We start from the raw sequence: 56,813 nt of genomic DNA on the forward strand, positions 1-56,813 counted from the left end.
AACCCGCTCGACTTGCATGTATTAGGCACGCCGCCAGCGTTCGTCCTGAGCCAGGATCAAACTCTCCATAAAAGTGGTCCGAAGACCGTTATGTTAGAGCTGATTGCTCAATTGTTCAAACGTTTGGCTTCATTGTTTTGCTGCTCGTTGTTCAGTTTTCAAGGAGCTCGTTTGTTTCTTCGTCGTTCTCTTCTTCAAGAGGCGACTTTTTTAATATACCACATTGTCATGCATCTTTGCAAGCATTATTTTTTAATTTCTTGCTTGCCTTGCTTTTCCATCCTTCCGCTGCACGGCTTGTCTCAGCGGCGGAATTTGATAATAACATAGAATTCAACAGGAATGCAACCCTTAATTTTAAAAAATATGAAAATGCCTTCTCTATCCTATGCTATAGTGAAATTAATCCGTACAAAGCCATAAATAGAACAAGGGGTCTACGAGATGAAGCATTCTCTCCATTTCCTGCGCAAGGCCATCCATTCGCCGGATCACCACGTGGATTGGCATAACCACCCGATTCATGAAATTGTATATTACCAAACCGGCACCGGCACAACCGAATTTGGCCGCCAGTTATACCGCTACGAACCCCGCACATTTGCCGTACTGCCCGCCGACATCATTCATAATGAGCACTCGGAGACCCAAACATCGGTGTTGTTTTTCTGCTTCGATTATGATTCCGGGTTTCCCTCTTTAGCTCCGGGATTGTACCGGGATCAATCAGGCGGAGTGTTGTATTGGATCGACCAGATCCACCGGGAGCTTACCTGCCGAAGCAGCTACTCGGATGAAGCTGTCAGCTGTTATTTGAGCCTGCTCCTGATAGAAGTGCTCCGTTTGACCGGAGACAAGGCATTTGCCCCCGCCAACCGGCAGACCCTTTATGCAGCGAAATACATCGAGCAATATTACAATCAAAAAATCCAGCTCAGCCAGCTGGCGGATATGTGCGGTTACAGCCCGGATCATTTCCGGCGTGTGTTCAAAGAAGAGAACGGCATGACTCCCACCCAATACATCCGCAAAATCCGCATCGATAAATCGAAACAGATGATACTTGAGCAAGGAGATAAGAATCTTACCTCTATAGCATTGGATTGCGGATTTGCTTCCCTGTCCCAATTTGGGAGTGTATTCAAGCAATTAACCGGACATAGCGCCAGTGACTTCGCCAAAGGGCTGTCAGGGGCCGCAATGAACGCGGTCCGTAACTTTAAATAGAGGAATTCCTCTTTCCGCTATATTGAGGGAATCCGACATCTGGTGCTGATAATGGAAGCTCAACATCCTCTATTGCTCCGGTGTTATAACTTCAAGAAGGAAAAAGACGCAATAGCGGACAATTGCCTACCGCTAAAGCGCCTTAAGCTGAAGGAAACGGCGAATAGCGGAACAAAGCCTTCCCCTATTCACTCCACAATCGATTCTTCCATCAAAAGTGAATCCGACCTTTTATCCCCTATTCTCCAGCCACCGGTTCACCTCGTCCGCGGACGGAATCGAGGACTGTGCGCCAGGACGGGTAACGGCAATCGCTGCGGCCGCATTGGCCCACCGCAAGGCCTCCTGTACGGATGCTCCCCGGTCCCGGGCGGCCGCATAAGCGCCGATGAAGGTATCCCCTGCCGCTGTCGTATCCACGGCCTCCACACGGAAGGCGGGCGCACTTATCCGCTCTCCCTCCTTGGAGGCGTAAACCACGCCGGCTGCCCCCAGCGTCACAATAACCTCCCCGACACCACGGCCAAGCAGCCATTCCGCTGCCGCCTCTGCATGCTCTCGGCTGGCCACCTCCAAACCGCTGATGGCTGCTGCCTCAGTTTCATTCACTACCAGCACATCCACAAGCGCCAGCACCTCATCCTCCACCTTGCGGGCCGGTGCCGGATTCAAATAAACGGCAGCGCCATAAGTACGTGCACGGCGGACGGCAGCGGCCGTCGTTTCCCACGGAATCTCATTCTGCAGCAGCACTCCCCCAAGCCCGGCTCCGCCGCTCCCGCCCGCAGCACCGATCAGCCCGGCTTCCATATCCTCCGCACTTAGCCTTCCGTTGGCGCCGGGTGAAAGAATGATGTTATTCTCCCCGTGGGCATCCACCGTAATAAAAGCCATTCCCGAGGTGCCTTCCTTCTCCAGCACCCCCGCAGTGTTAACTCCGGCCTTTCCCAAGGCTTCAACCAATGGACCGCCGAAGGGGTCTTGGCCAACAGCGCCGATCATCAGGACCTGTGCTCCAGCACGGGCAGCCGCAACCGCCTGGTTGGCCCCTTTGCCGCCGGGGATATAGGCGGTTTCCAGCCCGCTAACTGTCTCCCCCGGCAGCGGATGCCGCTCCACCCGGTTTACCACATCCATATTGATGCTGCCTACCACCGCTATTTTGCCCATCCATTCCACCAGCCCTTATTGTTTATGAGTCCGCATACTCCTTCAGCTTCCGGAAGAAATCCCGCATAATATTGTCCCGCTCCACCCAATAGGCACACCGGATAAAATGCCGCCCCGCATCCTCACTTATGGTAAGCTGATCCGTCAAAACCGGACTGTGCACCAGGTGGGTCGGGATAAAGTCCGGATCGATTAGAAATGCTATGGCCGTCATATCCCACATGATTTTGGAAAATCCGAAATGATCCTCCCGGAACCCGTAGAACCGCTCCATCAAAAAATCCCCGACGGCCCCGCAGCCCTTCACATACCGTTCCATCTCCGAGGTAGTGGTGTTCAGCCCCGAAGCAACCCCGCAGCAGGGAATCTGCACCAAAGACACACCGCAATCAAAGATAAGCCGCGCCGCAGGAACATCCTGCACTTGGTTAAACTCATCCTGGACGGGCCAATGCCGGGCATGCCCCCCCAGCCAGACCACCACTATACGGTCCACAATCGCCGGCTCCATCAGAATGGCAGAAGCCACATTGGTTATTGCTCCGATGGCGACTACATAAAGTGGGTCCTCCGCAGATGAAGCCATGGCACGCCGAACCAGGTCACGTGCTGCTTCACTCTCCACCGGTGTCCGCGCATCAGGCAGATAACTCCGGGAGCCGCGGTACACGAATCCCTCTGACGCACGCCCCATCCGCTCCAGAAGCTGGTGAAGCTCCTCATAGCTGCGCTCCATACCATCCTCCGGTCCGGTGCTCATATGGTTGAAGAAAGGCGCGGCGTACAGAGCCTCCACCTTCAGCTTTTCCGGCGAAAGCAGGGCATACACCACCGCAAATTGGTCATCAATTTCGTTATAAGTGTCTGTGTCCAGGACCATACGCACTGGTGCTTCAGGCACCCGTTCCAGCTTGCGCACCAACTCGGCATAAAGGCCAAACGGCTTCTTCATTTGTTTGTTTCCTCCCCTGATAATGAAACGCTGTTATTGGAAATCCTGCGCTTCCAGCATAGCAGCAGCCATTCCTCCAGCGCTTTTCAAATTCAGGGGAATTCTGTTCAAATCCGGCGGGAAAGCTCCAGCACCCGCCTCATGCCGGCGCGGATCTGCAGCTCGTTGGCGAAGGAAAAGCTGAACCTGGCCCACTCCTCCATCTGGCGCAGAGGATCACAGATTACCCCGGGGACAAAGGCGATAGAGGCTTCCAGGCAACGCTCCAGAAGAGCCGGGGAGGATATACCCTTGCCCAGCCGGATCCATAAGCTCAATCCGCCGCCGGGACTGGACCACTGCCAGCCGGAGTCCCGGAGCTCCTCCTCCATCACATCCTTGCGGATCTGCAGGGCGATCCGCAGCTTGCCCAGATGCTGCTGCAGCCGCGCAGAGGTGAAGTAGTGGAGGAAGATTTTCTGATTGAGAAGCGGAGTGCCGTTATCCGTCAAGGATTTGGCTGTCAAGAGATGCTTCATAAGCGGCGGCCGGCAGGCTACGCAGGCAATGCGGAGGCCAGGCGACACATATTTGCTGAAGCCGCGGATGTACAGCACCACCCCTTCAGTATCATAAGTAAACAAGGGCGGGGGCGGTTCTTTGCCAAAATAAATGTCGTGAGTGGTATCATCATCCACCAGCAAACAGCGGTACTGCTCAGCAAGCTCCACCAGGCGCTTCCGCTGCTCCGCCGGAACAGTGTAGCCCGTCGGATTATGGAAGGTAGGATTCATATAAAACAGCCGGGGCTTATAATGCCGCATGCACCATTCAACCTGATCCATATTGTAGCCATGCGGATGAATATCCACCGTTACCAGCTTGGCTCCCGCCTGGGAGAAAATATCCACCGCCGAGCTGTAGGTCGGCCGTTCAATGAGGACCGCATCCATGGGCTTCAGGAAAATCCGCGAAATGAGATCAATGGCCTGCTGTGCGCCGGAGGTGATCAGAAGCTCAGAAGCCGAAAGATGGAAACGGTGGATGTGGGCAAAATGCCGGCAGAGGGTTTCCCGCAGCTCCTCATCCCCCTGTACGGGAGCATAGGTGGCCAGCACCTTGGGATAGAGGTCGAAGACCCTTTTGACATAATCCGAAAAATACATATTCGGCAGCAGGTTAGGATCGATCAGCGCCTCCGAAAATTGGTAGCTCACCGGAACCTGATGGATTTCGGACAAGCGATTGCGTACAGAATAGGCGGGAACGATGGCTCCGGCGGTTGGCTCGGGCGCACAGGCTCCGGCACCGGGGTGCACATAATATCCCGCTTTATCCCGGACATAAACCAATCCCCTGTTTTTCAGCTCCTGGTAAGCGCGAAAAACCGTAAGCCGGTGCACCTTCAGCTCTATAGCCAGACTGCGTACGGAGGGCAGCTTCTCATGGGTTTGCCACTCACCCCTGCCAATCCGGGTTACCAGATATTCCACCACCTGCTCAAACAGATGAAACGGCTGTGTCCTCTCATTTGGCTCCTTTTGCACTCCAATCACCTCCTCTTATACACGTGTCATATCCCTATTGTACATGATTTCGGGGCTGTCTGTTCTATCCGTTTCCATCTGTTCTAAGCCTTCTCCCTTATGATAAAAACCAATATCCATTCACGCTCGCTACTCAGCAAAGCACCTTAGGAGGAATCAGAATGATCGCTTTGGGCTTTACGGTTATGTGCCTGATCTTCGGAACAACGTTTCTTGCCATCAAAGTGGGAATTGATGCGGGGCTGGCGCCGTTTTATTCCGCAAGCATCCGGTTTATCGCTGCAGGAGGGCTTCTGTTCGTGTATATGCTGTGGAAGAAAAAAGCGGCCCTGTCCCTCTTATGGCGCAAGGAGACGATGCTTACCGGATTCCTGATAACCTTCGGCACCTTCTCCACCCTGTATTGGGCAGAGCAGCATATCAGCTCCGGACTGGCTGCTGTTTTGTCCGCAACCGGACCGATTATGATTCTGCTCCTCCAGACAATACGCACCCGCCAGAGGGCACCCTTCTTATCCGCTGCAGGCTGCGCAGTAGGCTTTGCCGGCGTATTCGTGCTGATGCTGCCCGGCCTGAAGCTCGATTTCAGCTACATGTGGCTGGCAGGCTGTCTGGTGGTGCTGCTGGGAGAGCTTTGTTATTCGGGAGGTGCGCTGTACTCCAAGTCTGTGATGAACCGCCGTCCCGATGAATCACCCCTTGCTCTCAATGCCGCCCAGATGCTCTTCGGCGGTTTCCTGCTCCTTATTCTGTCCTTGGTTGTGGAGCAGCCCCGGCCGGACCAGATCCTCTCCGTTCCGGCGTTGGGCTCCATTCTGTATCTAACTGTAGCGGGATCTATGATTGGCCACAGTCTGTTTTACTGGCTGATTGCGAAGACCAATCCGGTTTTTCCGTCCACCTGGCTTTACATCTCGCCATTGATAGCCATGGGGCTGGGCAGTCTCGTTTACGGCGAAGCCTTCTCCTGGGTTTCCGCAGCGGGTGCGCTCATTATTCTGGCCGGCATCATCCTGGTGAATCTACGCAGCCTGCAGACGCTTCTGGTAGGCCGAAAGCAGGCTGCACCCACTCCTCTGCAGAATCATGCCGAATCTGCATAAATGCCAAAAAAATCCGTACTTCAGGCGCTGCCATCGCAGCGGCTAAGGTACGGATTTTTTTGGTGTTGGATAGCTATGCTTCAGAATTCGGAGGAGTATCGGAGTGTTCCTGCGCCGCGGCTGTTTCCTTCAGCCATCCGAGAATCGCATGCTCAGGCAGGGGTTTGCTGATAAAGTATCCCTGGATTTTGTCGCATTTCCGGCTCCGCAAATACTGCAGCTGCTCCCGGGATTCCACACCTTCGGCAATAACCTCCAGTCCCATCCGGTGGCCGATCATGACGATGGAGCTGGCCAGAGAGCGGCTCTCCGGTGCGCTGGGTACGTCGTCAATGAAGGTTTTGTCCACCTTCAAGGTAGTGATCGGAAGGGCCTTGAGGTAGCTGAGAGAGGAGTATCCCGTTCCGAAGTCATCCAGTGCAATACGGAGGCCCAGAGATTTCAGGTAGTCCAGCTTCTCCACGATTCGCTCGAAGGATTCCATGAAGATGGACTCGGTAATTTCAATTTCCAGATATTCCGGGGCCAGATCGGCCTCCTTCAGGGACTCCAGCACTGTGCTAATGAAATCATCCTGAACCAGCTGCACCACGGAGATATTGACGGATATCCGGTAGGGCTTCCCGTCCCGGCGCTGCAGCTCCCGGATGAACCGGCAGGCCTTGACCAGTACCCACGCTCCAATGGGAAGGATCAACTGGCAGGCCTCCGCAATGGGAATGAAGGACAACGGCGACACATTGCCCAGAACCGGATTGCTCCAGCGGATCAACGCCTCGAATCCCGATACCTCGTTGCTTTGGAGCTCATATTGAGGCTGGTAATGCAGCTCCAGCTCCCCGTTCTGCAGAGCATTGCGCAGATGCCGCTCAATTTCCATCCGTTTGGCAAAGGATTGCTGCAAAGTCGCCCCATACACAATGTAGCCGCCCTTGCAGGTTTCCTTGGCTTTGTACATGGCCACATCGGCAAACATCAGGAGCTCCTCCGCAGACTGGCCATCCTCCGGATACCGGACAATCCCGATGCTGGGGGCCAGATGGATGACGCTGCCTCCAACCAGGAACGGCTCCTTCAGCCAGCGTATCAGCTGATCCGCCGTCCGGGCAACAGCTTCAGGGGACTGGAAGCCCTCATGGAGCATCACGAATTCGTCCCCGCCAAGACGGTAGAAGATCCCCTCCACTCCGTCAAAGGATTCCAGCCGCCGGCTGATCAGCTGAATCAGCTCATCCCCAACGGAATAGCCCATGGTGTCGTTGATATACTTGAAATTATCGATATCCATATAGAAGATAACCGCGCAAGCCTCAGGCGCCTTCACATAACGCTCCAGCTCCACAGTCAGGGAAAGCCGGTTGGGAAGACCGGTAAGAGGATCAAAATATGCCAGCTCATGCAGCTTATTCTGTGAGGTTTTCAGATCATGGATATCCGAATCTGCGCCCACCACCCGCATAATCTGTCCGTTCTTATCCCGGATGGCCTTGCCTTTGCCCAGAAACCAGCGGTATTCCCCGGTTCCCAGCCTCAAGCGGTATTCATATTGATAAAAGTCGTTTTTGCCTGTTTTATGCTCCTCAATACAGTGCTGGTAACCTGCCAGATCCTCCGGATGGATCATTTCCGCAAAGGAAAAATCCTTCACTCTCCGCGACGGCTCCACCTTCAGCAGATCCCACCATCTTTGGGAAATGAATGTTTCCTTAGTAATGTAGTCGATCTCCCAGATTCCGTCATTGGTGGCTTCGGTTATCAGCCGGTAACGCTCCTCGCTTCTGGTGAGCATCGTCTGATTCTCCACCAGCCGGTCATACTGCTCCATCAACTCATCCTGAAGAGCAGTCAATTCTTCGTAAGTTGCCTCCAGTTCCTGATAGCTTTTTTGAAGCATCACTTCATAGCTTTTGCGTTCCGTGATGTCGGTCATCGATCCGGCAAAACGCTTCGGTTCCCCCGCATTTCCCCGGCTTACCTTACCGCGCACCTGGAACCAGATATCCTCTCCCGATTGCTTGCGCATCCGGTATTCCGTGGAATAAAAGGGGGTTTCCCCGTTCAGATGAGCCTGCATGGCCCGCTCCGCTTCGATTACATCCTCGGAATGAATCATCTGCTTCCAGCCGTCATCACAGGTTATGTACAGATCCTTGGGGTAGCCCATCAGCTCGTACCACCGGTCCGAATAATAGGAATGCCCCTTCTCCAAGTCCAAGTCCCATATAACGGCGTCTGAGCCGTCGGTGGCCAGCCTGAACCGCTCCTCGCTGACAAATAAACTCTCCTTAACGGAGGACAGCTCCTCGTACTGGCGGCGGAGCACCTCCTCGGAGGCCTCCAGGTTGTGGTTGAGCATGGTCAGCTCCGTGTTGCTGCTTGCCAATCTGCGGCGCATCTGGCGAATCTGCCGGATATGTATAAGAAGCAGGAGGATAAAACCTACAAGCACCGCAAACGACCAAAGCACACCCAGCACAAGGTTCCGGTATTCGTCATAGAAGGAGAACGGCTTGTTCAGAATGATGCTGTCCTTGGGAAGGCTTTCTTCTCCGACACCGAACTTCTTCATCATGTCATAATTGAAGGTAGTGGTAAATTGTTCGGGCTTCACCCGGGGTATATCATCGGCCCGTTCCCCTTTAAGTAACCGCAGGGCTAATTCTGCAGCCTTCTCGCCTTGGGTGCGTCCGCTGATGGTGCTTCCGCCGAAGCCGTCGTAGCGGATGCCAAAATCATACAGGTGATAAACCGGGGCTTTGCTGGTCCTGCCCAATTCCTTTGCCGCCGTTTCGAATTCCACGGTACTGCCGGTGACGTCGCTGAAATAGGTGGTCATCAGAACCATATCCCGCTCCGGGTCCAGCCCCTTCGCCAGCTCCAGTACCTGGGGGAAGGTTTTGCCGTCCAGAGGGACGATGGCAAGCTCCGGATACGTTGCCCGGATCCTCTCTTGAATCTGCCTGCCTGTCATCTCTCCGCTTTCGGAGCGGTCATGCAGCAAGTAGACGTTGGAGATGTCGGGATTCACCGCCAAGGCTGACTGGATAGTGGGGACGGGGTCCACATTTTCCAAAACACCGGTTATGTTAGTTTGTCCATAAAGCAGATTATCTGAAGCCCCTTCCACAATTCCGGCATAGACCACCGGCGCATTGTTGAACAGGCTCTTGCGGAATTGCAGGGCAAAATCCACCGCGAAATCATCAAGTGCCACAATCAGATCAATATCGGTTCCCGAATATTTGTAGAGCAGGGTGGAAAACAGGTTTTCCCGGTTAAAATCTGAGGGAAACCTCTTCCAGTCTGCATATTCGGTATAGATTACCGGATGAAGGTCAGCCTTCTTCAGGGCTTCCGTTACTCCTGCCGTTTCTTCGTCCGACCATTCGAAGCCTTTGTGATAGGAGTTCAGAATGAGAACTTTCGGCGGGGCTGTCAGCTTTTCTTCACCGCGGGCAGTTATGGGAGCTAACCCGGCGGCGGCGGCCAAAATCAGGAAAAGCAGCATCAATCTTCGCAAGTATGGTTGGCGGAATCCTGGCATGAAAAAACCCTCTCCTGAGCAGCCGCATCTGTTTTCGTTTCTCTTTTTAGGCCCGCTGTTAAAAAACTGTTCCCAACGCTTCCATGATGTCGAATTATTTGCAAATGAATTCCAAATCTATCCGTCTTATCAACATATTTCAACAGGATAATCGGATTTATTATAGCATGTGACATTCCGTTTCGTCATCGACAAATGAAAAAATCCCCAAACGGGCTGGCATATGCCGTCCCAAATTTGGAGATTTTCTACAGTGTCAGCCAATAGGGGTACTTCCATCATACGTAGCAATTGCACGGTACAGGTCCGGGCGGCGGTCACGGAATATCCCCCATTCGATCCGTTGGGTTTCCAATTGATCCAGATCAAACTCCGCGGTGAGGACGGCCTCCTCCTCCCTCCCGGCTTCTGCAACCTTCTGACCGGTGGGTCCGGCAATGAAGGAGGAGCCATAGAAGGTGATGCTGGAGTCGCAATCGGATTCCAGGCCAATCCGGTTGGAGGCGATGACAGGCATCAAATTGCAGGCTGCATGCCCCAGCATGCACATCTGCCAGTGGTCGCGGGAGTCGATGTTGCCGTCCTGGGGCTCCGATCCGATGGCCGTGGGGTAGAACAGAAGCTCCGCTCCCATAAGTGCCATGCAGCGGGCCGCTTCGGGATACCATTGATCCCAGCAGACGCCGACGCCGATTTTGGCATAGCGGGTTTTCCAGACCTTAAAGCCGGTATCCCCCGGGTTAAAATAGAACTTCTCCTCGTAGCCAGGGCCGTCGGGGATATGGCTTTTGCGGTAGATGCCCAGCACAGAGCCGTCCGCATCAATAACGGCAAGAGAATTGTAGCGGGCGTAATTTTTCTTTTCATAGAAGCTGATGGGCAGCACAACCTGCAGCTCACGGGCCACTTCCCGGAAGTGGGCGACCGCTTTGTTTTCCTCCAGCTCTCTGGCATAAACGTAATAGTCGGACTTTTCCTTCTGGCAAAAATACGGTGTCTCAAACAGCTCCTGAAGCAGGATGATCTGTGCCCCTTTGGCTGCAGCCTCCCGGACCAGCTTATCCGCCCGGCGGATGTTCTCTTCGATATCGGACGTACAGCTCATTTGGGTAGCCGCTACGGTAACTTTTCTCATGATTGTCCCTCCTGAAGGTTTTGCGGGAAGCAAAACTGGATCGTAAGCATTTATTGTGCCGCAGGCATCTGCTGGGTGGTGCAGTGCACGTTTCCACCCTCCTTAATAATCGCCATACCATCTACGGTACGGATGCGTCGTCCGGGGAAGGTACGCGCCAGCGTCTCCTCCGCCAGGCGGTCCGTCTCCGCCGCGTCTGCGCCGAATACAGGCAGAATAATACCGCCGTTGACAAAATAGAAATTCAGATAGCTCAGGGTCAAGCGTTTTCCATTGTACTCCCTGTACGGAGGCTGCTGAATCCGGATAACCTCCAGTGGGCGGCCCTTGGCATCTACCGCTGCGGAAAGAATTCCGATATTCTCCCGGGTAATATCCGTGTTCTCGTCTCCCGGTTCACCGGACACCTGAAGAATGACCTTGCCGGGTGCCGCGAAGCAGGCAATATTATCTACATGCCCGTCGGTTTCGTCACCGCTTAAGCCGCGTTTGAGCCAGATCACCTTTTCTGTGCCGGTATGGAGCTTCAGCTCTTCCTCGATCTGTTCCCGGGTCAAATCCGGGTTGCGGTTGGGATTCAGCAGACACTCCTCGGTAGTAAGGATGGTGCCTTCCCCGTCGGTGTGGATGGAGCCGCCCTCCATCACAATTGGGGCATCAAACTGCCGGACTCCCGTATGGGCGATAATGGCCGGAGCTACTGCGTCATCCAAATCCCAAGGCTCGTATTTGCCGCCCCAGGCATTGAAGCCCCAGTTGACGGCTCCCAGCTTCCCGGCTTTATCCGCAAGGAAGGTGGGGCCGTTGTCGCGGAGCCAGGCGTCATTGTGGGCAATAGGCAGACATTCCGCCCGAACTCCAGCCAGTCTGGAGCGCACCATGGCTTCATCTCCCGGATTCACCACCACGGTCACCAGCTCAAATTCGGCGATGGCCCGGATAATTTGTTCATAGCCGAGGCATACGTCCTCATAATCCTCGGGGTATACCATGGAGTCCCGGACAGGCCAGGAGATAAATGTGCCGCTATGTTCAGCCCACTCGGGGGGCATGGTGTAGGAAAGCTCTTTTGGATACATGGGGTCCCTCGCATTTCTTTTGCGTGTAATGTTGTTAGACAGTTTGGAGCCCGTCCATCAACTTCTTATCATATAATAAAAACTCTTGTCCCACAATGGCACTCTTTACATCAAAAACGGCCCCCGCCTCTTTCGAGATGGGAGCCGCATTTTAATTTTCACATCAGTGGGTTTGATGCAAACCGGACATAATCCAGATTGTACCCACAACAATGACCACAACCAGGAAAACCATATACGCAATATTGAGCAGCTGCATCTTCCGGTCATCGCCTTCATTGACATGCATGAACATAAACAGCTGAAGGCCGGCCTGGAGAATAGCCAAAGACCCGATGATCCACATAATGGCCGAAAAGCTCAATGATGTGCGGAGGGCAATTGCTCCTGCCAGGAAGGTCATCAGAAGAGAACCGAGAAAACCCAGGACTTGTGCGGTGGGAAAGCCGGCTTTCTTATGCATCTTACATCACCATTCCTTTCAGGTAGACGAAGGTATAGATAAAGATCCACACCACGTCCAGGAAGTGCCAGTACAAGCCGATGATAAAGGCTTTGCGGGTAGTGACGGGCGTCAGCCCCCGCTGAAGCAGCTGGATAATAATCAGTATCGCCCAGCCGATCCCGAAGGTCACGTGCAAGCCGTGGGTACCCAGCAGCACGAAGAAGCTGGACAGGAAGGCGCTGGTCTGCATGGTTGCCCCTTCGTGGATATAGTGGGCAAACTCGTTGATTTCCATAAACAGAAAGCCTGCGCCCAACAAGAGGGTGACTACCAGCCAGCCAATGAGCCCTTTGAGACTGCCACGCCGCATTTGCAGAATGGCCAGGCCGCAGGTGAAGCTGGAGGTTAAGAGCAGCACGGTCTGAATCAGAACGTCGCGGATATTAATCAGGTCCTGATGAGTGGGTCCCCCCGCATACCGGTGATACAGCGCGGCGTAGACGCCGAAGAGAGTGGCGAACAGTACAATCTCTGCTCCCAGGAAGATCCAGAAGCCAAGGATATTCATCCGGCTCTGCTCTGTCCGGTACTCCATCGGCAGGGCCGTATTCTCATGATGCGTCATACTTGTTCACCTCTTTCTCCATGCTTCTCCATGCTTTCTCCCGATACGCGATCTCATGGGTATGCACATGATAACCCTCATCATAGTCGAAGGAACGGATGATCAAGCCGACCACAACGCCAACCAGTGCCACCAAGGCGGCAATATGGAGCTCGAAGACCAGCAGGAAGCCGGCTACCATAAACACTCCGCCCATATACACCGGCAGCCAGGAATTGCGCGGCATATGGATTTCCTCCAGCTCAGACTCCTTCAGCGTCAAGCCTTCACCCTTCTTCTTCATGTGCCAGAAGGCATCCAGCGATTTCACTACCGGAATCTTGGCAAAGTTATAGAATTGCGGCGGGGAAGCCGTTGTCCACTCCAGGGTGCGGGCATCCCACGGGTCACTGACGACATTCTTCGGACCGTAGCGGAAGCTCCAATAAATATTGTAGCAGAATACGGCGAAGCCGGCTGCCAATACTGCGCTGCCCAGACCCGAAAGCAGGAACAGCGGTGAAAAGCCCGATTCCTCGGAGTAGGTGTAGGCCCGTCTTACCGCGCCGTTCAGTCCCAGGAAGAACATCGGCATAAATGTTACGTTGAAGCCGATAACGAACAGCCAAAAATGCCACTTGCCCAAACGTTCGTTAAGCAGGGTGCCGAAAATCTTCGGCCACCAGTAGTATAGGCCAGCAAAGACGGCGAATACAACGCCGGGGATCAGCACATAGTGGAAATGCGCCACCAGGAACAAGGTATTGTGATACTGGTAATCCGCAGCGCCCATAGCCAGCATGACGCCGGTTACGCCGCCGATGACGAAGCAGGGAACAAAGGCCAGCGCCCACAGCATAGCAGTGGTCATCTTGATCCGCCCCTTGCGCATGGTGAACAGCCAGTTGAACATCTTCACCCCGGTGGGAATCGCAATGAGCATGGTGGAGATGGAGAAGAATGAATTTACCCCGGGCCCGGCCCCCATAGTATAGAAGTGATGGACCCAAACCAGCATACTTAGCACAGAGATGCCCACAATAGAAACGATCATGGATGTGTAGCCGTACAGCGTCTTGCGGGAGAAGGTAGCTATCACCTCGGAGAAAATCCCGAAAGCCGGCAGAACAACAATGTAAACCTCGGGATGGCCCCAGAGCCAGAACAGATTGGCCCACAGCATATCCATACCCCCGGCAGACACTGTGAAGAAGTGGGTGCCGTACAGACGGTCAAAGGTCATCAGAGCCAGCGCCACAGTAAGAATCGGGAACGCGGCAACAATAATCAGGTTGGTAACCAGGGAGGTCCAAGTAAACATAGGCATCTTGAACAGGGTCATCCCCGGAGCACGCATCTTCATAATCGTCACAATAAAGTTGACGCCGGTCATCAGCGTTCCGATACCTGAAATCTGAAGCGCCACGGCATAAAAGTTATTGCCGATACCCGGGCTGAACTCCTTGCCTGCCAGCGGGAAGTAAGAGGTCCAGCCGGCATCCGGAGAACCGCCGACGACGAAGCTCAGGTTGAACAGCATGGCTCCGCTGAAGAACAGCCAGAAGCTCAGAGCATTCAATTGTGGGTATGCCACGTCGCGGGCGCCGATCTGCAGCGGAATAATAATATTCATAAGACCGATGAGCATAGGCATGGCCATGAACAAAATCATGACCACACCGTGAGTCGTGAAGACCTCGTTATAATGCTGCGCATTTAAAAATTCCATTTCCGGGCGAGAGGTCTGGACCTTCATCATCAGACCGTCCATACCGCCGCGGAAGAACATAGCCACACCTGAGAGTATATACATGATACCGATTTTCTTGTGGTCAACCGTGGTGATCCATTCTTTCCACAGCCATTGCCAGCGCTTGAGATAAATCAGCAGCGCTACAATGCCCACCGATACCAGAACAATCGAAATCTGGGCGCCGAGAATCATCGGATCCCCGGTTACCAGTATTTTATCCCATTTAATGCCCATGCTTTTCACCCCCGTCTTTCTTGGTGTTGTTTTGGGATTCACCGCTGTTTGGTGCATTGTATTGATCAGGCTCGGTGAAGGTTTTACCCGGATAGCCGTGATCCAGACGGTACATCTCCGGATTGGTGTAAGACTTGGAATCCGGATCCGCATGGTTTACCCATTCCAGGTGAGTGTTGGAATATGTCTGCCGTCCCAAATGGGTGGGCTCCAGCAGCTTCTCATATTCCGGCTCGGACAGCTTGGGAGCAGTGGCCTTCACGTCGCTCACCCATTCCTCAAACTCCTTGGGGGTTTGGCTCAGAACCTCAAACTCCATTCCTGAATAACCCTTGCCATTAAAGTTGGTGTTGCGGCCCAGATAGGAGCCCGGGTGGTCTGCCGCCAAAAACAGCTGGTTCTCCATCTTCGCCATGGCATACTTCTGGCCAGCAAGAGCCGGAATCCAGAAGGACTGCATGGTACCGGCGGAGGTCAGCCTGAAATCCACCGTACGCCCCGCGGGGATATTCACGTAGTTCACTGTCTCAATGTTTTGCTCCGGATAGCTGAAAATCCATTTCCAGTCTGCAGAGGTCACATGAATCACAAGCGGAGTCTGGTCCTCATAACCGGCAGGCACATCCTCCAGCTTGTACAGGGCCTTCACCGTAGGAATGGTCAGGGCGATCACGATCAGGATCGGAATCACAACCCAGGTAATCTCCAGGGCAAGGCTGCCATGCTCCTCGGGGGGCTCGTAATCCTCGTTCCCCGGCTTCTCCCGGTATTTCCACACAATGAAAACAAACAAACCGATCACAACAACCACGACCAACAGCATCCACATCAAGGACCAGTTAATCAGCTCAGCAATGCTTCTTGCCACAGGCCCCTGGGGATTCAACACCACCAGACTTTCGCAGCCGCTCAAAAGAGCCGTTCCTGCACCTGCAGTCAACAGAGCAAGCAGCCTTTTCATTCGCATGTATGCCAACTCCCCTTCTCACAGAAATGCGAATTTCACAATATGTTCAATCCACTCTCTTTTTTTGTGATATTTATCACTTTACAAATGAAATCTTAACATGAAAATCAGTTTTCAGCTATCTGAAATTGTTACAAAAATAGTAAGGAAAATTATACAAATGACTTTTTTTACCTCATCTGCTATACTATTTGATTGCATCTTGAGAATTGTTAATATTTAGTTGATTCTATGTGATAGCCTGGCCTTTCATACCTCTAAAATGCAAAAAAACCGGACAAGGAGATTGCTCTCCCGGTCCGGGTCTTTTCAGTCACGCGTCTATCCGCGGTACTAGGCGTTCAGCTTTACCTTAGCAGCGGCAGCCAGATCGGAGAATGCCTTAGCGTCGGTTACAGCCAGGTCAGCCAGGATCTTGCGGTTTACGTCGATGCCGGCCAGCTTCAAGCCGTACATGAACTTGCTGTAGGACAATCCGTTTTGACGGGAAGCCGCATTGATACGGGCGATCCACAGCTTGCGGAAATCGCGCTTCACTTGACGGCGGTCACGGAATGCGTACATGTGGGACTTCATTACCTGCTCGTTAGCAGTTCTGAATAACCGGTGTTTGGAGCCAAAATAGCCCTTTGCCAGCTTCAAGATTTTTTTATGACGACGACGAGTCACAAACCCGCCCTTAACTCTTGCCATAGTAGTCAGCCTCCTGAATAAATGAATTGCTTTGCCCTGATAACTTGCTCCGTGCCAGAGGCCGGATCATGTTATGGAAGCCTCGGAATTGGCTTTAGCCAATCTGAGGGGGAATTTCGTCCGAAACGTTGTTTACTTCACGTATACCAGCAGGGACTCAATACGCTTGGTATCGCCCTTGGTCATGATGGCAGATTTGCCCAATCTGGCCTTTTGCTTGGAGCTCTTGTGCTCCAGAATGTGGCGTTTGCCCGATTTGTTTCTCTTGATTTTGCCAGTACCGGTTTTCGTGAAACGCTTGGCAGCGCCACGGTGAGTTTTCATCTTAGGCATTGCTGAAGTCCTCCTAATAGTTATTCCCGGCTCCGAATCACTTCGGCGCCAGTATCATAATCATGCTGCGGCCTTCCAGTTTGGGTCTGCGCTCCACTGTACAAATGCTCTCAGCTTCAGTCGCTACCCGCTCCAGCACACGCTGGCCAATGGAAGCATGAGTAATTTCACGGCCGCGGAAACGTACGCTGCACTTCACCTTGTCTCCGTCCTGAATGAACTTCAGAACATTGCGGAGCTTGGTCTGGAAGTCGTGCTCGTCGATGGTGGCGCTGAAGCGGACTTCCTTCAGGTCAACAATCTTCTGATTCTTGCGCGCTTCCTTTTCTTTCTTCTGGGTCTCATACCGGAACTTGCCGTAATCCATGATCCGGCAAACCGGCGGTTTGGCGGTAGGCGCTACATTTACCAGGTCCAGATTCGCATCCTGAGCCATTTGCAGTGCTTCCCGGAAAGGCTTAATCCCCAGTTGTTCACTTTCGGGACCGATCAAACGGACTTCCTTGGCGCGAATCTCTTCGTTAATCATATGATCCTTGCTAATAACGTTCCACCTCCACTAGTTTCTCACCTGTACCTTGAACCTAAAAAAAGGATGCAGGCACTAACCGCCCACATCCTGATCTCGCGTCATAAGCAACACTGCTAAGCGTTCACTTAAGTGACTAGAACCAGCCAACGCTCTGTCGGTCAGGTGAGAAGCGGGCGCTTCTTCTTAATAGCACTCAAACAGTCTAACATAGAAACTCAGTCAAGTCAAACCAAATTTAACTATCTGCAAACACGGGATCTAAAGCCCTTAGCTGGCCTGCTTGCTCTGTACTTCCTCCAGCCGGAGCACCCGGGTATGCTGGGTGTGGCTCCATTGTTTGTTGTTCTGGGTGAAGAAGGCGTAGAAGGTTACCGGGTACCACGATACCAGGAACACCGGGAACAGGATGAGCGACTTCCAGATCTTCTTCGGCGCCCGCTCCATATACAGAGCCAGCGGGAACACCAGGACATTCAGCAGGTACAGTACGCCGAAGAACCAGGGCGCATTTTCGAACAGAGAGGTGAAGTACGGCTCTGGCCGGAGCTGGTCGGCATACAGCATGATGGTGATGATGCCGCTCAGGAACAGGTTGTAGACGTTCAAGGCATAAACGGCGGTGTCCACCTTAGCCCAGTTGCCTTCCTTCAGCCCCTGCCATACGAGGGGGAAGAAGTAGCGACGGGCCACATCGAAGTGTCCCTGCATCCAGCGCAGCCGTTGGCGGGCCGATGCATTAAAGGACAACGGCTTCTCGTCGTATACCTTGGCATCATAGTCGAAATACGGCTTGATGCCCCTCTTGACGCAGCGCATGGTAAATTCCAAATCCTCCACCAGACTGGTGGCGCCCCAGCCCATTTCCTTCAGCAGGGTGGTCTCAAAGCACATGCCGGTGCCGCCCAGATAATTGGCCAGCCCCAGATTGGTGCGGGGCAGCTGCCACAGACGGTTGCAGTACCAGTACGAAATGGCATACGAGGAGGTAATCCAGGAATCATGCGGATTCTTGGTATCCAGATAAGCTTGGACCACACGGTGGCCGGCACAAAGGTCGTTATTCATGTGGATCAGGAAATCCTGCTCCACCAGGTTGTCCGCATCAAACATCACGATGCCGTCATAGGTGCGGGGAAGCTTCCACAGCTCCTTGAGCATCCATTCGATGGCGTATCCCTTGCCGCGGAGGTTGGGATTAAAACGTTCGAAAGCATAAACGCCGTGGCTTCTGGCAATATCGGCGGTATTGTCGGTGCAGTTGTCACAGATGACCATCACATCATACAGCTCTTTGGGGTAATTCAACCTCTTCAAATTCTCCAGCAGCGCTCCGACCACCTGGCCCTCGTTATGGGCGGCAACCAGAATGGCAAACGACTTTTGCGGCTCGAAGCTTTTTTTGTTATTTTTACGCACCCATCCAAAAAACGTAAGCACAAGCTGATACGCGCCGATTAAAGCTAATATCAGCTGCAAAGCCAAAACAATATGGTCCAGCATGGTAAGCCCCCTTTTTTTACTACTTCCCTTTCTTCATTCTCTCTCTAAACCAATCTTTGTGTTTTGAAAACTTTTCCGTTGGATTCGAAAGCCGATACTGATTTTCCTCTCTTTACCCCCGTTTGTCAAAAGCCCCAAACCGCCTCCTTAAGGCGGTTTACGGCCAATAAAGGGAATACAACCGGGAAATTCCTCCGTCCTGCGCATCCAAACGCGATCTTACGGTGTATCTTGACCTTCGCTGTCCTCTGGCGGAGTTGACCCCCGGTCCACAGGCCCAGATCTTGTCCTTCTCATTATCACCCAGCAGCAGGGGGTTTCATCCACTGTTTTAGGAACTTGAGGGTTCCGCCGGGCATGCGGAGGCCCTTCCGGTGCTTCCACCGGAATTAGGGCCTTTCGCATTATTTAGCCGCTGCCAGCTCATGGTTCGACAATTCGCCCAGTTCGGGCACCACTTGTCGATAACTGTCCAGCAAACGGGAGAAGATAGAATCCCAGGTTTGAAGCTCACTGTAGGCCCGCCCTGACTGGGCCATTGTGCTGCGGAGGGTGTCGTTCTCCAAAAGTGTGGCGATGGCTTCCGCAAAAGCCCCCGCGTCTCCCGGCTGGCATAGCCATCCGGTCTCCATATGTCTGACGGTATCCTGGACGCCTCCTGCAGCCGCGCCGATCACCGTTGTGCCTGATGCCATAGCCTCCAGCACCACATTCCCGAAGGTTTCCGTGGCGGAGGGAAATACGAACAGATCCGCTGCCGCATACAAGTCCGTCAGCGCCGTTCCTTCGGTAAATCCGAGGAAGTGGATGTCCGTCCGATCCATATAGGATTCGGTGAGCTCCTTGTATAAAGGTCCGTCGCCGGCAAGAATCAGCTCCGTCTGCGACTTCAGCTCCTCCGGCAGCTGGTCATATGCCTCCAGCAGCACATCGACACTTTTCTCAGGGGCCAAACGTCCTACATATAAAAGAGACAATTTGTCGGGATTTGCGCCTGCCTTACGCAGCACCGCCTCGCGGTCCACCTCCGGATGGAAGCGGGCCACATCCACGCCGCGGCTCCACACCTCCAAATTGGAGAAGCCCCTGTCCATTAAATAATGAAGCGTGGACCGGGAAGGAACGTAAATTTTGCGGCAGGTCTGGTGGAACCAGCCCAGATACCGCCAGAGCATACCCTCCACCCATTGGATCTTGTAATACTGCAGGTACTGGTCAAAATGAGTATGGTAGGAAGCCACTACCGGGATTTTGTGCTTCTTGGCGTAATGCAGCCCGTACAGGCCAAGATTGAACGGTGTGGCGCAATGGATAATGTCCGGCTTGAACTCCTGAAGCGTCTTTTTGATGCTGATGGGGTTAGGGATGGCCAGCTTGCACTCCGGGTACAACAGGAACGGCACACTGTAGAAACGTTCCACCAGCAAGCTGTTGTAGTCCGATCCGGCCTCGCCGTCGCTCTGGGGTGCAAACACACGGCAGGTCGCTCCGTGGCTCTCCAGATAATCCACCCAGCGGCCAAGAGTCCGGGCGACTCCATTGACATCGGGCAGGAACGTATCGGTAAACAATGCCACTTTCACGAATATTCCCCCTTTAGAGATCATGCTTACATTCATTATAGACCCGGATTATTCGGATATCGTCAAACGCAAGTAAATTTTACATTTTCCGTTCTGTGCGTTGATCTGCGTTTAACATAAAAAAAGTACGATTATAAAGGTAATATACAACCTATACCCGCAATTGCCGGGGTTGAACATCTCCGCGATTGCATGAGGGCGGGATCATAAATAGAGGAGGCGGAAGCCATGAGCCGTGTAGTCACCTGGCTGCAGTACAGGGAAGTCGAGATGTTCCGTTGGGTGAACAAAAGACAGCATGTTCTTACCGATTGGCTGATGAACCGGATCACCCACATGGGAGGCGCAACTCTGACCATCCTGTTCACCCTGGGGATGTCCATATTCGGACCCAGCCCCTGGAATGAGGTGGCCATGCAGAGCTTCCTGGCCCTTACCTTAAGCCATGTTCCCGTCCATATTATGAAGAAGAAATATCCCCGGCTGCGCCCATACCTTGTCCTGCCCCATATCAATATATGCAAAAAACCGCTGACAGACCATTCATTTCCGTCGGGACATACAACCGCCATCTTCGCCGTCATTATTCCGTTCGTGCTTGCGTCGCCTCTGCTGGGGCTGATGCTCCTGCCTCTGGCGCTGTTCGTCGCCGTATCCCGTATGTACCTGGGCCTGCATTATCCCTCAGACTGCGCGGCGGGGGCCATCATCGGCACCGTATCCGCCATCCTGACCGGCTTCCTGATTTAACGGCTTCTTCAATATAGTACCAAGAGAGCGGCTTTAATAAAAGCCGCTCTGCGCTCGTTTAAGGAAAGCTTAAGATTCACCCGCCCAATCCCCGGTCCCTGCCGGAGGCTGGATGGTGGGAGGGCGGGCGCCCTTCTTTCCTTATCCTGCAAAAGTGCATCTATTCTGCTGGGATTCCGCCTATCCCTGTACCCCAAATGTAAACGTACATCTATTTTCCACCGAGGGGTACATTTTGCTCCCATCTGACGAAAATAACTGCACTTTTGCAGGATAGACTGTAAAAACGAAGGTTTGTCCACTAAATAGATGCACTTTTGCATTTCGGAAGAGGGGGGAGTAACGTTCCCGCCTGCCCTCCCCTTTGGGCCCCAAAAAAAGAAAATGACGGACATCGTCCGGCATTTCCGTTTCGTAGAGGTTTTGTTTTGCTCGGTTACTGGGGCTCCATGAGCCGTTCCACATGCTCCTCCAGAGCGAGCTTGCCCACCAGCACCTCACACCGGTAAATGGGCATACCCCGGTCCACAAACTTCAGCTCGTATTCCGTGGGCACCAGATCGTCGCGCAGCCCATCCGCATGCAGGTTCAGGGTGATGTTGCGCATCCGCAAGCCCATATCCGCGAAGGAGTTCAGCGAAAACTCGAACAGCGACATGGAATCCGTTTTGAAGTGGATCTCTCCGCGGTCATTCAAAATCAGCATGTACTTGCGCAAAAACTCATGGTGGGTCAATCTTCTCCTGGCATGGCGCTTCTTCGGCCAAGGATCGCTGAAATTCAAATAAATCCGCTCCAGCTCCCCGGTCTCGAACATATCGAGCACATATTCCAGATTACATAAAGCCAGAGCCAGATTGGGGATGGACTCATTTTCGGACAGTCCACCATGGGCCAGCCGCGCCTTATCGGCAGCCCGCCGCAGCAGCTCGTCATACATATCCACACCGATATAATTGATATCGGGATTCCGCACGGACTGCTCACTGATAAACCGGCCCTTGCCCATGCCAAATTCAACATGGATGGGATTCGTGTTGCCAAAATACTCGGCCCACCGGCCCTTTAAACTTTTTCCATCCAGCACAACAAGATCCGGCTGCCGCTCCAGCGACTCGCGGATCCCTTTTCTGCCACGCAAACGCATTCTCTTATTCCTCCAAATAGTGACGAATAGCTTATCTTCAAGAATAGTCGATCACCATTGAAAATGCAAAGCATTAAAATCCTTCCCGGCGATTATTGCGGAGAAATGCAAAAAAGAGGAATCCAGCCTCATCCGGCGGATTCCTCTATCCGAACACCGACATCAGTATGTCAGTGGGTCAGCTCCTCATAAAGCAGAGGTATATCGCTCTCTTTCATCACTTGGCTGTCCAGGGCACTTCTGACCTTGCGGCGTGCATCAGCCAGCTGGCCGGAATTCTGATTGAACCGGAAACCGGACAGGGCCATCGCTTCCTTCACTGTCAGCTCTACCGTAATCCGCTCCTCACCTTGGGGAACCAGAACATGTGTCGTCATTCCTCATGCGCCTCCTTTGTAATTTCCAATTAAATATTGTAGAAAAAGGGACTTGGAGTTAAGGTTTGGGTGGCAAAAATCCTTTATTTTGCTCACTTTTAATATAACACATCGTGTTAGGTTTTTCAAGCCGAAATCCGAAATTTCCGCGATTTATTTCCAATGGCTTCTCCCTTAGAATACCCGGTATCCCGTTTACCATTCGCTTTCGGCGCCGTCATCCACTACAATAAAAAAGATGCTCAAGCAAGGAGGAATACAATGAACGGCAATCAAGCTGTCCCGCCGCGTCAAACACCCCTTTTGTGGGAGGACAAGCGGTTTCATACATGGAATTTCGAAATGAGGCGCCAATTCGGCGCCAAGGTCTTCAAGGTGATGCTGGACGCCGGCTTCACCTGCCCCAACCGGGACGGCACCATTGCCACAGGAGGCTGCACCTTCTGCAGCGCGCGGGGGTCGGGAGACTTTGCAGGGAGACGCCGGGACGATCTGGTGACCCAATTCAATACGGTGCGGGACCGCCAGCATCTGAAGTGGCCCGAAGCTCAATATATCGGCTACTTCCAGGCCTACACCAATACGTATGCGCCGGTGGAGGAGCTGCGGGAGTATTATGAGGTGATTCTGGAGCAGCCGGGTGTTGTGGGCCTATCCATTGCAACCCGTCCGGACTGCCTGCCGCCGGATGTGCTGGACTATCTGGAGGAGCTGAACAGCAGGACCTATCTCTGGGTGGAAATGGGGCTGCAGACCATTCACGAAAGCACCTCTCGGCTGATTAACCGGGCCCACGACACCGACACCTACTACCATTCCTTGGAGGAGCTGCGCAAGCGGGGTATCCGCACCTGCGCCCATATCATATACGGCCTGCCCGGCGAGGACCGGGACATGATGCTGGCTACCGGCGAGGCTGTGGCCCACATGGATGTGCAGGGGGTTAAGATCCATCTATTGCATCTGCTCAAAAAAACCCCCATGGTCCGCCAGTATGAGGAAGGGCTGCTTCGTTTTCTGGAGAAGGACGAATACGTGGAGCTTGTGGTGGATACGCTGGAGCGGCTGCCGCCGGAGATGATTGTCCACCGCCTCACCGGGGATGCGCCCCGAGATCTGTTGGTCGGCCCCATGTGGAGCCTCAAAAAATGGGAGGTTCTGAACGCCTTCGACGAGGAGCTCAGACGGCGGGATACCTGGCAGGGCAAGCTTTGGACAGGAGGATAAGGAGCAATGGGATTTATATCGGTATTGAGTCTGGCCCAGGAGCTGGCCGGGCAGCGGATTGGGCCGGGCGACTGCTGTATCGACGCCACGGCGGGGAACGGGGTGGATACCCTGTTTCTGGCCAAAGCGGCAGGGTCGGGCGGGCTGGTGCACGCCTTCGATATACAGGAAACGGCCTTGGCCAGCACGGCGGCCAGGCTTTCGGGAGAGCTTTCGGAACGGTTTACCGGGGTGAGACTGCATTTGGCCTCCCACGACCGGATGAAGGACTATGTGGAAGCGGAGCATCACGGGCGGATTTCTGCGATTATGTTTAATCTGGGTTATCTTCCGGGGGCCGAGCATACGGTCATCACCCAGCCCGGCACTACACTGGCGGCTCTGGACAGCTCCCTGGAGCTTCTGCGGCCCGGCGGGGTGCTCACGGTGGTGGTTTACTCCGGACACCCGGGCGGCGAGGAGGAAGCCGAGGCTGTGAACACCTGGGCGGAGGCACTGCCGCAGCGGGAGTTCCAGGTAATGAGCTACCGGTTCATGAACCAGCAGAACCATCCTCCCTATCTCATCGCCGTGGAGAAGCGCCAGCCTGCCGCCAAATGAAGGACCGCAGCTAACGGGCAGCCCCAACGCGGGCTGTGAGGGAAAACAGACGGCTCTGCAGGAACGGGCCCTGGCCGGACGACGCTGGCTTTTTAAGCGGACAGGCTTTACGGCATGGGGTCCGGTGATTACAATGGAAGAAAACCTTTTATGCGGAAAGCGGGGAACGGTATTATGAAGCCTTATCCTTTGCAATTTCAACCCGAGTTCAAGGAACGGGTGTGGGGCGGCCGGAATCTGGAGCGCTTCGGTTATACAATGCCTGAGGGCAAAATCGGTGAAGCCTGGACCATCGGCGATCATGCCAATGGCACAACGAAAGTCATGAACGGCGAGCTGGCCGGAACAGGACTAGACGAGGTTCGGGAGCGCTACGGCAAGGAATTCTTCGGCAAGAAGGGTTTTTCCGAACGAACCGGCCGTTTCCCGCTGCTGATCAAGCTGCTGGACTGCGAGGATGACCTCTCTGTACAGGTGCATCCTACCGACGAATACGAGCGTCTGCCCGCAGGCGAGCTGGGCAAAACGGAAATGTGGTACGTGCTGGACGCCAAACCGGGTGCCAAGATCATCTACGGCCTGAAGGCCGGGGAAACCCGGGAATCCGTTACCGCCGCCATCGAGGAAGGCCGGATTATGGATACCCTTCACGAGGTGCCTGTGGCCGCCGGGGATACCTTCTATATTCCGGCAGGGACCGTCCATGCCTTGTGCTCCGGAGTGCTGGTGGCCGAAATCCAGCAGAACTCCGACACCACTTACCGGCTCTACGATTACAACCGTCCGGGTCTGGACGGCAAACCCCGGGAGCTGCATGTGGAGGATTCCCTGAATGTTATCGCCTATGATAATGCCGGGGCGGCCCGGATGACCACGGATCTGCCCGAGGCCCATACCTGGCTGAACATCGCTCACTCCCCGTACTTCGTGGTGGAAAAGGGCAAGGTAGACGGCACATGGCCGCTGTCCTCCCCGGGAGACAGCTTCGCCATCCACATCATCTGCGACGGAGCCGGCACACTGCGCTGGGAAGACGGCGAGCTGCAGGCGAAGCCGGGCGACTGCTTCCTGATCCCCGCGTCCCTGGGGGATTATGCCTTCAGCGGCCAGCTGACCATGCTCCGCAGCCTGGTGCCTTAAGGGCGCAGCAAAACCCGCCTCTCTTCTACGGGAGAGGCGGGTTTTTTAGTGATCATTTTATATACCTTATTTGCTCCCCAAACCCAAGCTGCCGCCCTTCACCACCTGCCCGAGCGGCGCTGAATAATACCGGGCCCCCGCTCCGTCGCCGCCCCCGCTGCCTTCGCCGCCGTACAGCACCAGCAGGAGCGTCTCCTCCGGCACCAGCTCCCCACTCTCCTCGTAGACAGTGAGGTCAAACGGGAGCACCTCCACCATCGCCCACTTGTGCAGCTCCCGCTCGTTCCATTCCGTCCCGGCCAGCTCCGGGGACAACAGCCCCGGCTCCCGGGCGACCAGCCGCAGAAGCTCCGCCTGGCCGTTTTTGCCCAGGGTGAAATCCCACCAGATCTTCCGGGGTTTGAACTTGTGGTTCAGAAAATAATCCAGCTTCATCAGCCCCAGCGCCGTCTCATAACCGGCAATTCCCCGCTCCGCAAGAAACGCCTGGAGTCGGCTGAACAGATCCTCCAGCTGATGGCCGATCCGCGACCAGCCCCGCTTCTCCCAATAGTCCCCGAACTCCTGGAAGAAGTCGAAGGCCGATGGAAACTCATGGCGGATCAGATATTCCGCCGTCCTGTCCAGCCTGTGGGCATTCCAGTATTTCTCCAGCACATCCTCCACCCGCTTAATGCGGATTACATCGTCGAAGGACAGCACATCATTGCACAGCATCTCGTACGGCGCGTCCTCCATAAACACGTACCCGTATTTCGCAGCATCCCGGCGCAGGCCGGTCCCCCGCAGAAGCTTCAGGAAACCCAGCTGCAGCTCCTCCGGCCGCAGGGCGAACACATCGTTGAAGGTTTTGCGGAACGAGGCGTAATCCTCCCCCGGCAGCCCCGCAATCAGGTCCAGATGCTGGTCGATGGCGGCAATCTCCTTCACCTTGTTCACCGTCCGCGCCAGCTTCTCGAAATTCTGCCGCCGCTCCACCAGCCGGTTGGCCTCCTCATTGGTGGACTGGACGCCCACCTCGAAGCGGAAAAGCCCCTTCGGCGCATTCCCCGCCAGGAAATCCAGCACCTCCGGCCGCATAATATCCGCCGTAATCTCGAACTGGAAGGTGCAGCCGCCGTGGTTTTTGATCAGATGGCCGAAGATATCCATGGCATAGTCCCGCTTGATGTTGAAGGTCCGGTCCACGAACTTCACCAGCTTAGCCCCGGAATCCACCAGGTATTCCAGATCCCGCTTGGTCCGGTCCAGATCGAAATACCGCACCCCCACCTCCGCGCTGGACAGGCAGAACTGACAGTTGAAGGGACAGCCCCGGCTGGTTTCGAAATACACCACCCGGTTGGGCAATGCAGGCACATCCTCCGCAAAACGGTGCGGTGTGGGAATCGTATCCAGCACCAGCTTCTGCCGGGGCGGGTTCACCACAAGCTTCTCCCCCTGCCGGTAAGCGGCCCCAAGCACCTCATGCCACCGCTTCTCTCCGCGGATCTCCGTCAACAGGTGGTGGAAGGTCTCCTCTCCTTCGCCCATCACGATAAAATCCGCCTGCGGAATGCGCCGGAGCCAATATTCCGTATCATAAGAAACCTCCGGCCCACCCAGCACGATGGTCAGCCCGGGCTTCAGCTGCTTCAGCGCGGCGATAATCTTAATCGTCTCTTCAATGTTCCAAATATAGCAGGAAAAGCCCAGCACCTCGGGGCTTTTCAGATACAGGTCGGTTACCACCTGCATCACCGGGTCCTTGATGGTGTATTCGGCAATTTCAATATCAAACTCCCGTTGGCTGTAGGCCTTCAGATAGCGAAGAGCCAGGGAGGTGTGGATGTACTTGGCGTTCAGGGCGGCGAGAACCACCTTCATGGGAATCAAGCCTCTATTCGTATAAGATGCTTCTATCATACATAGAGACTGCCACCAAAAGCAAAGTCCGTCCTACTAAACACCCCCGGACTTTTCACCCGATTGACAGAAACCCTCAAAAAAAGTAAAATAAACACAGTAAACTAATCGGATTTATAATAGAATGCAGGAGGTCGCTATGGAACGAATTGCGGAATGCCTGACGGACCTGATCGGTAATACCCCGCTTCTGAAGCTGGGAAAATATGCGGAAAGCCGCGGCCTTCATAATACCCGGCTCCTGGCTAAGCTGGAATACTTCAATCCCGCGGGCAGCGTCAAGGACCGGATCGGCTACGCCATGATCCAGGATGCGGAGAATCGGGGTGTGCTTCATCCCTGCGGCACCATCATTGAACCCACCAGCGGCAATACGGGCATCGCGCTGGCCTTCGTTGCCGCAGCCAAGGGCTACCGGCTGATTCTGACCATGCCGGAGACCATGAGCGTGGAGCGGCAGAACCTGCTCCAGGCCTTGGGGGCGGAGCTGGTGCTCACTCCGGGTGCGGAGAGTATGGGCGGCGCAATCCGCCGGGCCAAGGATCTGGCGGAAGCCATCCCCGGCTCTGTGATCCTTCAGCAATTCGATAATCCGGCCAATCCGGAGGCCCACCGCAGCACCACGGCAGAGGAGATTTGGGCGGACACGGACGGCAAGGTGGATATTTTTGTGGCGGGGGTGGGCTCAGGCGGCACCATCACCGGAGTAGGCGAAACGCTGAAAAAGAAAAATCCCGCCATCCGCATCATTGCCGTGGAGCCCCAGGACTCCCCCGTTCTGTCAGGGGGCCGGCCAGGTCCCAACCGGATTCAGGGCATTGGTGCAGGCTTTATCCCCAAGGTGCTGAACCGGAGCGTCTACGACGAGATTATCGCCGTCAAGTCCGTGGACGCCTACGAAACCACACGGGAGATGGGGCGGCGCGAGGGGCTCTTGGTGGGCATTTCCTCCGGGGCCGCGGTGTGGGCGGCTGCCGTTGTGGCTGCCCGTCCGGAATCCAGGGGAAAGACCATCGTCGTCCTGCTGCCCGACTCCGGTGAACGGTATCTGTCTGTCCCCGGTTTGTTCGACTAGGGCGCAAACGCACTCTAATCCGAAAAAAGGCTGTCCTCCGGTACGGAAATCCTCACAGACTACAGGATTTCTACCGATGGACAGCCTTTTTTGGCGCCAAAATAAATCTGGTTTGAGTAAAATCTCCGGCAGGATAACCGCGGTGTATACATGCTCCGCTCAATAGGTAGCGTGTCTGCCCCAATCCGAGCAGTCCTCCTCCGCCACTCCACGCAGGGACAGCTCCATTTGCTCCCGTGCTCTGGCCATTTCCATTAACTCTCCGAAGGGATCGGTAAAATCCTGCTTCAGACGGGAATGGTCCTCCACCAGCTTGGTCATGCGGTACAATAACATGGCATTCGCCTCCTTTAAGGCATGATTTGGTCTTCAACCCGTTTCCATGGTACACTGCAAACATCAACGGATGATGAACACTTATGCCGTATATGGTAAAATGCCCATACGGAGTCTGTTTTATACATTTCGGCGCTATCAGAATTCGAGCATTTTTATAGAAAATGAGGGATTGTCTTGAGCAAGTCCAATGAAACGGTCTTCACCGCCACGGAGCAAGAAGAATTGCTCCCCTTCCTGATCCGCAGCATGCCGGGCAAAGGAAGAAATCATGTGAAAGCCATACTCGCCAGAGGCCAGGTCTATGTAGGGGGCAAACGCACCACCAAGCACAACCATCCGCTTTCACCAGGGCAGAAGGTCACGGTTTCCTGGACCAAATCCTTCGAGGAGGAGATTCTTCAGGGAGTGTCTATCCTGTTTGAGGACGACCATCTCCTGGTGGTGGAAAAGGAAGCGGGACTTCTCTCCATCGCCTCCGACAAGGAGCAGCAGTTCACCGCCTACGCCATGCTGACGGATTATGTCCGGCGCGCCAATCCGCGCAACCGGATTTTTGTGGTCCACCGGCTGGACCGGGATACCTCCGGGGTCATGATCTTCGCCAAAACGGAGAAGGCCAAGGAAACCCTGCAGGCTAACTGGCAGGACGCTGTGGAAGCCCGTATCTATGTGGCGCTGGTGGAAGGCAAGGTGCGGCAGCCGGAAGGAGTCATCACCTCCTGGCTTAAGGAGAGCAAAACTTTGAAAATGTACTCCAGCCCCCACCCCAACGACGGCCAAAAAGCGGTAACCCGCTATAAGCTGCTTCAGCAGAATGCGGAATACAGCCTCCTGGAGTTGGAGCTCGAGACCGGACGGAAGAACCAGATCCGCGTTCATATGGAGGATCTGGGGCACCCTATTGCCGGAGACAAGAAGTATGGCTCCCGCCAAAATCCCCTGGGACGACTGGGCCTGCACGCCCAATCCATCGCCTTCACCCATCCGATAACGGGAGAGGCCTTGCGTTTTGCAACCAAGGTGCCCAAGGCCTTCTACAAACGCTCGGAGCAGGTGTAACAGGACGAAAAAAAGGACCGGCAGGGATGGCGTACATCCTCCGGTCCTTCTGTTTAACTTAGTATAAAGCTCTTTATTCCTGAGGCTTGTCTTCCTTCTCGATGTATTCTCCCCGGGCCTTGCGCTCCTCCAGGTCCTTCGCCATCAAATCCTGGTAATCCGTGGTGATATGATACGCCGTCACCTGGTCGCGGGTCACCTCGAACACTTCATTGTAATCCCAGGAACCCTCCTCCGTACGGGAACGGCCCCGGAGCGCATACCGCTGCTGGCCGATGACAATAAACCGTTCCTCGTCGTAATACTCCTCATCATGGACGCCCAGCTTCATATCCAGCCATTCCTTGGGAAAGGTCACCTTGCGCCCTAATTTGAACATCGTATCCATCTGTCCGTTGCCTCCTTGTATTACGCCTGCGGCTTGCGCAGCTTGCCAAGCTCAGAGACGATGGCGTCAATTTCGCTTACGCTGAACCGCTCCTTGCCGGAAACCAGCTCGTAGATATCCTGCAGATCCTCATATTTGCTCTCGTCAAAAAACTCCGGCCGGATGGCCGCGCCGCTGGCTACCCGCAGCTTGGTTTTGATAGCCTCAATCATATGGGCGATGGATTCCTCGTTATTGCGGGACACGTCCATGGTCTACCGTCCTTTGCGATTTTTTTCGGAAGGGGAATTGTTTTAATTCTCATTGTATCATGCCTGTGTGCAAAAAACACCGGAAGAGGCTATTCCGCTCTCCCGGTGCTTGTTTGAGATCCCTATAGTGTATATCTGTCCCTCCGCAAATATGCCGCAAGGGAATTGCGCCCGAGTTTTCTTATCGGACGGCCTGCTCCTGCCTGATCTCCTCGTCACTGAGGAAGCAGGCCGGATCATCCGCCCACAGGTCTCCGTGCACGGCCAAGGAGCGGGAACGGAAGTTTCCGTTGCAGATATCCAGATACCGGCAGCTGCCGCAGCGCCCGGATAGCAGGGGCTTCCGGTCACGGAGCCCTGTCAGCACCGGATGGGAGCCGAACCAGATATCCCGGAAAGGCTCCTGCTTCACATTCCCGAAGGTCACATCCGGCGTAAACTGGTCGGGATGGACATTGCCCAGATGGTCGATGTTGCAGATGGCGATGCCTGTCCGGTTGCCGCCGTTCATGCGCAGCTTGCGCAGAATATCCGCGGCACGCTCCTCGTTGAGCTCCAGCGCCTTCATATACAGGTAAACTGCATCGGCATGGTTGTCCACGGTCAGAAGCTCTTTTGGCAGGCCGCGGCGGTTGAAGTCCCGGGCCTTCTCGAAGATATAATCCAGCGCCGCCCGGGTTTCCTCGTGGGAGATATCGTCGGAGAGTGAACCCCGGCCGGTATATACCATGTGGTAGAAGCAGGCCCGCTGGATACCCTCCTTCTCCATGAGCTCGAAGATCAGCGGCAGTTGGGCAATGTTATGGCGGTTCATGGTGAAGCGCAGACCCACCTTTTGGCCTTGGCTGATGCAATTGCGCACTCCCCGCATCGCCAGCTCGAAGGCTCCGGTCCGGTTCCGGAAATAATCATGAACCTCACCGATGCCATCCAGGCTGATGCCCACATATCCCACACCCAGCTCCTTGATCCGGCGGGCAGCGGTTTCATCAATCAAGGTGCCATTGGTCGAAAAAGTAATGCGGATGCCCTTGCCGATGGCATATTCCGCCAGCTGGAAAATATCCGGACGCGCCAACGGCTCCCCGCCGGAAAACAGGATGACGGGAACCTTCATCTCCGCCATCTCGTCGATCAGCCGGAGCGCTTCTTGGGTATCCAGCTCACCCTCGTACTTTTTATTCTCGGAATTGGCATAACAGTGCATACATTTCAAGTTGCAGGAACGGGTTACGCTCCATACGACAACAGGGCCCGCTCCCGAATGGGTGCCCGTCCGGTGGCCCCGCGATCCCTCCGAATACCGGAGCTGGTCGCCGTAGGATTCCACGTCCGCAAGGAGATGTGAAACGGCTAACATGGCTGTCTCCCCTTTCATTCATCCTACTTGTGTTCCCTAGATTGTTCCAAACTATGCCGATGGCAATATTGTCTAAATTGTAAACGAATGACCCGGACAAACTCTGTGATTATTATCATAATAGAATGATTTCGGATTTGATATGGTAAGACTGGTAAAGGATGTTTATGCAGCATTAACCAAGGGGGATAACGGGTATGATGCCTGTGGATTTTAACCGTAATCCATTTATTGTTGTGTGGGAAATAACCCGGGCCTGCGCCCTTCATTGTGTCCATTGCCGGGCTGAGGCACAGCACCGCCGCCATCCGGATGAGCTGTCCACCGAGGAGGGCAAACGCCTGCTGGACGAAATCCAGAGTATGGATTCGCCGATCTTCGTATTTACCGGGGGCGATCCCCTGATCCGGGGGGACTTGTTCGAGCTGGCCGCCTATGGCAAAAGCATCGGGCTGCGGGTATCCATGACCCCCAGCGCCACCCCACGGGTGACGATCGACTCCATGAAGAAGGCGGCGGAGATCGGACTGGACCGCTGGGCCTTCAGTCTGGACGGCTCCAACGCCGCCATCCATGACCGGTTCCGGGGCACCTCCGGCTCCTTCGATCTGACTATGCGCTCCCTGAAATATCTGCGGGAGCTGGGTATGCCTCTGCAAATCAATACGACCGTTTGTGTACATAACAAACATGACCTGCCCCATATCGCCAATCTGCTGACGGAGATGGGTGTAGTCATGTGGAGCGTGTTCTTCCTGGTGCCCACGGGCAGAGGCAAGGATGACGACATGATCTCGCCGGAAGAGGGCGAGGAGATTCTACATTGGCTGGCGGAGCTGGGCGAACGGGTGCCCTTCGGCGTCAAAACCACCGCCGCTCCTTTCTACCGCCGGGTCCTGGACCAGCGGGCCAAGGCGGCAGGGCAAGCGCCCGGCGAGGTGGCCGGGCGGATGCTGGGGGTGCCGGAGCTGGCCACCACCACCGGCAAACATCCCTTTGCTGCGGCAGGCGGCCAGCCCGCCGGGCATCCGCACGGCATGGGCGGACAGCCTGGAGGGCATCCACATGCTCATCGCAGCAGCAGCCCCTTCGGAGCCGGCGACGGCAAAGCCGCCATGCGCGCTCCCCGTGGCGTGACCGATGGCAGCGGCTTCGTCTTCATCTCCCATACCGGGGAGATTTCGCCCAGCGGCTTCCTCCCTCTCGTCTGCGGCAATGTGCGGGAGGAGAAACTGTCCGACGTATACCGGACCCACCCGGTATTCACCTCCATCCGCTCGCCGGAGCTGTATACGGGCAAATGCGGCGTCTGTGACTACAGCCGTATGTGCGGCGGTTCCCGGGCGCGGGCCTACACCGCCACCGGCGATTATATGGGCAGCGATCCCGCCTGCGCCTACGTCCCGCCCGCCTGGCGGGAACTGGTGCAGCAGTAAACGAAGCAGCAGGGTGAACGGGTTGCGGCGGATGAACGTGCCTAAGCGGCAGCTGCCGCTCCCGAATCCGTTGGTGCAACGCCGTATGACCGATTCAGGTCCGTTGGGCACACAAAGAAACCGCTCGCTTGGCGCAACCATGAAACCGCTCAATGTATGTCCATGAAACCGTTCACCGGGCGCACCAAGTAACAGCCGCCCGCCTATCCCGCTCGAGGCACACTACCTCCTGAACCACCGGCCCCGCGCTAACGGAACTCAGAAGCCCTTACAGGCGGTTTTGCCCCTGTTTCGGATTCTAACGGAACTCAGCGACCCTTAGGGACCAAAATCGGCGCAAAACTCCCACAGAAACCCTTCTAAGAGTCGCTCAGTTCCGTTACATTTGCCAACAACCATAAATTTAGCTCTAACAGGCGCTGAGTTCCGTTACACCCACCGCTAACTGGAACTCAGTTCGCTCGGGATACTGGAGTCCGGGTTGCGGATACTGGAGTCCGGGTTGCGGATACTGGAGTCCGGGTTGCGGATACTGGAGTGCGGGATGTTGGAGTGCAGGCTGCTGTGTGCGGGATACTGGAGTCCGGACTGCGGACGCAGGGTGCGGTGTGCGGGATACTGGAGCCTGGGTTGCGAATGCTGGAGTCCAGGGTGCGGTGTGTGCGGGCTGCTGACTCAGGGTGCGAAGTACAGGGTGCGGAGTTACAGGGTGCGAGGTGCGGAGTCTGGGACGCGGGATGCTGGAGGGCGGAGTCCGGTACTCGATTGCGGGACGCAGGGTGCGGTGCGATCTGGTCTAACCAGCAACTCACCCTCAAGCTCTACTCTTAGCGCTCCTGATTTTTCTGTAGCACTCCTCCGGCATTCCCGCCCAGGCCTTCCACAAACAAAACAAGCGCCCCGCGTGAATCCCATGCGAGGCGCCGTTTTGTTTCTCCCGTATGCACAGAAACGGGAAAATGTCTTTGACAGAGCAACACTACAACGTTTAAACCCGTTAAATCGCTAAAGCAGGAAAACGCGCCTATGCGCTTATCCGGCGGCTATGTTCCGGCACAGGAATTCCACATGCTCCATCGCCAGGCTCTCCACTTCCTCGTACGACTGGTAATAATGAATGCTGTAGGAGATAAACCCGTGCAGAGACATAAACAGTATCCAGGGCATGGAATACAGCTGGCCCGGAGTCAGCTCGCCGTTGGCGAATACACCTCTCACCACCGTGGCGAACATCTCCATACATTGGGCCTGCTTGGTCCGCGAATACTTCCGCAGCTCCCCGTCCCGGACGGAGAACATGATTTCATAATGATGGGGGTTCTCCATGCCGAAGCGGACAAATTCCAGCATAATCTCCTTCAGGTTCTCGATGCCGCAGGACTCGGCCCGGTCCAGCATTTCCTTCTGGCGGGACAGCAGGTAGTTGAAATCCTCCACTACCAGCGCATAGAAGAGCTCGGCTTTATCCCGGAAATGGTAATACAACGCGCCATGGCTGTAACCAAGGGCTTTGGCAATACTGCGCATGGTCAGCGTGTCATACCCCCTGGTTACAAACAGCACCCGGGCCTCCTCTAAAATCCTGTCTCTGCTCAATTCCTGATCCACTATTCTTCTTGCACACATGCTCTCTCCACCTGCTTTCTTCTCGATCTTCTATGTTTTTATATATCTTGATGATCGATGTAAGACGCTTCACCCTTCCGGATCTCCGCCTGACCCTGGGTCAAATCCGTCATCCACAAAACGAAGGGGTCCGCTTCCTCCGAAAGCGGTCTGCACATGAGGGTTACCTTATCGGTAAACTGGGTTTCCCCCAATAGCGTACCGCGGTTGCGGAGCTCGTTCTCCACCTTGCCCAGCCAGGTATAATCAATGGATACGAAAATATCCTGATGCAGCTTCTTGGTGACAGGTCCCGCAGCAGTGATACCCGTCACCGCCCCGTCCGTATACGCCCGGATCAGACCGCCTGCGCCCAGCAGAATTCCTCCAAAATAACGGGTCACCACTACGACCACATTCTTCAGCCCCTGCTGCCGGATAACCTCCAGGATAGGCTTGCCTGCCGTACCGCTGGGTTCGCCGTCATCGGATGCCTTCTGGATCTGGTCACGCTCCCCCACCATATAGGCCGAGCAATTATGGGTAGCATTCCAGTGCTCCTTCTTCACGGCTTCAATAAAAGCGATGGCCTCCTCCTCGGATTCCACCGGTTGGGCCTGCCCGATAAAACGGGACTTCTTAATGACAATCTCAGCGGAGCCCCATTGGCTGACTGTTTTGTATTGCGATAGCATGCAGCAGCAATCCACCTTCGTATAGAGTCGCTTTAAAGCATTCTAGCATAGAAGTAATCAGATTTCTATAACTATTCAATCAATTAATTGTGACATATCTCAAACAATTCATGGGATAAATACGCAACACAGTGGACAAATGTATTCCACCAGGAGGCTTTAACGTTATATTACCTGACTTATTGGCCGTTTGTCAGTAAATATTTTCCCGTAAGGCTGATTATTTCCGTTTATCGCCATACTTCCGGTTATGTAATCTGACATGCCTTCAATATATAAACAGCCCCCTTCTCTTTCGAAAAGGGGACCGAAATGCATATTTATTCACTTTTCAAGTCATATGAACTGTTTTTTTAATTACAGGCGCTTCTCCAGCTCTTCCTTTTCCTGCTCGAAGCCAGGTTTGCCCAGGAGTGCAAACATATTCTTCTTGTACGCTTCCACACCCGGCTGGTCAAACGGATTCACGCCGGAGAGGTATCCGCTCACGCCGCAAGCCTTCTCGAAGAAATAGACCATATAGCCGAAGGTGTACGGGGACATATCCGGCAGGGTCACCACCAGATTCGGCACGCCGCCGTCGCTGTGGGCCAGAAGCGTACCCAGGAACGCCTTTTTGTTGACGAAATCCATGGTTTTGCCGCTCAGGAAATTCAGTCCGTCCAGATCTGTCGGATCGGTTCCGATGGTCAGATGGTACGGCACTTCAGCCACCTGAATGACCGTTTCGAACAGGTTGCGGTTGCCCTCCTGGATGAATTGGCCCATGGAGTGCAGGTCTGTAGAGAAGTCGACGGAGGATGGGTAAATCCCCTTGTTGTCCTTGCCTTCGCTTTCGCCGAAGAGCTGCTTCCACCACTCGGACACAAAGTGCAGAGAAGGCTCGTAGTTCACCAGGATTTCGGTGGTTTTGCCCTTGCGGTACAAGGCGTTGCGCACAGCCGCGTATTGGTAGGCTTCATTTTCTGCTACGGACGGGCTGGAGTAATCGGTTCTGGCATCCGCCGCACCCTGCATCATAGCATCGATATCTACGCCGGCTACGGCGATGGGCAAGAGGCCAACAGGGGTCAATACGGAGTAACGTCCGCCCACATCGTCCGGAATCACGAAGGTTTCGTAGCCTTCCTCGGAGGCCAGCTTCTTCAAGGCGCCGCGGGCCTTGTCAGTGGTGGCATAGATCCGCTTTTGGGCGCCTTCCTTGCCGTACTTGCGCTCCAGGAGCTCCCGGAAAATCCGGAAGGCGATAGCCGGCTCCGTAGTGGTGCCGGACTTGGAGATGACGTTCACGGAGATGTCCTTGCCATCCAAAAGCTGCAGCAGATGGGAGGTATATGTAGAACTGATATTATTGCCGACGAAATAAATCTCGGGGGTTTTGCGCTTGTCCTTCGGAAGAATATTATAGAAGGAATGGGTCAGCATTTCGATAGCCGCCCGGGCTCCCAGGTAGGAACCGCCGATGCCGATAACAACCAGCGCGTCCGAATCCGACTGGATTTTTTCCGCTGCCTTCTTGATCCGGTCAAACTCCGCCCGGTCATAATTTACCGGAAGATCGATCCAGCCCAGATAATCCGAGCCTGCACCTGTTCCGTTATGAAGATCATCGTGGGCGGCCTTGATGGCGCCTGCCAGGTTGTCCACCTCATGCTTGCCGATAAAGCCCAGTGCTTTGCTGAAATCAAACTGCAATTTTCCGCTCATGGGTCAAAAACCTCCTTATCCAATTGGGGGCTCCCTCAAAAGTACCCTCCATTGCTTCAGAGCATTTTCACTTTTGGGGGAAGGTTTACCTGCATATATCTGGTGTCTATGATAAGAATACTTATTCAATGCCCGAATTGCAAGTAAGGTCTTTCACATACTTCCGGGCGCATGGTAAGATAAGGACAAGAGGTGACTTGGATGAAAACCATCGGTTTTATCGGACTTGGCACCATGGGAATGCCCATGGCTGTCAATCTGCTCAAAAGCGGATATACGGTATACGGTTATAACCGCACGGCTGCCAAGCGGGAGCAATTGAAAGCGCTTGGCGCGTTGGAAGCGGCCACTCCGGCTGAGGCTGCCCGCCAGGCGGATGTGATTTTTACCAATGTGAGCAATGATGATGCTTTGCTGGAGGTGGTGTACGGGCCGGGGGGTATTCTCGAGGGCTCCCGTCCGGGCCTTACCGTGATTGACTGCAGCACCGTATCTCCCGCCACCAGCCAGAGGATCGCAGAGGAGCTGAAGGCACAGCAGGCCTTCTTCCTGGATGCGCCTGTAACAGGCAGCAAACCCGCCGCAGAGAGCGGCACGCTGGTCTTTATGGTGGGCGGCGAGGAAGCCGTCTACGAGGAGAATCTGGACCTGTTCGAGGTGCTGGGCAGCAAGTGCCTGTACATGGGCGACAGCGGCTCCGGCTCCTATGCCAAGCTGGCCCACAATACCATCGTGGGTATCAACGCTATCGGCTTGATGGAGGGTTTCTCCATTGCCGCCAAAGCGGGGCTTTCCCCGGAGAAGTTCCTGGAGATTGTAACCGCAGGCGGTGCCAACAGCCGGCAGGCGGAGCTGAAGGGCAACAAGATCATCCAGCGGGACTTCTCCAACCAGTTCTCCACGGCCCTGATGCTGAAGGATCTGCTGCTGGCCCAAAAGCTGACGGCAGGCTTCCAGCTTCCTGCGCCTCTGCTCCATGCGGCTACGTCCATTTTTCAGATGGGCCTGGCCAAGGGATTAGGGGATCAGGACCTCTCCTCCGTGATCCAATGCTACGAGGACTGGATGAAGCTCACCATTACCCCCTCGGGCGAAAGGACAGCGCCGGCAGACAAGGAGCGCCGCGGTGCCAACCGGATCAGCCTAGGCATCAAGCTGCATCTGTCCGTGTACCAATGGGAGCAGGAGGGCAGCTTTTCGGGACAGAACATCGAAGGAATCCTCCACGACCTGTCGGAAAGCGGACTGCAAATCAGCTCGGCCTTCCCGCTGGCCCAGGACATGTTCGTGGTGATCCACTTCCCCAAGGAAGCCGATCTGCCCCCGATCACCGGCAAGATCATCCGCATCGATTCGCGAGAAGGGGAATTTCGCTACGGCTGTATGCTGTCGGGATTGCCGCCGTACACCCGGATCAAGCTGGAGCAATATATCAAGCGGCACGAAGGCTAAAGCGGGAGCTGCCCCGCAGCCTGCGCTACACGCAAGCCCGGGGCTTCCCGGGCTTTTTGTTTTGGGGGCTCCCCCAAAAGTATTCGGAATATGCTTCAGCACTTCTCTTCACCTTTGGGAGTTAAATATCCCCCCAGTAAACCGCACCCACTCTCGGGCGGCTAGAGGCAGGTAGCTCTTTTTGCCCCAGATCATCCCCAGATGCCACGGAATTTGCGGCTCCACCAAATCCAACACCGCCACTCTACTTTTGTCCAGAGAGCGGCAGATGGTCTCCGGCAGCATCGCCACCCCCAGCCCCGCCGCCGCCAGCTCATAGATAAAATCCCACTGGGAGCTTTCATACTGGACATTGGGACGGAAGCCGACTCTGTGGCATTCCGCAATAATCCGGTCGTGGAGCGCAAACTCCTCCTTGAACAGAATAAACGGCTCCTCCGCCAGCTTCCGCAGCGGCACTGTGCCGCTATCTGCCAGGGGATGGCCCGTATGCACAATCACCTTCAACCGCTCCTTGACCACCGTGAAGGAATCAAACCGCTCCCCATCCACGGGCAGCAGGACCACGCCCACATCCAGCTTGCCCTCCGCCACTTTGGTCTCTAGCTTCTTTGCCCCGTCTTCCACCATTTGAATCACCAGACCGGGATATTTTTGACGGAACTGCCTCAGCACCTGAGGAAAAAAGCTGGAGCCTGCCATTGGAGGAATGCCGATCCGGATCACACCCTTGTTCAGATTGGTGAGATCCTCCAGCTCCAGGGTGAGATTATGGAAGGCCTCAGTGATATTATGAGCCTGTCCGGTGATAGCTCTGCCCGCGTCCGTCAGCTCGATACGTTTGCCGTCGCGCTTGAACAGCTCCACACCCAGCTCCTCTTCGAGGCTCTTGATGGCCTTGCTCAGGGTAGGCTGGGTAATATGAAGCGTCTGGGCCGCCCGGGTAAAGCTTCCGCTGCGGGCAAGCTCCAATACATACTGCATATGACGGATATCCATAGGTGTCCTCCAACTATAGCTAAATGGAATGGAAATCATTCGATTCATTCATTTTACCAATGAAAGAACATGATGTACACTTTCAAAAGGAGGGATTCTTCATGAAGCCATTATTACGGGGGTTCGGCCAGGTGGTTTGCTTCATTCTGTATTCCATGCTGATCAATGCCGTCACGTCCGCGCTTCATCTGCCGGTTCCGGGAAGCATTGTAGGAATTGTGCTGCTGTTTGCGCTATTACATTTTAAGGTGATCAAGCTGGAATGGGTGGACCTGGGCTCCAAATGGCTGTTGGCCGAGATGCTGCTGTTTTTCATCCCTCCGGTTGTAGGCATTGTAGAATACAAAGATTTGATGCTGCAAAATGGCCTGCGAATCGCATTAGTTATTGTGTTCAGCATTCTGTGTGTCATGGTCATAACGGGTTTGATTGCCGAGAAGCTGTCGACCCATGAAGGGAAGCGACAGTCGTGATTCTGGGAATTAGCTGCTTTATCTTAACCGTGCTGGTCTACTTCGGCACCAAGACCTTTTATAAATCCCATAAGCGGGTGCTCTACACCCCGGTTATCCTCACCCCGCTTCTGGTAATCGTGGTGCTGGCCTTCGCGGATATCCCCTACAATACGTACCATGAGGGCACCCGCTACATAAGCAATATGATCGGTCCCGCCACCGTGGCGCTGGCCGTTCCCTTATACAAGAACCGCCATGTGATGAAGAAGCACGCCCTGTCTATTCTGATTAGTGTGCTTACCGGGTCTACCGTAGCCATTGTGAGCACTGCCTGGGCCGCCAAAATGCTGCACCTGGACCTAGCGATTATCGACAGCATCGCCCCCCGCTCCGCCACCACCCCCATCGCCGTAGTGGTTTCGGGGCTTATCGGCGGCATTCCCGCCATCACGGCCGTATTCGTGCTGGCTACAGGGGTTCTGGGTATGGTGCTGGGACCGGTGGTCATCCGGTTCTTCCGCTTTAAGAACGATGTATCTCATGGGGTTCTGCTGGGCACCAGCGCCCACGCCGTCGGCACCAGCAAGGCCTTCGAGCTGAGCTCCGCCTCCGGCTCCGTCTCCACTGTGGCGATGATTCTCACCGCCTTCTTCACCCTGTGCACCGCCCCCTGGATCGTTCCGCTGCTGCTGTAAGGCGCTCTGCCAATAGCCAAAAAAACCTCCCGATGCCTGCGTACAGCCAGGCGCCGGGAGGTTTTGGGTTCAGGAGAAGTATTCTAGATGTAGGAGCAGCAGTAGTCGGTAGGTGTTTTGACCTCGAGCTTGAAGCGTGTATTCGCGGGAACGGTAAACTCCCCGGAGCCGTTGATTTCAAGCCATTCTGTGGCTTCCGGAAGCAGTACCTTCAGCTCGCCGGCCAGAATCTCCATAATTTCAACGGTATCTGTGCCAAACTCATAATCCCCCGGCAGCATGATGCCCAGGGTCTTTTTGGTTCCGTCGGCAAACAGGACCGTCCGGCTGCTTACCTTTCCGTCAAAATAAATATTCGCTTTCTTCACCACGGATACATTGTCGAACTGAGCCATCTGTCTACCTTCTCCCTATGATCTGTCAGGGGCGGCGCCGGGCGCCCCTTCCCCATTTTATTTCAAAAGAGCCTTTACCTTGGCTACTACGTTATCCGGCGTAAAGCCGTATTCCGCCAGCACCTTCGGTCCCGGTGCGGAAGCGCCGAATATGCTGATCCCAAGAATAGCGCCTTGGTCTCCCACATAACGCTCCCATCCCAGAGGATAGGCCATTTCCACAGCCAGACGAGCCTTCACATCGGGCAGCAGGACGGAATCCTTGTAATCCTGCGGCTGCTTCTCGAACAGCTCCCAGCTCGGCATACTGATGACGCGAACCTGCACACCTTCCTCAGCCAGCTTCTTCTGGGCTTCCACAGCCAGACTGACTTCGGAGCCGGTGGCGATGATTTGCGCCTGGGGCTTGCCGTTTGCGGCGTCGGAGACCACATAAGCGCCGCGGCGCACGTTGTCGCGGGCCAGCTCGGCGGTCTTCTCCAGCACAGGCAGGTTTTGACGGGTGAGAATCAGAGCCACCGGACCTTCCTTGTTCTCGATGGCATACCGCCAGGCTTCCATGGTTTCGTTGGCATCGGCAGGACGCAGCACGGTCATGCCGGGAATAATCCGCAGCGCCGGCAGCTGTTCGATAGGCTCGTGGGTAGGCCCGTCTTCGCCAACAGCAATGGAGTCATGGGTAAGCACATACACAGACGGTGTTTTCATCAGCGCGGCCAGACGGACAGCCGGGCGCAGATAATCCGAGAAAACGAAGAAGGTGCCGCAGTAAGCGCGGACGCCGCCATGCAGCATCATGCCGTTGGTAGCCGCAGCCATGGCGAATTCACGGACGCCGAAGTATACGTTGCGGCCGGCATAATTGGCCGGGGTGAACTGGTCGATACCCTTCAGATGGGTATTGGTGGAGGACTCCAGGTCGGCAGAGCCGCCGATCAGCGTCGGCAGGTTAGGCGCAATGGCGTTCAGTGCCTGGCCGGAGCTGGCACGGGTGGCCACAGCCTTCTCGGCGGAGGTGAGCACCGGAATATCCTTGTCCCAGCCTTCAGGAAGCTCGCCGGCAAGGGCTTGCTTGAACTGGCGGGCCAGATCCGGGAACGCTGCCGCATACTTGTCCACCAGGGCGTCCCATTCCGCGTTTTTGGTTTCACCGGAAGCCTTCACCTCAGCAAAATAGGCTTGTACCTCTTCCGGAACATAGAATTCAGGCTCCAAAGGCCAGCCTAGGGCTTCCTTGGTCAGCTTGGCTTCTTCAGTGCCCAGCGGAGAACCATGGGGACCGACATGTCCGCCCTTGCCGCCCTTGTTGGGGCTGCCGAAGCCGATGGTGGTCTTCACTTCAATCAGGGTCGGACGGCTTGTTTCCGCCTTGGCTTGCTCGATGGCTGCCGAAATCGCAACCAGGTCATTCTCATTTTCCACACGGATGACCTGCCAGCCGTAGCTTTCGAAGCGGGCATGGGCATTTTCGGAGAAGGACAGGCCCAGTTCGCCGTCCAGGGAGATGTCATTGGAATCGTACAGGACAATCAGCTTGCCCAGCTTCAGATGGCCCGCAAGGGAAGCTGCTTCGGAGGATACACCCTCCATCAGGTCACCGTCGCCGCAGATGGCGTAGGTGTAATGGTCCACCACCGGGAAGCTGTCCTTGTTATATGTAGCGCCGAGATGCGCTTCCGCCATTGCCATGCCCACTGCCATGGCAACCCCTTGGCCCAGCGGGCCTGTGGTGGCGTCTACGCCAGCAGTGTGGCCGAATTCCGGGTGACCCGGAGTCAGGCTGCCCCATTGGCGGAACTGCTTGAGGTCGTCGATGGTCAGACCATAGCCTGCCAGGTGCAGCAGAGCATACAGCAGCATCGAGCCATGTCCTGCGGACAGGACAAAGCGGTCCCGGTTGAACCAGGACGGGTTGGAAGGATTGACATTCATATGCCGGGTCCACAGGGTATAGGCCATAGGAGCCGCCCCCATGGGCATACCGGGATGGCCGGATTTGGATTTCTCGATGGCATCCACCGCCAGCATCCGGATGGTGTTAACCGCCAGCTGATCGGTTGTCGTAAAGCTTGCTGTCATTCGATCTTTCCTCCTTTGGGAAGTCTCCGGGAATTTTCCCGGCACTATTGATTTCATTCTAACATTCCCGTACGGGAAACGCTAGGAGAAATGATAATTGGACCCTACCAATTATTTTAGTTAAAGGGTCTGATTCGACAAAATCTCTTAAAGGGCCGTTCACCCGGACTGAGGATCCGTTATTTTGTCAAAAAGCAAGCTTGGCCACATTTCGCGGACACACGGTACGCTATTTCCCCTGGAATGCCGTCAGCGAGACCCTTTTCTGCCCAATAAGAGCCCCCGTGTCCGTTCCGAGGAAAAAACACTGTTTTCTGGGCAGATAACGGCTCCTGAGTCCGTTTGAGATAGCGGAACCGGAAGCGCTTGTTGAGGTAGCCGATCCCGGGAGCGATCAGTTGCACTACCGGAACCAACGTATTCGGCTTACGGAGTTCCGGCTAAATCCGGTCTGCGCGCTAACGAATCTCACAGCGCTTATTTCCCGAAAATCAGCGTGTTTGGAAATGTAACGAATCTGGGCCACGCTATTGCTTGCGCCGCCGCCTCATTCAGCTTCCTTTTGCCAAAATAAGATTCCTCAGATTCGTTAATAAAGAGGAAAAGGGCCAAATTGGTGAAATAACGCCGCTGAGATTCGTTAGAATCCCCATGGCCTGTCCCGTCATCGTCAGAGGCGAAAATGCCGGGTACAGCTATAGGTGCTTCATTTTAGTACATATTTCATCACCTAGCGGTCATCGTTGGCAGCAACATGCGGGTACACATACGGGTGCAGCATTTTCCTATAGATCCGCCCATAGCCTTGCGTTCCAGCTCCCCCTCTGTCAGTACCCTTCCACACAGCCATCGGTTCCCCTTCCACACAGCCAAAAGAGGCGGAGAAGCGCCTAAGCACTCCCCGCCCGCCGTCACGTTGCCACACTGGCTGGCCACACCACGCTGCCTTGCCATGCTACCTTGCTGCACTGCCTTGCCTCGCTATCTTGCCACGCTGTCTTGGCGTTCCGCCTTGCCATTCTGCCGTGCTGTCTTGCCATGCCGTTCTGCCTTGTTACACTACTTTTTAGAACACCACCGTCTTGTTCTCGTGCACCAGAATCCGGTCCTCCACATGCCAGGACACGGCACGGGCCAATACGATCCGTTCGATGTGGCGTCCGATGCGCTTCAGGTCGTTCACGTCATCCCGGTGGCTGACCCGCTGCACATCCTGCTCGATAATCGGCCCGCCGTCCAGCTCCTCGGTGACGTAGTGGGCCGTGGCCCCGATAATTTTCACACCCCGGTTGTACGCCTGGGCATACGGCTTGCCGCCTACAAACGCAGGCAGGAAGGAATGGTGGATGTTGATGATCCGGCCCTTGTAATGCTTGATGAAGGCAGGCGAAATAATCTGCATGTAGCGTGCCAGCACGACACAGTCCGCCTGGGCCTCCGCCACCAGCCGCATCTGCTCCTCCTCCGCCTGCTGCTTGGTTTCCGCCGTCACGGGCACCACATGATAAGGAATGCCCATGGACTCCACCAGCTCACGCATATCCGGATGGTTGCTCACCACCAGCGCAATATCCGCGTTCAGGTCCCCGGCCTGCCATTGCCAGAGCAGCTCCAGAAGGCAGTGGTCTTCCTTGGAAACAAAGATCGCCAGCCGTTTTTTGCGGTTCTCCGGGGTAATCCGCCAGTTCATGTTGAACTTGTGGGCCACCACCTCGGAGAAGTCCATAATCAAGGTGTCCAGCCTTCTGTCCAGCTCCAGCAGATCGAATTCGATCCGGATAAAAAACATGCCGCCGTCCGGGTCCATGGTATATTGGTCGGATTGGACGATGTTCGCCCCGTGCTCATGCAGGAACCGGGATACCGCCGCAACGATCCCCGGCTGGTCCGGACAGGATATGAGCATACAGGCCCGGTCCTTCTTCACTTCCTTATTGCCCGTGGTTGAAGCCAATCGATTCATGACGCTTGTGTGCCTCCTCGTTTCCCGTTAACCTTGCTTGTTTATACCCATTCACACTTGCTTCACTTATGCATTCGTCATTGCGCGCAAATCCGCGCCGGAGAGCCAGGCGGTGAGCCGTTGGTTAATCTCTTCCTCCGTCAGCTCCGGAAACAGAGCGGCTTCCTCCAGGCGGTCGTACAGCCGTTCCATGGGCTCCCGCTTGTCCGCTTTTTTGGCCTTGGGGTCATTCTTCAGCTCATGCCACACCGACAGAATATAGTCCCGGTGATGGACACCCTCCTGGCCGAAGAAATGGCCGATCCGCTCCACATCTTCAACAAACTCCGCTCCGAAGCGATCCATTACATTCCCGCGCAGAAGGGCAATTTCCACCTCGTACATAGGCCGTTCCTTACCGTCGGTTTTGCCGATCCAGGGGGTCTCCAGGATAAAAGGCAGATGCCCCAATTTCTCGTGATGGACGATAGCCTGCATAGCCTTGAAGCCGATATGACCGGCTCCGATGGGAGCATGGCGGTCCTTGGCCGCACCGCGGGGATTCTTGCTGTCGTTCAGGTGGATCACGGCCAGCCTGTCCAATCCGACGGTTTTGTCGAACTGCTCCAGGACATGGTCGAATTCGTGGACAATATCATAACCGGCATCGTGGATATGGCAGGTATCCATACAGATGGTTAGCCTGTCGTTGTTCTCCACGTTGTCGATGAGAAGCGCCAGCTCCTCGAAGGTCCTGCCCATCTCCGTGCCTTTGCCGGCCATGGTCTCCAGAGCAATGCTCACGCCGGTATCTGCCGTTCCCTTCAGCACCTCGGTTAACCCCTGGGCAATCCGGGTCAGCCCGTACGCAGCGTCCATCTCCGTGTAAGCGCCGGGGTGGAGCACAATATTCTTCACACCCAGATAATCCGTCCGCCGCATCTCCTCCTGCAGGAAACGCACAGCCAGCTCGTAGGTATCCTCCTTAAAGGAGCCGAGGTTGACAATGTAAGGGGCATGGACCACAATCTCGTCCATTCCGTGCTTGTCCATCACCTCACGGCCTTCGTTGAGAAACTGGTTCTCGATGGGCTTGCGCCGGGTGTTATGGGGAGCTCCGGTATAAATCATGAAGGTATTGGAGCCGTAAGAGACCGCCTCTTTGGCTGCGTTCAGCAACCCTTTGTCCGAAAAGGAAACATGCGAGCCAATCTTCAGCATGGTCAACAATTCCGCCTTTCCATAGGGGATTTGACCTATTGTAACATAGTTTGCGATTCCCCGAAAACAAGACGGACATAGGATTTATTGGAATGAGGAGCCTCCGGACCAAACCCTTGCTTCGGGTCCGGAGACACCGCACTCCAAGAGCCAGATCAAAGCTGGCGGCGGTGCAGTACCGTGAGCATCCGGTAGAAGTCCATGGAGCCCCCCTCCGGAGTATCGATAACCCCTTGGGCAACGGCGGTATTCACGGCTACCCTTGCCCATTCCGGTACCACAGGCAAACGGCCGGTAGTCTCCAGCTGCTCCGTCCGGATGTCCAGCCTTCCCAGCTCAAGCTCCAATGCGCCAAACCGCCCCAGCAGCTCGTTGCGCAGCGCGGCCGCAGCGGTATCAAAGCTGGTGAACCCCCGGGTCTGGATAATGCCCCATAATTTCTCCCAGTAGGACGGATCCCCGTCCACCTCTGCGGGAGCATCGGTGGCATAGCCGGAGTCATACAGCGCCTGGCATTGCTCCAGAGGCGTGCGCGCCGCCCGCACGGAAGCGTACCGCGGCGCTTGCAGAAACAGCTCGTGATCCCGGATGCTGTCCTCCAGAGTGTCATAATAGCGCCACTGGGCCGATACATTTTCGTACACCTGGCCGTTTAATACCTCACGGGTTGTCCGATTCACAAACCGGCCGTCCCAATAAGCATTGGGCACTCCGGAGCCCACCTTGATGCCGAACAGATTGTTCCAGGAGGGGACACGCCCCCCTGTCTCCAGCATGGCCTGTGCCAGCCGGACCGAAGGGAAAATCCGCGAGCCCGCTGCATACAGCTCCTTGGATACCGCCGCTACCCGGGTGATCAGCTCATTCGTGGTGATTGCCATATCGCTACAGCCCCTTTCCGCCCCCAGAGACCTTTCTAGTGGCCACTGGTCCCGCAGACGAAAAAAGGCTTCCGCACTGCCCTTAACGGGAAGAACAGAAGCTTTTTTCCGCCCTCCATCCATCGTATGCGCACATACAGTGTTGTGTGAAGGACAGGGGTTCCGTCAAATCCGTCAGATTCCATCAAACCGTAAGCCGGTTCATCACCAGAACAGCGGCCCCTACTGCAATCGCCGCCTCTCCTAATTCGCCGCGGCTGAATTCCGCCTGGTAGCTGTGCCGGTAATAAACCCCCTGGAGTGCACTTTCCACCGCTGTCTCAAAAAAAGCGGGATGCAAATTGGCAACGGGTCCGCCCAGAATCACCTTCTCCGGGTGGAGGATATTCAGCAGATTGGCCAGTCCGATACCCATACGGATGCCAGCCTGGCGGAGCAGGCCAACCGCCGCCTCATCCTCCGCCTCCAGCGCAGAGGCGAGCTCCACGAAGCCTCCGGTCCGACCGAGGGCATTCCATTCCCGTTCCAGAGCATGGATGGACACATAAGACTCCAAGGCCCCCCTGTTGCCCGCTTCTTCCCGGTGGGGGATTCCCTCAGCCTGGATAATCATCTGCCCCGCCGCCCCCTCCATATCTACCGCACCATACACGATGGCCCCTCCGGTCATCATGGAGGTCCGGATCCCCGCTCCCACGTGGACATAAAGCAGATGCCTTTTTTTGAAGGAGGCCGCCCAATATTCCCCGGTCAAAGCCGCATTGGCCCCGTTATCCAGATAAACCGGAACACCCAATGCCTGCTCCAGCCGTTCCTTCACCGGCACATCCCGCCAACCCGGCGCTTTGAAGTAGAGGGGGTCCAGAATCAAGCCTTTGGCCGGATCAAGCGGGCCAACGGCCCCGATCCCCAACCCCAGCACCTGGCTTTGGGGGATGCCCCGCACCTCCAGCATATATTGGGCCGATGCCGCAACCTCATGCAGCAGCATATCCGGTGTGACGGCTTCGGACATTCTCCACACGGTGGAGCCCACAATATTCTGCCGCAGATCCGTCAGCACCAGCATGGACCGGGTCCGGGATATTTCTAGACCAAACGCATACGCATACTGGGGATTAACGCAATAAAGAATCGGCCGCCGGCCGCCCGTGGATTCACCGAAGCCAACCTCCTGCAGCAGCCCCTTCTCCGTCAGCTCCTCCAGAATCCGGTTTAAGGTGCTGGGGGCCAAGCCGCTTTGCTCCAAAAGCTCCTGCTTGGCCACCGTGTCCTGCTGCCGGATCAGACTATACACATCCTTGGATTTGCGCACCGCAATCCGTTGCTCCACTGCCTGCATTAAACACGACTCCTTTATCCTGCGTCGTACAGAGCATTTTCGTAAACAAACTCTTATCCGTAAACCGCCATTCCCACCAGCCCCGCCACTATAATGAGCCGGAGCGGGTGAATCTTATAGTACAATAGCGCAACAAGGGAGCCGGCGAATATGACGAAAGCCACAATCGTCTGCATATCAAAGCCCGACCCGATCATCCCGTTGGAATCGGCAAAACGCACCGCACCGTAAAGAATCAGTCCCGTCACCGCCGGACGCAGTCCGTAGAAGGCCGCCTGGACATAGCGGTTTTCGTTCATTTTGGCAAAAAATGCCGCCACTGCAATAATGATTAGAAAGGACGGCAGCGTCATCCCGGCTGTTGCCGCAACCGCTCCCAACAGCCCTTCCACCCGGTATCCCACAAAAATGGCACTGTTGGTGCCGATGGGCCCCGGGGACATGCCCGCTACCGCAATGATATCCGTAAAATCCGAATTTGTCATCCATTTATGTGCTTCCACCTGATGGGCGATAACGGGAATCATCGCGTAGCCGCCGCCGAAGGAAAGCAGACCGATAATAAAGAAGGTTTGAAATAATGCCCATAGCTCCATGATGCTGTCCTCCTGATGCCGAATTTAAATCCCGTCTCCGAAGAAATAGTCCTCCGCATAACCCTTCGTCTTCCCGGGTTTGCCCGCCAGCACGTCGGTTCCCGTCCAGCGCAGGCGCAGAGGCACCACCGCCAGCCCGAAGGCCATGCCCATTAACAGGGCGAAGACCGGATTGATGCCGGTGACGATGAGTAACACCAGCACCCCTATAGCCGTCACCAGGGTGGCGGCATCCCGGATAGCCGTACGGCCCACCCGGATGCCCGCGTACACGATCAGGGCCACTACCGCGGGGCGGATGCCCAGGAAGGCGGCTTTGATTTTGGGCTGGTCCCGGACAGCCAAAAAGGACACGCTCAGCACCAGCACAATTAGAAACGTGGGCAAAAGCACCCCAAACAATGCGGCGATGGCGCCGGGCAAGCCGGCAATGCGGTAGCCCACAAAGGTGGAGGCGTTCACACCCACTGCACCGGGAGTGGATTGGGCGATGGCGAATAGGTCCGTCACCTCTTCCTCCTCCAGCCACCCTCTTTTCTCCACAACCTCCTGATGGAATACGGGGATCATGGCGTAGCCGCCCCCGAAGGTCACCGGCCCCATCTTAAAAAACGACCAAAATAAACGACCCAATAACGGCCAATCAATGACCGGGAATAATTTCATTATGCTTCTCCTCCTGCATGGAACAAACCTAGTTGTCTACCTCATTATACCTGACTTTATTCCATTTTGGAATAAACTTTTTGTACATGGCAAAAAACCGGCTGCAGCCTTCTGCACCGGTTACTGCTTTTTTCCACGTATTATTGGATCCGCCCGCAGGCGATGCGCCCGCCGGAATTGCCCGCCGGGTCCGTCTTGTAATCATCGGCATTCTCATGGATGACCAGAGACGTCCCGCCTGGCCGGATCAGGGAATTGGGTTGCCCCTCCGACAGCGTCACATACTTGGCGACCATCTCGGCTGTTACCGTTCCGTCCGTACCCACGAATAAATTGGGCAGGTCTCCGGCGTGGGGGCCGTTGGGGTTATCGAACCCGTGCTGCTTGTTCATAGGGTTAAAATGACCGCCGGCGCTTTCAAAGCCGGGAGGCTCACATTTGCCCGATTCATGGATATGAAATCCGTGTTTGCCGGGAACAAGATTGAAGGCCTCCACCTTGATGTGGACGCCCCTGGACATCTCCGTCAGCTCTGCTTGGCCTACCTTGGCGCCGTTTGTGCCAATGAGCTCCACTACCCTTTTGGTGCCTACGTCTGCGCTAACCTCTCTGGACTTCACGTGGTTCGTGCAGGAAACGGCCGCGAATAACAGCAGCGCTGCTGCGGCCCATACTCCCGTCTGTTTGCTCATTGCGTATCCTCCGCTTCTAAAATTCACCTGTCAGCATAGGGGCTCCCACAGCCAGATTCCAGGCTCCCGTTTCGGAATTGCGGTGGAGCGCGGTCTGAAAACCGGCCTCCGTTCCCTCCGCCTTGAAGCCGATAAGCTCCGTCTTGTACAGGGCATTCACGATTCCCTGATCCTTGTAAGTCTCAAGCTCCTCCGCCGCAAGCAGCGTCCGGGCCAGCCCGCTCACCGCATCCTCCGGATGTTGGGCAGCATCGCCGTTCCATACGCCTGCCGCCTTCACGGACCAGTCTCCGGCAGCACCAGCTTCCCGGAGCCACCCGTCGATCCGGCTGCCCGCTTCGGCAAGTGCACGGGCCTCTGTCCCGTCCGCTTCCAGCCGGAGAAAAGCTTCACCCGTGTGGCTGCCGGACAGCTTGCTCCAGCTTCCCCGGAGGCGGCTTGCTTCCCCGCCGGAAGAGAGGCTGACCATATCCGCTGCGGATTCCTCCAACAGGAAGCCGTGCTGGAGCAGCTCCTTCAGGCCGGCGCTCTGGGCATCATCCATATGTCCATACCATTGGATGGATATCGTATATTCCTCAGCCATACTCCTGGAGGCGAAGGCGATGACCGGTTCAATAGAGAATGCCTGCTGGTTTCCGCTATTGCCGGCCATTGCGGGCAGAAGACCGGCACCCCAGAGCCCCAATGCGGCCAACCCGGCCAGCGCCATTTTGCAAAGCACCTGTATGCTTCCCATTCCTTCCGCCTCCCGTTCATCCACTCTATCAATCTACTAACAGGATGGACAGAAATAGAAACGTCTATACCTGCGAGCAGCGGAAATTTATGTTTTGCCGGGGGCACTGCTCTTGGGAGGGGACTGCTGCTTAGGCCGGAGCAGAACAAAGAGCAAGCCAGTCAATATAACCTCCAGCATCAATGCCAAAACGGACAAGGTCCGGTTAAAGTTGAACAGCTGCGAGGCGTTGCGGAAAAACCAGAAGGAAAAGGTGAAGCAGCAGGCACCGAAGGACAACAGCAGCTTGTCCATATGCAGCGCCGGCACTATACGCTCCATTCCAAACATGAAGGCGTACAGGAAAAAGGCCATTTTGGTAATCATCAGGGGAATGTAGATCATATCCAAGGGCAGCTCAAACCGGTCGAGAAAGTCCGTGACCCGGATCAGCCGCACCATCTCGTGAAACGGGTACTGCAACTTGGAGGCGATGACACTGCCCATGGACAATAGTGCGCAGAGGTTCAGCCACTGCATCATCACCGAGGTGATAACCAGGCTGTACAGCCCGTCCCGCAGCCCGAACTGCTCGGAGGGAAGCAGGAAGGGCAAAACCAGGATCTGGCCCATGGCCGCAATGGTATACCAGCTGCCCTGAAGCACAGGACCAAAGCCTTTTTCCAGCATGGGCAGCGTATGGCGGATTTCAAATTCGGGGTACAGCAGCACCGGGATAAGCGCAATAAAGGCCAGCGTCAGCGGCAGCCATATCTCAATCATCCGGGCTACAACCTCGAAGCGGCTGTTCACCGTCACCACGATGGCCAGCACGATGAGCCCGCTGATGACCGGCACCGGCGTATAGGCCAGCAGCTCAATGTTCACAAATTCCGAGAGCGTCCGGACATCCCGCAGAATCACCAGGAAAATAAAAAGCAGCATCGGCAGCGCCAGAATCCGTCCGATCACCGGACGGCGGAGCACCATAATCTGAAACAGGTTTTTGCCGGGGAACCGGGCGGTGGTTTTGGTCAGCATCCACAGCAGAATGAGGACCACCGGGAAGGCAAGCAGGTATGCCAACCAGGCATCCCGCGCCGCCAGCTTGAACACTTTGTTGGGCAGGCTGACCAGCATGCCGTCCATTGCCAGCATAATGCCCAGCAGCTTGGCCTGTCTGTTGGAAATGACCTCCATTCACATTCTCCTTTCTCGCTTGCGTCAGGATACAGGCACCCAATTGCCCAGAACGGCCTCCAGCCAGTTATACGGCCGGGGAATGTTGATATTCTGCAGCAACGCCAGCCAGACCAGCCCGCTGATCAGAAGCAGGGCCACTGCCGCCCAGCGGGTCATGGCGTTGGTTTGCTTTAATTTCTTGCGCTCCAGCAGATACACGATGCCGATCATAACGAGGGTTTGTGCAATTGAACCCACTAGTTCGTTCCCTCCTTATTCCGGGCGGCCGGCTCCAGAATTGTGCCCGTATGCTCGAGGTTTACATGGGGCTCCACCTGAATCTCCATGCCGCTGTAAACCTCCCGCCAGTTATCCTTAACCTTTCTCCAAGCCGACGGGCTCTTCTGAAAAATGGCGTCGCCAAATCCACAGGGATCGGAGCGGTATTCCTGGGTCATCTTGATGCTTTTTTCCACGTTGCTTTTCAGCTTGTCGCTGACGATCTGGGTAAGCTGCTCCAGGTTATCTCCCCGGGCATGGTAGCCGGTCTGATTCTCATACACATGTCCGATGGCCCGGAGAATTACCTTCATGCGGATCTTATCCCCCTCTATTTCGGGTTTCAGCTTGGCTGAGGTCTCCGTAAACTGGATGGAAATGAATTGGTCCGAATCCGGAGGGGATACCGATATTCCCGGTCTTCTGACCTGATTCATGGCCCACAGGATCCCCTGGGCTTGCTCTCCCTTCAGGAAGCCGGCCAGCTTATCGTCCCGGAAAACCGCCATTCCCTCCAGGGTGATCCGCTGCTTGGTTTCGCCCTTGTCCCCGATGGCTGTTTTGTCCGAAATGTAATACGGCGTTGAGACATCCACTCCGTCGTTTACCAGCGCCTCCACCATATGCTTGACTGTTCTGGGGTTCTTCATGGAATTGACGGTCAATTCCCGGACCATCTCTCCCGGCTGCTGCTCCAAAGAGGCATCGGAGTTCAATACATCCACTGCATTGCCCTTGGCCAGCACCACAAGAGCCGTCAGGCGGTTCTGTGCAGACCGGAAGGCAATGTCCAGGTGAGGGGAAATTCCTTCACGGGCCAAGGCTTCTCCCAGGATAATGACCCGGCGGTGGGCATAATACTGCTGGCGGGAGAGGGATTTCTGAAGGCGGTCGCTGGCCTCCTTCAGGGAAATGCCAACAGCTGAATCCACGTACCAGGATTTCCCCCCCGAGGTGCCGCCGCCGCCCCCGCCAGGACCCCCAAGCTGTCCGGCCAAGGGAAACTGGATAGCCAGCCGGATTTTGTTGTCACTGGCCTTATCCACTGCCATGGCGGATACGATGGCCACATCATTGACCTCCCGCCTGTCCCAGCAGCCGGTCAGACACAGGCAGAGCAGTCCGCAGGCTGCCACCTTCCACATGGGGTGCTTCACGGTGTACCGCCTCCCCTCTTTTTTGCGGATGAACCTGCTTGGCCCAGTCTCCGGCGGTTAAGCGGGGAAAAGGTGCCCGGGCGGGAATCCATTTTCCACCAGGGCGCCCGAACCAGAATATCCTTTTGCTCCTTGGGGTCGTAAGGGGCAATACCGCTCAAATAGGGTACGCCGAAGGAGCGGAGCGAGCACAGATGAACGGCAATCAGCACTGTGCCGATGATGATGCCAAATAATCCGAAGACCCCTGCCAGGATCATCAGCGGAAACCGCAGCATCCGGACGGAGATGGCCATGTTGAACCGGGGGATGGTGAAGGATGCAATCCCTGTCAACGAAACCACGATGACCATCGGGGCGGAGACAATCCCCGCTTGTACGGCGGCCTGCCCGATTACCAAGGCGCCGAGAATACTGACCGCCTGCCCGACGGTGCGGGGCAACCGGATGCCGGCCTCCCGGAGAGCCTCGAAGGCCACCTCCATAATCAAGGCCTCCACGATGGCCGGAAAGGGGATGGTTTCCCGTGCGGCAGCAATGGATAAAAGCAGGTTGGTAGGCAGCATGTCCTGATGGTAGGTTGTCACCGCCACGTAGAGTGCAGGCAAATACAGCGCCACGGCGCTGAAAAATATCCGCAGCCACCGGATCAGGTTGCCGATAATATACCGCTCGTAATAATCCTCGCTGGCCTGCATGAACTGCCAGAAGGTGACGGGCCCGATGAGCACAAAAGGAGTCCCGTCCACAAAAATGGCGAATCTGCCCTCCAAGAGAGCCGCCGAGGCCGCATCCGGACGTTCCGTATATTGCAGCTGGGGAAACGGGGATAACGGCTGGTCCTCAATCATTTCTTCAATATAACCGGACTCCAGAATGCCGTCGATGCGGATCTCCGACAGGCGCTTCATGGCCTCCTCCACCAGCTTCGGATCAATGATTCCCTCCATGTAGCTCAGCACTACAGTGGTTTTGGTTTGTTCGCCGATCACCATGGTTTTCATCTTCAGCTTGGCGGACTTGATCTTGAACCGGAGCAAGGCGGTATTGGTCCGCAGATTCTCCACAAACCCCTCCCGCGGGCCGCGGATAACGGACTCTGTCTGAGGCTCCTCCACCCCCCGTCTGTTTCCGCCGCGGATATGGAGAATGATGGCCTCCTCCCGGTTCTGGACGAACAGTACGGCATTCCCGGAGAGCACCGCCTCCGCCGCTTCCTCATAGGTGGCGCACCGGGAGGTCTGTGGCACCATCAAGGCTTGCCGCTCCAGCTCCGCCGGCTGCGTCGGCACGTCCTCCAGGCCCAATAGCGGCAGCAGGGCGTGATTGCCGATTTCCTCCGTCTTCACAATGCCGTCAATGAAGATCACACAGCCTTTTACGCCATGGGAAAACAGGATTTCATGATAAACTACATCTGAGCAGTCCCTAAACATACCCTTCATGGCCACGATGGCGGCTTCCCACTTGCCGATCTGTGTCGGCTTTGGCTTCGGTCCTGATTTGGATGCCGAGTTGGGCGTTTGTTTGGCTGTTGACTTGGCCGCTTTTTGGGGCGCCGCTCCAGGAGGAGACTCTTGGGTGCCGGAAGCCTTGCGCTTTCGGCCCTTGAATGTGAAATAACGCATCCGCTTCTCACCTCTTCCATGCTTATCGTTTCCTCTACTGCCGCATTTATCCGCAAACCCTGGCGAATTATGCTATGCTGGATGGAGCAATGAGCCTGTACAGGAGATGATGAGGACATGCTGGTCTATGACAGCCGCACCGGAAAAACCGCACAGGAGCAGGAAATCCGTGTGCCTCTTGAGCATGAGGTGGTTTGGGTCCGCTTGAAGCAGTCGGAGCCGGAGAAGGTTACGCAGGTGCTGGAGGAGATGTACGGCTGCCACCCGCTGCTGGTGGAGGATGCCATCAAGCTGAACCAACGTCCCAAGCTGGACCGCTACAAGCAGAATATGTTTCTGACGCTGTTTGCGGTGGAGCGCTCCAGCCTCAAGCTGCAGGAAACCGGGATTGTGGTGGGCAAAAATTATGTGGTGACCATCTCCCAGTCCCATATCCCGTTTCTGGATGAGCTGGAGACGGAGCTTATGCATAAGGAAGGGATGATGGACCACTCCAGCGAGGTGCTGTACCGGATTGTGGACCGCTGCGTGGATGAATACAGCGAGGCGGTGAACCATTACGAGGATCAGGTGGAGCAGTTGGAGCGCCAGGTGTACCGGAATCCCTTCGTGCAGGTGACCCATGAGATTTTCCGGCATAAGCGGCGGCTGCATCGGCTGCGCAAGGTATTCGTGGACGAGAAAACCATTATCGGCGCCTTGACCCACCAGGAGCTGCCGTATATCAGCCAGGACAAGGACGTTTATTTTTTTGATGTGTACGATCATATCTCGCGGGTGGTGGATTCCATCGATCTGTTCCGGGAGTCGTTGTCGGGGCTTTTGGAGCTGCAGATGGCGATGAAGTCGGACCGGATGAATGAAATTATGAAAACCCTGACGGTGATCAGCTGCTTCTTCCTGCCGTTAACCTTCATCGTCGGGCTGTACGGCATGAACTTCCGCATTATACCGGAGCTGGATTGGTCCTATGGCTACCTGTATGTGTGGGTG

General features: G+C 55.4%; 53 protein-coding genes, 1 rRNA gene and 1 other annotated feature (1 of these 55 running past the window's edge). Of the genes, 13 read left to right on the forward strand and 41 right to left on the reverse strand.

Annotated elements, in window-relative coordinates; translation table 11 throughout:
- Window positions 1–72 (reverse strand): 16S ribosomal RNA (locus ACI1P1_RS09975); the annotation flags it as partial.
- 372 nt (window positions 73–444) lie between these two features.
- Here ACI1P1_RS09975 and ACI1P1_RS09980 point away from each other — a divergent pair.
- On the forward strand, window positions 445–1,227 hold the full coding sequence (locus tag ACI1P1_RS09980; RefSeq protein WP_416216239.1) for a helix-turn-helix domain-containing protein: 783 nt from the start codon (window positions 445–447) through the stop codon (window positions 1,225–1,227).
- 231 nt (window positions 1,228–1,458) lie between these two features.
- On the opposite strand, the gene rbsK is transcribed toward ACI1P1_RS09980, so the two are convergent.
- The 3 genes from rbsK to ACI1P1_RS09995 form a co-directional block, all read right to left on the reverse strand.
- A complete protein-coding gene (gene rbsK, locus ACI1P1_RS09985; protein WP_416216240.1) occupies window positions 1,459–2,397 on the reverse strand; it encodes a ribokinase in 939 nt (312 codons plus the stop codon).
- A 22-nt stretch (window positions 2,398–2,419) separates the two neighbouring features.
- Window positions 2,420–3,349, reverse strand: a complete 930-nt coding sequence (locus tag ACI1P1_RS09990) for a nucleoside hydrolase (RefSeq protein WP_416216241.1) — start codon at window positions 3,347–3,349, stop codon at window positions 2,420–2,422.
- Between the two features lie 107 nt (window positions 3,350–3,456).
- Window positions 3,457–4,875 (reverse strand): aminotransferase-like domain-containing protein, encoded by a 1,419-nt coding sequence (locus tag ACI1P1_RS09995; RefSeq protein ID WP_416216242.1) that lies wholly within the window; start codon window positions 4,873–4,875, stop codon window positions 3,457–3,459.
- A 161-nt stretch (window positions 4,876–5,036) separates the two neighbouring features.
- Here ACI1P1_RS09995 and ACI1P1_RS10000 point away from each other — a divergent pair, with 161 nt between their 5' ends.
- The gene (locus tag ACI1P1_RS10000) at window positions 5,037–5,978 is read left to right on the forward strand and encodes a DMT family transporter (protein ID WP_416216243.1); all 942 of its coding nucleotides are present in this window, start codon (window positions 5,037–5,039) and stop codon (window positions 5,976–5,978) included.
- A 73-nt stretch (window positions 5,979–6,051) separates the two neighbouring features.
- Here the strand turns inward: ACI1P1_RS10000 and ACI1P1_RS10005 are convergent, their stop codons facing one another.
- From ACI1P1_RS10005 to ACI1P1_RS10060, 12 genes are all read right to left on the reverse strand, one after another.
- Entirely contained in the window at window positions 6,052–9,522 is a 3,471-nt protein-coding gene (locus tag ACI1P1_RS10005) for an ABC transporter substrate binding protein (RefSeq protein WP_416216244.1), read from the reverse strand.
- A 256-nt stretch (window positions 9,523–9,778) separates the two neighbouring features.
- Window positions 9,779–10,657, reverse strand: coding sequence for an N-carbamoylputrescine amidase (gene aguB / locus ACI1P1_RS10010; protein WP_416216245.1), 879 nt, complete (start codon window positions 10,655–10,657; stop codon window positions 9,779–9,781).
- A 50-nt stretch (window positions 10,658–10,707) separates the two neighbouring features.
- Window positions 10,708–11,736: an agmatine deiminase family protein gene (locus tag ACI1P1_RS10015; protein WP_416216246.1), complete on the reverse strand. Its 1,029-nt coding sequence runs from the start codon at window positions 11,734–11,736 to the stop codon at window positions 10,708–10,710.
- 163 nt (window positions 11,737–11,899) lie between these two features.
- Complete coding sequence (gene qoxD / locus ACI1P1_RS10020) at window positions 11,900–12,199, reverse strand: cytochrome aa3 quinol oxidase subunit IV (RefSeq protein WP_416216247.1); 300 nt, start codon at window positions 12,197–12,199, stop codon at window positions 11,900–11,902.
- Window position 12,200: 1 nt separating this feature from the next.
- Complete coding sequence (gene qoxC / locus ACI1P1_RS10025; RefSeq protein WP_416216248.1) at window positions 12,201–12,806, reverse strand: cytochrome aa3 quinol oxidase subunit III; 606 nt, start codon at window positions 12,804–12,806, stop codon at window positions 12,201–12,203.
- Window positions 12,793–14,772, reverse strand: coding sequence for a cytochrome aa3 quinol oxidase subunit I (gene qoxB / locus ACI1P1_RS10030; RefSeq protein ID WP_416216249.1), 1,980 nt, complete (start codon window positions 14,770–14,772; stop codon window positions 12,793–12,795). The genes qoxC and qoxB overlap by 14 nt, the downstream gene beginning before the upstream one ends.
- Entirely contained in the window at window positions 14,762–15,733 is a 972-nt protein-coding gene (gene qoxA, locus ACI1P1_RS10035) for a cytochrome aa3 quinol oxidase subunit II (protein WP_416216553.1), read from the reverse strand. The genes qoxB and qoxA overlap by 11 nt, the downstream gene beginning before the upstream one ends.
- A 339-nt stretch (window positions 15,734–16,072) precedes the next feature.
- Entirely contained in the window at window positions 16,073–16,432 is a 360-nt protein-coding gene (gene rplT, locus ACI1P1_RS10040) for a 50S ribosomal protein L20 (protein ID WP_416216250.1), read from the reverse strand.
- 132 nt (window positions 16,433–16,564) lie between these two features.
- The gene (gene rpmI, locus ACI1P1_RS10045; RefSeq protein WP_416216251.1) at window positions 16,565–16,765 is read right to left on the reverse strand and encodes a 50S ribosomal protein L35; all 201 of its coding nucleotides are present in this window, start codon (window positions 16,763–16,765) and stop codon (window positions 16,565–16,567) included.
- A gap of 37 nt (window positions 16,766–16,802) precedes the next feature.
- Window positions 16,803–17,294, reverse strand: a complete 492-nt coding sequence (gene infC, locus ACI1P1_RS10050; RefSeq protein ID WP_416216252.1) for a translation initiation factor IF-3 — start codon at window positions 17,292–17,294, stop codon at window positions 16,803–16,805.
- A 52-nt stretch (window positions 17,295–17,346) separates the two neighbouring features.
- Window positions 17,347–17,488, reverse strand: a sequence feature (ribosomal protein L20 leader region).
- Between the two features lie 76 nt (window positions 17,489–17,564).
- The gene (locus tag ACI1P1_RS10055; RefSeq protein WP_416216253.1) at window positions 17,565–18,797 is read right to left on the reverse strand and encodes a glycosyltransferase family 2 protein; all 1,233 of its coding nucleotides are present in this window, start codon (window positions 18,795–18,797) and stop codon (window positions 17,565–17,567) included.
- Window positions 18,798–19,201: 404 nt separating this feature from the next.
- Window positions 19,202–20,380 carry a glycosyltransferase family 4 protein gene (locus ACI1P1_RS10060; RefSeq protein ID WP_416216254.1) on the reverse strand — a complete coding sequence of 393 codons (1,179 nt, stop codon included), beginning with the start codon at window positions 20,378–20,380 and terminating at the stop codon, window positions 19,202–19,204.
- A 228-nt stretch (window positions 20,381–20,608) separates the two neighbouring features.
- On the opposite strand from ACI1P1_RS10060, the gene ACI1P1_RS10065 reads away from it, so the two are divergent.
- Window positions 20,609–21,130, forward strand: a complete 522-nt coding sequence (locus tag ACI1P1_RS10065) for a phosphatase PAP2 family protein (RefSeq protein ID WP_416216255.1) — start codon at window positions 20,609–20,611, stop codon at window positions 21,128–21,130.
- Window positions 21,131–21,566: 436 nt separating this feature from the next.
- On the opposite strand, the gene trmB is transcribed toward ACI1P1_RS10065, so the two are convergent.
- On the reverse strand, window positions 21,567–22,277 hold the full coding sequence (gene trmB / locus ACI1P1_RS10070; RefSeq protein WP_416216256.1) for a tRNA (guanosine(46)-N7)-methyltransferase TrmB: 711 nt from the start codon (window positions 22,275–22,277) through the stop codon (window positions 21,567–21,569).
- A gap of 170 nt (window positions 22,278–22,447) precedes the next feature.
- On the reverse strand, window positions 22,448–22,654 hold the full coding sequence (locus ACI1P1_RS10075) for a hypothetical protein (protein WP_416216257.1): 207 nt from the start codon (window positions 22,652–22,654) through the stop codon (window positions 22,448–22,450).
- A 261-nt stretch (window positions 22,655–22,915) separates the two neighbouring features.
- Here ACI1P1_RS10075 and mnmL point away from each other — a divergent pair, with 261 nt between their 5' ends.
- The 3 genes from mnmL (at window position 22,916) to ACI1P1_RS10090 (ending at window position 25,621) form a co-directional block, all read left to right on the forward strand.
- Window positions 22,916–23,881: a tRNA modification radical SAM protein MnmL/YtqA gene (gene mnmL, locus ACI1P1_RS10080; RefSeq protein WP_416216258.1), complete on the forward strand. Its 966-nt coding sequence runs from the start codon at window positions 22,916–22,918 to the stop codon at window positions 23,879–23,881.
- Between the two features lie 6 nt (window positions 23,882–23,887).
- The gene (gene mnmM / locus ACI1P1_RS10085; RefSeq protein WP_416216259.1) at window positions 23,888–24,481 is read left to right on the forward strand and encodes a tRNA 5-(aminomethyl)-2-thiouridylate-methyltransferase MnmM; all 594 of its coding nucleotides are present in this window, start codon (window positions 23,888–23,890) and stop codon (window positions 24,479–24,481) included.
- 174 nt (window positions 24,482–24,655) lie between these two features.
- A complete protein-coding gene (locus tag ACI1P1_RS10090; RefSeq protein WP_416216260.1) occupies window positions 24,656–25,621 on the forward strand; it encodes a type I phosphomannose isomerase catalytic subunit in 966 nt (321 codons plus the stop codon).
- A 66-nt stretch (window positions 25,622–25,687) separates the two neighbouring features.
- Here the strand turns inward: ACI1P1_RS10090 and ACI1P1_RS10095 are convergent, their stop codons facing one another.
- Window positions 25,688–27,487: a B12-binding domain-containing radical SAM protein gene (locus ACI1P1_RS10095; RefSeq protein ID WP_416216554.1), complete on the reverse strand. Its 1,800-nt coding sequence runs from the start codon at window positions 27,485–27,487 to the stop codon at window positions 25,688–25,690.
- A gap of 178 nt (window positions 27,488–27,665) precedes the next feature.
- Here ACI1P1_RS10095 and cysK point away from each other — a divergent pair, with 178 nt between their 5' ends.
- Window positions 27,666–28,601: a cysteine synthase A gene (cysK, locus tag ACI1P1_RS10100; RefSeq protein WP_416216261.1), complete on the forward strand. Its 936-nt coding sequence runs from the start codon at window positions 27,666–27,668 to the stop codon at window positions 28,599–28,601.
- A 159-nt stretch (window positions 28,602–28,760) separates the two neighbouring features.
- Here the strand turns inward: cysK and ACI1P1_RS10105 are convergent, their stop codons facing one another.
- Window positions 28,761–28,937, reverse strand: a complete 177-nt coding sequence (locus ACI1P1_RS10105) for a hypothetical protein (RefSeq protein WP_416216262.1) — start codon at window positions 28,935–28,937, stop codon at window positions 28,761–28,763.
- Between the two features lie 177 nt (window positions 28,938–29,114).
- On the opposite strand from ACI1P1_RS10105, the gene ACI1P1_RS10110 reads away from it, so the two are divergent.
- Window positions 29,115–29,999 (forward strand): RluA family pseudouridine synthase, encoded by an 885-nt coding sequence (locus tag ACI1P1_RS10110; protein WP_416216263.1) that lies wholly within the window; start codon window positions 29,115–29,117, stop codon window positions 29,997–29,999.
- A gap of 73 nt (window positions 30,000–30,072) precedes the next feature.
- Here ACI1P1_RS10110 and ACI1P1_RS10115 read toward each other — a convergent pair whose 3' ends face one another.
- The 3 genes from ACI1P1_RS10115 to ACI1P1_RS10125 form a co-directional block, all read right to left on the reverse strand.
- Complete coding sequence (locus ACI1P1_RS10115) at window positions 30,073–30,387, reverse strand: hypothetical protein (RefSeq protein WP_416216264.1); 315 nt, start codon at window positions 30,385–30,387, stop codon at window positions 30,073–30,075.
- A gap of 20 nt (window positions 30,388–30,407) precedes the next feature.
- Window positions 30,408–30,638, reverse strand: a complete 231-nt coding sequence (locus tag ACI1P1_RS10120; protein WP_416216265.1) for a DUF1128 domain-containing protein — start codon at window positions 30,636–30,638, stop codon at window positions 30,408–30,410.
- Window positions 30,639–30,819: 181 nt separating this feature from the next.
- The gene (locus ACI1P1_RS10125) at window positions 30,820–31,998 is read right to left on the reverse strand and encodes a radical SAM protein (RefSeq protein WP_416216266.1); all 1,179 of its coding nucleotides are present in this window, start codon (window positions 31,996–31,998) and stop codon (window positions 30,820–30,822) included.
- Between the two features lie 197 nt (window positions 31,999–32,195).
- Between ACI1P1_RS10125 and ACI1P1_RS10130 the strand changes: the two genes are divergently transcribed.
- Window positions 32,196–33,434 carry a radical SAM protein gene (locus ACI1P1_RS10130; RefSeq protein WP_416216267.1) on the forward strand — a complete coding sequence of 413 codons (1,239 nt, stop codon included), beginning with the start codon at window positions 32,196–32,198 and terminating at the stop codon, window positions 33,432–33,434.
- A gap of 1,032 nt (window positions 33,435–34,466) precedes the next feature.
- Here ACI1P1_RS10130 and ACI1P1_RS10135 read toward each other — a convergent pair.
- The 3 genes from ACI1P1_RS10135 to ACI1P1_RS10145 form a co-directional block, all read right to left on the reverse strand.
- The gene (locus ACI1P1_RS10135) at window positions 34,467–35,060 is read right to left on the reverse strand and encodes a TetR/AcrR family transcriptional regulator (RefSeq protein WP_416216268.1); all 594 of its coding nucleotides are present in this window, start codon (window positions 35,058–35,060) and stop codon (window positions 34,467–34,469) included.
- 38 nt (window positions 35,061–35,098) lie between these two features.
- Window positions 35,099–35,734 (reverse strand): YigZ family protein, encoded by a 636-nt coding sequence (locus tag ACI1P1_RS10140; protein WP_416216269.1) that lies wholly within the window; start codon window positions 35,732–35,734, stop codon window positions 35,099–35,101.
- A gap of 357 nt (window positions 35,735–36,091) precedes the next feature.
- Complete coding sequence (locus ACI1P1_RS10145; protein ID WP_416216270.1) at window positions 36,092–37,441, reverse strand: glucose-6-phosphate isomerase; 1,350 nt, start codon at window positions 37,439–37,441, stop codon at window positions 36,092–36,094.
- A 201-nt stretch (window positions 37,442–37,642) separates the two neighbouring features.
- Between ACI1P1_RS10145 and ACI1P1_RS10150 the strand changes: the two genes are divergently transcribed.
- Window positions 37,643–38,893: an NAD(P)-binding domain-containing protein gene (locus ACI1P1_RS10150; RefSeq protein ID WP_416216271.1), complete on the forward strand. Its 1,251-nt coding sequence runs from the start codon at window positions 37,643–37,645 to the stop codon at window positions 38,891–38,893.
- Window positions 38,894–39,001: 108 nt separating this feature from the next.
- Here ACI1P1_RS10150 and ACI1P1_RS10155 read toward each other — a convergent pair whose 3' ends face one another.
- Window positions 39,002–39,892, reverse strand: coding sequence for a LysR family transcriptional regulator (locus tag ACI1P1_RS10155; RefSeq protein WP_416216272.1), 891 nt, complete (start codon window positions 39,890–39,892; stop codon window positions 39,002–39,004).
- A 101-nt stretch (window positions 39,893–39,993) separates the two neighbouring features.
- Here ACI1P1_RS10155 and ACI1P1_RS10160 point away from each other — a divergent pair, with 101 nt between their 5' ends.
- Entirely contained in the window at window positions 39,994–40,365 is a 372-nt protein-coding gene (locus tag ACI1P1_RS10160; protein WP_416216273.1) for a CidA/LrgA family protein, read from the forward strand.
- Entirely contained in the window at window positions 40,362–41,042 is a 681-nt protein-coding gene (locus ACI1P1_RS10165; protein WP_416216274.1) for an LrgB family protein, read from the forward strand. The genes ACI1P1_RS10160 and ACI1P1_RS10165 overlap by 4 nt, the downstream gene beginning before the upstream one ends.
- Window positions 41,043–41,125: 83 nt before the next feature.
- Here the strand turns inward: ACI1P1_RS10165 and ppnP are convergent, their stop codons facing one another.
- The 14 genes from ppnP to ACI1P1_RS10235 form a co-directional block, all read right to left on the reverse strand.
- A complete protein-coding gene (gene ppnP, locus ACI1P1_RS10170) occupies window positions 41,126–41,437 on the reverse strand; it encodes a pyrimidine/purine nucleoside phosphorylase (RefSeq protein WP_416216275.1) in 312 nt (103 codons plus the stop codon).
- A gap of 57 nt (window positions 41,438–41,494) precedes the next feature.
- Window positions 41,495–43,516 (reverse strand): transketolase, encoded by a 2,022-nt coding sequence (gene tkt / locus ACI1P1_RS10175; RefSeq protein WP_416216276.1) that lies wholly within the window; start codon window positions 43,514–43,516, stop codon window positions 41,495–41,497.
- Window positions 43,517–44,582: 1,066 nt separating this feature from the next.
- The gene (purU, locus tag ACI1P1_RS10180) at window positions 44,583–45,479 is read right to left on the reverse strand and encodes a formyltetrahydrofolate deformylase (protein WP_416216277.1); all 897 of its coding nucleotides are present in this window, start codon (window positions 45,477–45,479) and stop codon (window positions 44,583–44,585) included.
- A gap of 66 nt (window positions 45,480–45,545) precedes the next feature.
- On the reverse strand, window positions 45,546–46,679 hold the full coding sequence (locus ACI1P1_RS10185) for a deoxyribonuclease IV (protein WP_416216278.1): 1,134 nt from the start codon (window positions 46,677–46,679) through the stop codon (window positions 45,546–45,548).
- 155 nt (window positions 46,680–46,834) lie between these two features.
- Window positions 46,835–47,560 carry a glycoside hydrolase family 73 protein gene (locus ACI1P1_RS10190; RefSeq protein WP_416216279.1) on the reverse strand — a complete coding sequence of 242 codons (726 nt, stop codon included), beginning with the start codon at window positions 47,558–47,560 and terminating at the stop codon, window positions 46,835–46,837.
- A 184-nt stretch (window positions 47,561–47,744) separates the two neighbouring features.
- Window positions 47,745–48,902: an ROK family protein gene (locus ACI1P1_RS10195; protein WP_416216280.1), complete on the reverse strand. Its 1,158-nt coding sequence runs from the start codon at window positions 48,900–48,902 to the stop codon at window positions 47,745–47,747.
- Window positions 48,903–48,955: 53 nt separating this feature from the next.
- Complete coding sequence (locus ACI1P1_RS10200; protein ID WP_416216281.1) at window positions 48,956–49,498, reverse strand: chromate transporter; 543 nt, start codon at window positions 49,496–49,498, stop codon at window positions 48,956–48,958.
- A 24-nt stretch (window positions 49,499–49,522) separates the two neighbouring features.
- A complete protein-coding gene (locus ACI1P1_RS10205; protein WP_416216282.1) occupies window positions 49,523–50,164 on the reverse strand; it encodes a chromate transporter in 642 nt (213 codons plus the stop codon).
- A 140-nt stretch (window positions 50,165–50,304) separates the two neighbouring features.
- Window positions 50,305–50,856: a superoxide dismutase family protein gene (locus tag ACI1P1_RS10210; RefSeq protein WP_416216283.1), complete on the reverse strand. Its 552-nt coding sequence runs from the start codon at window positions 50,854–50,856 to the stop codon at window positions 50,305–50,307.
- A 16-nt stretch (window positions 50,857–50,872) separates the two neighbouring features.
- Window positions 50,873–51,595 (reverse strand): hypothetical protein, encoded by a 723-nt coding sequence (locus ACI1P1_RS10215; RefSeq protein WP_416216284.1) that lies wholly within the window; start codon window positions 51,593–51,595, stop codon window positions 50,873–50,875.
- 87 nt (window positions 51,596–51,682) lie between these two features.
- Window positions 51,683–52,774, reverse strand: a complete 1,092-nt coding sequence (locus ACI1P1_RS10220; RefSeq protein ID WP_416216285.1) for a GerAB/ArcD/ProY family transporter — start codon at window positions 52,772–52,774, stop codon at window positions 51,683–51,685.
- Window positions 52,775–52,798: 24 nt separating this feature from the next.
- Window positions 52,799–53,014, reverse strand: coding sequence for a hypothetical protein (locus ACI1P1_RS10225; RefSeq protein ID WP_416216286.1), 216 nt, complete (start codon window positions 53,012–53,014; stop codon window positions 52,799–52,801).
- Window positions 53,014–54,192: a Ger(x)C family spore germination protein gene (locus ACI1P1_RS10230; protein ID WP_416216287.1), complete on the reverse strand. Its 1,179-nt coding sequence runs from the start codon at window positions 54,190–54,192 to the stop codon at window positions 53,014–53,016. Before ACI1P1_RS10230 ends, ACI1P1_RS10225 begins: the two co-directional genes overlap by 1 nt.
- Window positions 54,189–55,820, reverse strand: a complete 1,632-nt coding sequence (locus tag ACI1P1_RS10235; RefSeq protein ID WP_416216288.1) for a spore germination protein — start codon at window positions 55,818–55,820, stop codon at window positions 54,189–54,191. The genes ACI1P1_RS10230 and ACI1P1_RS10235 overlap by 4 nt, the downstream gene beginning before the upstream one ends.
- Window positions 55,821–55,937: 117 nt before the next feature.
- On the opposite strand from ACI1P1_RS10235, the gene corA reads away from it, so the two are divergent.
- Window positions 55,938–56,813: the 5' portion of a magnesium/cobalt transporter CorA gene (gene corA, locus ACI1P1_RS10240; protein ID WP_416216289.1), read on the forward strand. The gene runs 60 nt beyond the window's last position; only the first 876 of its 936 coding nucleotides appear in the window; the start codon lies at window positions 55,938–55,940; the stop codon falls past the right edge of the window.

The sequence above is a fragment of the Paenibacillus mesotrionivorans genome (assembly GCF_046098205.1).
In the GTDB taxonomy this organism is placed as follows: domain Bacteria; phylum Bacillota; class Bacilli; order Paenibacillales; family NBRC-103111; genus Paenibacillus_AR; species Paenibacillus_AR mesotrionivorans.

Excerpts from the sequence above, each read along its gene's own strand:
- ACI1P1_RS09980 (WP_416216239.1), top strand. The coding sequence starts at position 445 with ATGAAGCATTCTCTCCATTTCCTGCGCAAGGCCATCCATTCGCCGGAT.
- rbsK (WP_416216240.1), bottom strand. The coding sequence starts at position 2,397 with ATGGGCAAAATAGCGGTGGTAGGCAGCATCAATATGGATGTGGTAAAC.
- ACI1P1_RS09990 (WP_416216241.1), bottom strand. The coding sequence starts at position 3,349 with ATGAAGAAGCCGTTTGGCCTTTATGCCGAGTTGGTGCGCAAGCTGGAA.
- ACI1P1_RS10000 (WP_416216243.1), top strand. The coding sequence starts at position 5,037 with ATGATCGCTTTGGGCTTTACGGTTATGTGCCTGATCTTCGGAACAACG.
- ACI1P1_RS10005 (WP_416216244.1), bottom strand. The coding sequence starts at position 9,522 with ATGCCAGGATTCCGCCAACCATACTTGCGAAGATTGATGCTGCTTTTC.
- aguB (WP_416216245.1), bottom strand. The coding sequence starts at position 10,657 with ATGAGAAAAGTTACCGTAGCGGCTACCCAAATGAGCTGTACGTCCGAT.
- ACI1P1_RS10015 (WP_416216246.1), bottom strand. The coding sequence starts at position 11,736 with ATGTATCCAAAAGAGCTTTCCTACACCATGCCCCCCGAGTGGGCTGAA.
- qoxD (WP_416216247.1), bottom strand. The coding sequence starts at position 12,199 with ATGCATAAGAAAGCCGGCTTTCCCACCGCACAAGTCCTGGGTTTTCTC.
- qoxC (WP_416216248.1), bottom strand. The coding sequence starts at position 12,806 with ATGACGCATCATGAGAATACGGCCCTGCCGATGGAGTACCGGACAGAG.
- qoxB (WP_416216249.1), bottom strand. The coding sequence starts at position 14,772 with ATGGGCATTAAATGGGATAAAATACTGGTAACCGGGGATCCGATGATT.
- qoxA (WP_416216553.1), bottom strand. The coding sequence starts at position 15,733 with ATGAAAAGGCTGCTTGCTCTGTTGACTGCAGGTGCAGGAACGGCTCTT.
- rplT (WP_416216250.1), bottom strand. The coding sequence starts at position 16,432 with ATGGCAAGAGTTAAGGGCGGGTTTGTGACTCGTCGTCGTCATAAAAAA.
- rpmI (WP_416216251.1), bottom strand. The coding sequence starts at position 16,765 with ATGCCTAAGATGAAAACTCACCGTGGCGCTGCCAAGCGTTTCACGAAA.
- infC (WP_416216252.1), bottom strand. The coding sequence starts at position 17,294 with ATGATTAACGAAGAGATTCGCGCCAAGGAAGTCCGTTTGATCGGTCCC.
- ACI1P1_RS10055 (WP_416216253.1), bottom strand. The coding sequence starts at position 18,797 with ATGCTGGACCATATTGTTTTGGCTTTGCAGCTGATATTAGCTTTAATC.
- ACI1P1_RS10065 (WP_416216255.1), top strand. The coding sequence starts at position 20,609 with ATGAGCCGTGTAGTCACCTGGCTGCAGTACAGGGAAGTCGAGATGTTC.
- trmB (WP_416216256.1), bottom strand. The coding sequence starts at position 22,277 with ATGCGTTTGCGTGGCAGAAAAGGGATCCGCGAGTCGCTGGAGCGGCAG.
- ACI1P1_RS10075 (WP_416216257.1), bottom strand. The coding sequence starts at position 22,654 with ATGACGACACATGTTCTGGTTCCCCAAGGTGAGGAGCGGATTACGGTA.
- mnmL (WP_416216258.1), top strand. The coding sequence starts at position 22,916 with ATGAACGGCAATCAAGCTGTCCCGCCGCGTCAAACACCCCTTTTGTGG.
- mnmM (WP_416216259.1), top strand. The coding sequence starts at position 23,888 with ATGGGATTTATATCGGTATTGAGTCTGGCCCAGGAGCTGGCCGGGCAG.
- ACI1P1_RS10090 (WP_416216260.1), top strand. The coding sequence starts at position 24,656 with ATGAAGCCTTATCCTTTGCAATTTCAACCCGAGTTCAAGGAACGGGTG.
- ACI1P1_RS10095 (WP_416216554.1), bottom strand. The coding sequence starts at position 27,487 with ATGAAGGTGGTTCTCGCCGCCCTGAACGCCAAGTACATCCACACCTCC.
- cysK (WP_416216261.1), top strand. The coding sequence starts at position 27,666 with ATGGAACGAATTGCGGAATGCCTGACGGACCTGATCGGTAATACCCCG.
- ACI1P1_RS10105 (WP_416216262.1), bottom strand. The coding sequence starts at position 28,937 with ATGTTATTGTACCGCATGACCAAGCTGGTGGAGGACCATTCCCGTCTG.
- ACI1P1_RS10115 (WP_416216264.1), bottom strand. The coding sequence starts at position 30,387 with ATGGATACGATGTTCAAATTAGGGCGCAAGGTGACCTTTCCCAAGGAA.
- ACI1P1_RS10120 (WP_416216265.1), bottom strand. The coding sequence starts at position 30,638 with ATGGACGTGTCCCGCAATAACGAGGAATCCATCGCCCATATGATTGAG.
- ACI1P1_RS10125 (WP_416216266.1), bottom strand. The coding sequence starts at position 31,998 with ATGTTAGCCGTTTCACATCTCCTTGCGGACGTGGAATCCTACGGCGAC.
- ACI1P1_RS10130 (WP_416216267.1), top strand. The coding sequence starts at position 32,196 with ATGATGCCTGTGGATTTTAACCGTAATCCATTTATTGTTGTGTGGGAA.
- ACI1P1_RS10135 (WP_416216268.1), bottom strand. The coding sequence starts at position 35,060 with ATGTGTGCAAGAAGAATAGTGGATCAGGAATTGAGCAGAGACAGGATT.
- ACI1P1_RS10140 (WP_416216269.1), bottom strand. The coding sequence starts at position 35,734 with ATGCTATCGCAATACAAAACAGTCAGCCAATGGGGCTCCGCTGAGATT.
- ACI1P1_RS10145 (WP_416216270.1), bottom strand. The coding sequence starts at position 37,441 with ATGAGCGGAAAATTGCAGTTTGATTTCAGCAAAGCACTGGGCTTTATC.
- ACI1P1_RS10150 (WP_416216271.1), top strand. The coding sequence starts at position 37,643 with ATGAAAACCATCGGTTTTATCGGACTTGGCACCATGGGAATGCCCATG.
- ACI1P1_RS10155 (WP_416216272.1), bottom strand. The coding sequence starts at position 39,892 with ATGGATATCCGTCATATGCAGTATGTATTGGAGCTTGCCCGCAGCGGA.
- ACI1P1_RS10160 (WP_416216273.1), top strand. The coding sequence starts at position 39,994 with ATGAAGCCATTATTACGGGGGTTCGGCCAGGTGGTTTGCTTCATTCTG.
- ppnP (WP_416216275.1), bottom strand. The coding sequence starts at position 41,437 with ATGGCTCAGTTCGACAATGTATCCGTGGTGAAGAAAGCGAATATTTAT.
- tkt (WP_416216276.1), bottom strand. The coding sequence starts at position 43,516 with ATGACAGCAAGCTTTACGACAACCGATCAGCTGGCGGTTAACACCATC.
- purU (WP_416216277.1), bottom strand. The coding sequence starts at position 45,479 with ATGAATCGATTGGCTTCAACCACGGGCAATAAGGAAGTGAAGAAGGAC.
- ACI1P1_RS10185 (WP_416216278.1), bottom strand. The coding sequence starts at position 46,679 with ATGCTGAAGATTGGCTCGCATGTTTCCTTTTCGGACAAAGGGTTGCTG.
- ACI1P1_RS10190 (WP_416216279.1), bottom strand. The coding sequence starts at position 47,560 with ATGGCAATCACCACGAATGAGCTGATCACCCGGGTAGCGGCGGTATCC.
- ACI1P1_RS10195 (WP_416216280.1), bottom strand. The coding sequence starts at position 48,902 with ATGCAGGCAGTGGAGCAACGGATTGCGGTGCGCAAATCCAAGGATGTG.
- ACI1P1_RS10200 (WP_416216281.1), bottom strand. The coding sequence starts at position 49,498 with ATGGAGCTATGGGCATTATTTCAAACCTTCTTTATTATCGGTCTGCTT.
- ACI1P1_RS10205 (WP_416216282.1), bottom strand. The coding sequence starts at position 50,164 with ATGAAATTATTCCCGGTCATTGATTGGCCGTTATTGGGTCGTTTATTT.
- ACI1P1_RS10210 (WP_416216283.1), bottom strand. The coding sequence starts at position 50,856 with ATGAGCAAACAGACGGGAGTATGGGCCGCAGCAGCGCTGCTGTTATTC.
- ACI1P1_RS10215 (WP_416216284.1), bottom strand. The coding sequence starts at position 51,595 with ATGGGAAGCATACAGGTGCTTTGCAAAATGGCGCTGGCCGGGTTGGCC.
- ACI1P1_RS10220 (WP_416216285.1), bottom strand. The coding sequence starts at position 52,774 with ATGGAGGTCATTTCCAACAGACAGGCCAAGCTGCTGGGCATTATGCTG.
- ACI1P1_RS10235 (WP_416216288.1), bottom strand. The coding sequence starts at position 55,820 with ATGCGTTATTTCACATTCAAGGGCCGAAAGCGCAAGGCTTCCGGCACC.